Source organism: Mycobacterium sp. 360MFTsu5.1 (assembly GCF_000383495.1).
GTDB classification, from domain to species: Bacteria; Actinomycetota; Actinomycetes; order Mycobacteriales; family Mycobacteriaceae; genus Mycobacterium; species Mycobacterium mucogenicum_B.
This window is the reverse complement of sequence record NZ_KB911480.1, coordinates 1-56,082: the sequence shown is the minus strand read 5'-3', so window position 1 is coordinate 56,082 and position 56,082 is coordinate 1. Positions and strand designations below refer to the sequence as shown.

At 65.4% G+C, this 56,082-nt stretch carries 57 protein-coding genes (1 of these 57 only partly in view); 32 read left to right on the top strand and 25 right to left on the bottom strand.

The window, feature by feature from the left end; genetic code table 11:
• A protein-coding gene (locus H289_RS31590) for an FAD binding domain-containing protein (RefSeq protein ID WP_020104330.1) crosses the window boundary here: on the bottom strand, positions 1-735 show its 5' portion. It extends 441 nt beyond the left edge of the window; 735 of the gene's 1,176 nt are visible here — the first part of the coding sequence; it begins with the start codon at positions 733-735; its stop codon lies beyond the left edge, outside the window.
• Positions 732-1,739, bottom strand: coding sequence for an amidohydrolase family protein (locus H289_RS0128780; protein WP_020104329.1), 1,008 nt, complete (start codon positions 1,737-1,739; stop codon positions 732-734). The genes H289_RS31590 and H289_RS0128780 overlap by 4 nt, the downstream gene beginning before the upstream one ends.
• 215 nt (positions 1,740-1,954) lie before the next feature.
• On the opposite strand from H289_RS0128780, the gene poxB reads away from it, so the two are divergent.
• From poxB to H289_RS0128765, 3 genes are read left to right on the top strand one after another with little or no spacing between them, the layout of a single operon-like run.
• On the top strand, positions 1,955-3,688 hold the full coding sequence (poxB, locus tag H289_RS0128775) for a ubiquinone-dependent pyruvate dehydrogenase (protein ID WP_020104328.1): 1,734 nt from the start codon (positions 1,955-1,957) through the stop codon (positions 3,686-3,688).
• Positions 3,689-3,737: 49 nt separating this feature from the next.
• On the top strand, positions 3,738-4,646 hold the full coding sequence (locus H289_RS0128770) for a glyoxalase (protein WP_196810103.1): 909 nt from the start codon (positions 3,738-3,740) through the stop codon (positions 4,644-4,646).
• Between the two features lie 18 nt (positions 4,647-4,664).
• Positions 4,665-6,248: an MFS transporter gene (locus tag H289_RS0128765; protein ID WP_020104326.1), complete on the top strand. Its 1,584-nt coding sequence runs from the start codon at positions 4,665-4,667 to the stop codon at positions 6,246-6,248.
• Positions 6,249-6,277: 29 nt separating this feature from the next.
• Here H289_RS0128765 and H289_RS0128760 read toward each other — a convergent pair whose 3' ends face one another.
• Entirely contained in the window at positions 6,278-7,135 is an 858-nt protein-coding gene (locus H289_RS0128760) for an NmrA/HSCARG family protein (protein WP_020104325.1), read from the bottom strand.
• Positions 7,136-7,285: 150 nt separating this feature from the next.
• Here H289_RS0128760 and H289_RS0128755 point away from each other — a divergent pair, with 150 nt between their 5' ends.
• Both H289_RS0128755 and H289_RS31585 read left to right on the top strand, forming a co-directional pair.
• Positions 7,286-8,233 (top strand): alpha/beta hydrolase, encoded by a 948-nt coding sequence (locus H289_RS0128755; RefSeq protein WP_196810102.1) that lies wholly within the window; start codon positions 7,286-7,288, stop codon positions 8,231-8,233.
• Between the two features lie 49 nt (positions 8,234-8,282).
• Positions 8,283-11,063 carry a helix-turn-helix transcriptional regulator gene (locus H289_RS31585; protein ID WP_231388151.1) on the top strand — a complete coding sequence of 927 codons (2,781 nt, stop codon included), beginning with the start codon at positions 8,283-8,285 and terminating at the stop codon, positions 11,061-11,063.
• Here the strand turns inward: H289_RS31585 and H289_RS0128745 are convergent.
• Both H289_RS0128745 and H289_RS0128740 read right to left on the bottom strand, forming a co-directional pair.
• The gene (locus tag H289_RS0128745) at positions 11,060-13,003 is read right to left on the bottom strand and encodes a thiamine pyrophosphate-dependent enzyme (RefSeq protein ID WP_020104322.1); all 1,944 of its coding nucleotides are present in this window, start codon (positions 13,001-13,003) and stop codon (positions 11,060-11,062) included. The genes H289_RS31585 and H289_RS0128745 overlap by 4 nt on opposite strands.
• Positions 13,000-14,622: a glutamate synthase-related protein gene (locus H289_RS0128740; protein WP_020104321.1), complete on the bottom strand. Its 1,623-nt coding sequence runs from the start codon at positions 14,620-14,622 to the stop codon at positions 13,000-13,002. Before H289_RS0128740 ends, H289_RS0128745 begins: the two co-directional genes overlap by 4 nt.
• A gap of 236 nt (positions 14,623-14,858) precedes the next feature.
• Here H289_RS0128740 and H289_RS0128735 point away from each other — a divergent pair, with 236 nt between their 5' ends.
• Positions 14,859-15,890 carry an XdhC family protein gene (locus tag H289_RS0128735; RefSeq protein ID WP_020104320.1) on the top strand — a complete coding sequence of 344 codons (1,032 nt, stop codon included), beginning with the start codon at positions 14,859-14,861 and terminating at the stop codon, positions 15,888-15,890.
• Between the two features lie 33 nt (positions 15,891-15,923).
• Here the strand turns inward: H289_RS0128735 and H289_RS0128730 are convergent, their stop codons facing one another.
• On the bottom strand, positions 15,924-16,799 hold the full coding sequence (locus H289_RS0128730; protein ID WP_020104319.1) for a polysaccharide deacetylase family protein: 876 nt from the start codon (positions 16,797-16,799) through the stop codon (positions 15,924-15,926).
• 59 nt (positions 16,800-16,858) lie between these two features.
• Here H289_RS0128730 and H289_RS0128725 point away from each other — a divergent pair, with 59 nt between their 5' ends.
• Positions 16,859-17,230, top strand: coding sequence for a MerR family transcriptional regulator (locus H289_RS0128725; RefSeq protein WP_020104318.1), 372 nt, complete (start codon positions 16,859-16,861; stop codon positions 17,228-17,230).
• Here H289_RS0128725 and H289_RS31580 read toward each other — a convergent pair.
• Both H289_RS31580 and H289_RS0128715 read right to left on the bottom strand, forming a co-directional pair.
• Complete coding sequence (locus tag H289_RS31580) at positions 17,193-18,044, bottom strand: ABC transporter permease (RefSeq protein WP_020104317.1); 852 nt, start codon at positions 18,042-18,044, stop codon at positions 17,193-17,195. The genes H289_RS0128725 and H289_RS31580 overlap by 38 nt on opposite strands.
• An 89-nt stretch (positions 18,045-18,133) precedes the next feature.
• A complete protein-coding gene (locus H289_RS0128715; protein WP_029105887.1) occupies positions 18,134-18,805 on the bottom strand; it encodes a TetR/AcrR family transcriptional regulator in 672 nt (223 codons plus the stop codon).
• 132 nt (positions 18,806-18,937) lie between these two features.
• On the opposite strand from H289_RS0128715, the gene H289_RS0128710 reads away from it, so the two are divergent.
• The 6 genes from H289_RS0128710 to H289_RS0128685 all read left to right on the top strand — a co-directional run bounded on the left by H289_RS0128710 (position 18,938) and on the right by H289_RS0128685 (position 25,086).
• Positions 18,938-19,309, top strand: a complete 372-nt coding sequence (locus H289_RS0128710; protein WP_020104315.1) for a DUF732 domain-containing protein — start codon at positions 18,938-18,940, stop codon at positions 19,307-19,309.
• Positions 19,306-19,773: a DUF5078 domain-containing protein gene (locus H289_RS0128705; RefSeq protein ID WP_036421759.1), complete on the top strand. Its 468-nt coding sequence runs from the start codon at positions 19,306-19,308 to the stop codon at positions 19,771-19,773. The genes H289_RS0128710 and H289_RS0128705 overlap by 4 nt, the downstream gene beginning before the upstream one ends.
• Before the next feature lie 241 nt (positions 19,774-20,014).
• Positions 20,015-20,440, top strand: a complete 426-nt coding sequence (locus H289_RS0128700; RefSeq protein WP_029105884.1) for an MmpS family transport accessory protein — start codon at positions 20,015-20,017, stop codon at positions 20,438-20,440.
• The gene (locus H289_RS0128695; RefSeq protein ID WP_020104312.1) at positions 20,437-23,340 is read left to right on the top strand and encodes an MMPL/RND family transporter; all 2,904 of its coding nucleotides are present in this window, start codon (positions 20,437-20,439) and stop codon (positions 23,338-23,340) included. Before H289_RS0128700 ends, H289_RS0128695 begins: the two co-directional genes overlap by 4 nt.
• 217 nt (positions 23,341-23,557) lie before the next feature.
• Positions 23,558-24,289, top strand: a complete 732-nt coding sequence (locus tag H289_RS0128690; protein WP_020104311.1) for a cutinase family protein — start codon at positions 23,558-23,560, stop codon at positions 24,287-24,289.
• Between the two features lie 125 nt (positions 24,290-24,414).
• On the top strand, positions 24,415-25,086 hold the full coding sequence (locus H289_RS0128685; protein WP_020104310.1) for an HAD family hydrolase: 672 nt from the start codon (positions 24,415-24,417) through the stop codon (positions 25,084-25,086).
• A 33-nt stretch (positions 25,087-25,119) separates the two neighbouring features.
• On the opposite strand, the gene H289_RS0128680 is transcribed toward H289_RS0128685, so the two are convergent.
• Positions 25,120-26,277, bottom strand: a complete 1,158-nt coding sequence (locus H289_RS0128680) for a T6SS phospholipase effector Tle1-like catalytic domain-containing protein (protein WP_020104309.1) — start codon at positions 26,275-26,277, stop codon at positions 25,120-25,122.
• Positions 26,278-26,330: 53 nt separating this feature from the next.
• Between H289_RS0128680 and H289_RS33830 the strand changes: the two genes are divergently transcribed.
• Together H289_RS33830 and H289_RS0128675 are read left to right on the top strand one after the other, a co-directional pair.
• Positions 26,331-26,627 carry a hypothetical protein gene (locus H289_RS33830; RefSeq protein WP_231388149.1) on the top strand — a complete coding sequence of 99 codons (297 nt, stop codon included), beginning with the start codon at positions 26,331-26,333 and terminating at the stop codon, positions 26,625-26,627.
• Between the two features lie 241 nt (positions 26,628-26,868).
• Positions 26,869-27,732, top strand: coding sequence for a hypothetical protein (locus H289_RS0128675; RefSeq protein WP_138158495.1), 864 nt, complete (start codon positions 26,869-26,871; stop codon positions 27,730-27,732).
• An 89-nt stretch (positions 27,733-27,821) separates the two neighbouring features.
• On the opposite strand, the gene H289_RS0128670 is transcribed toward H289_RS0128675, so the two are convergent.
• On the bottom strand, positions 27,822-28,310 hold the full coding sequence (locus tag H289_RS0128670) for a MarR family winged helix-turn-helix transcriptional regulator (protein WP_020104307.1): 489 nt from the start codon (positions 28,308-28,310) through the stop codon (positions 27,822-27,824).
• A 220-nt stretch (positions 28,311-28,530) separates the two neighbouring features.
• On the opposite strand from H289_RS0128670, the gene H289_RS0128665 reads away from it, so the two are divergent.
• Complete coding sequence (locus H289_RS0128665; protein ID WP_020104306.1) at positions 28,531-28,947, top strand: DUF5313 domain-containing protein; 417 nt, start codon at positions 28,531-28,533, stop codon at positions 28,945-28,947.
• 20 nt (positions 28,948-28,967) lie between these two features.
• On the opposite strand, the gene H289_RS0128660 is transcribed toward H289_RS0128665, so the two are convergent.
• Positions 28,968-29,528 carry a TetR/AcrR family transcriptional regulator gene (locus tag H289_RS0128660; RefSeq protein WP_020104305.1) on the bottom strand — a complete coding sequence of 187 codons (561 nt, stop codon included), beginning with the start codon at positions 29,526-29,528 and terminating at the stop codon, positions 28,968-28,970.
• Between the two features lie 92 nt (positions 29,529-29,620).
• Between H289_RS0128660 and H289_RS0128655 the strand changes: the two genes are divergently transcribed.
• Positions 29,621-30,082, top strand: a complete 462-nt coding sequence (locus H289_RS0128655; protein WP_020104304.1) for a nuclear transport factor 2 family protein — start codon at positions 29,621-29,623, stop codon at positions 30,080-30,082.
• 120 nt (positions 30,083-30,202) lie between these two features.
• On the opposite strand, the gene H289_RS0128650 is transcribed toward H289_RS0128655, so the two are convergent.
• From H289_RS0128650 to H289_RS0128625, 6 genes are read right to left on the bottom strand one after another with little or no spacing between them, the layout of a single operon-like run.
• Complete coding sequence (locus tag H289_RS0128650) at positions 30,203-31,291, bottom strand: NADH:flavin oxidoreductase/NADH oxidase (RefSeq protein WP_020104303.1); 1,089 nt, start codon at positions 31,289-31,291, stop codon at positions 30,203-30,205.
• Positions 31,291-32,259: an amidohydrolase family protein gene (locus tag H289_RS0128645; protein WP_020104302.1), complete on the bottom strand. Its 969-nt coding sequence runs from the start codon at positions 32,257-32,259 to the stop codon at positions 31,291-31,293. Before H289_RS0128645 ends, H289_RS0128650 begins: the two co-directional genes overlap by 1 nt.
• Positions 32,256-32,693 (bottom strand): cupin domain-containing protein, encoded by a 438-nt coding sequence (locus H289_RS0128640; protein WP_020104301.1) that lies wholly within the window; start codon positions 32,691-32,693, stop codon positions 32,256-32,258. The genes H289_RS0128645 and H289_RS0128640 overlap by 4 nt, the downstream gene beginning before the upstream one ends.
• Before the next feature lie 28 nt (positions 32,694-32,721).
• A complete protein-coding gene (locus tag H289_RS0128635) occupies positions 32,722-33,912 on the bottom strand; it encodes an FAD binding domain-containing protein (RefSeq protein ID WP_020104300.1) in 1,191 nt (396 codons plus the stop codon).
• The gene (locus H289_RS0128630; protein ID WP_020104299.1) at positions 33,909-35,264 is read right to left on the bottom strand and encodes an MFS transporter; all 1,356 of its coding nucleotides are present in this window, start codon (positions 35,262-35,264) and stop codon (positions 33,909-33,911) included. Before H289_RS0128630 ends, H289_RS0128635 begins: the two co-directional genes overlap by 4 nt.
• A gap of 28 nt (positions 35,265-35,292) precedes the next feature.
• A complete protein-coding gene (locus tag H289_RS0128625; protein WP_020104298.1) occupies positions 35,293-36,786 on the bottom strand; it encodes an aldehyde dehydrogenase in 1,494 nt (497 codons plus the stop codon).
• A gap of 106 nt (positions 36,787-36,892) precedes the next feature.
• Between H289_RS0128625 and H289_RS0128620 the strand changes: the two genes are divergently transcribed.
• The 3 genes from H289_RS0128620 to H289_RS0128610 all read left to right on the top strand — a co-directional run bounded on the left by H289_RS0128620 (position 36,893) and on the right by H289_RS0128610 (position 39,942).
• The gene (locus H289_RS0128620) at positions 36,893-38,692 is read left to right on the top strand and encodes a helix-turn-helix domain-containing protein (RefSeq protein WP_020104297.1); all 1,800 of its coding nucleotides are present in this window, start codon (positions 36,893-36,895) and stop codon (positions 38,690-38,692) included.
• A 145-nt stretch (positions 38,693-38,837) separates the two neighbouring features.
• The gene (locus H289_RS0128615; protein WP_020104296.1) at positions 38,838-39,164 is read left to right on the top strand and encodes a DUF732 domain-containing protein; all 327 of its coding nucleotides are present in this window, start codon (positions 38,838-38,840) and stop codon (positions 39,162-39,164) included.
• A 94-nt stretch (positions 39,165-39,258) separates the two neighbouring features.
• On the top strand, positions 39,259-39,942 hold the full coding sequence (locus tag H289_RS0128610) for a hypothetical protein (RefSeq protein WP_138158493.1): 684 nt from the start codon (positions 39,259-39,261) through the stop codon (positions 39,940-39,942).
• A gap of 115 nt (positions 39,943-40,057) precedes the next feature.
• On the opposite strand, the gene mbp1 (H289_RS0128605) is transcribed toward H289_RS0128610, so the two are convergent.
• The 3 genes from mbp1 (H289_RS0128605) to H289_RS33235 form a co-directional block, all read right to left on the bottom strand.
• Entirely contained in the window at positions 40,058-40,306 is a 249-nt protein-coding gene (gene mbp1 / locus H289_RS0128605) for a microaggregate-binding protein 1 (RefSeq protein ID WP_020104294.1), read from the bottom strand.
• 148 nt (positions 40,307-40,454) lie between these two features.
• Positions 40,455-41,681 carry an AI-2E family transporter gene (locus H289_RS0128600; protein WP_020104293.1) on the bottom strand — a complete coding sequence of 409 codons (1,227 nt, stop codon included), beginning with the start codon at positions 41,679-41,681 and terminating at the stop codon, positions 40,455-40,457.
• A 38-nt stretch (positions 41,682-41,719) separates the two neighbouring features.
• The gene (locus H289_RS33235) at positions 41,720-41,875 is read right to left on the bottom strand and encodes a hypothetical protein (protein WP_020104292.1); all 156 of its coding nucleotides are present in this window, start codon (positions 41,873-41,875) and stop codon (positions 41,720-41,722) included.
• 170 nt (positions 41,876-42,045) lie between these two features.
• Here H289_RS33235 and glgX point away from each other — a divergent pair, with 170 nt between their 5' ends.
• From glgX to H289_RS0128580, 3 genes are all read left to right on the top strand, one after another.
• Positions 42,046-44,199, top strand: a complete 2,154-nt coding sequence (glgX, locus tag H289_RS0128590) for a glycogen debranching protein GlgX (protein WP_020104291.1) — start codon at positions 42,046-42,048, stop codon at positions 44,197-44,199.
• Positions 44,200-44,294: 95 nt separating this feature from the next.
• Positions 44,295-45,047 (top strand): TetR/AcrR family transcriptional regulator, encoded by a 753-nt coding sequence (locus H289_RS0128585; protein WP_029105882.1) that lies wholly within the window; start codon positions 44,295-44,297, stop codon positions 45,045-45,047.
• Between the two features lie 197 nt (positions 45,048-45,244).
• On the top strand, positions 45,245-45,691 hold the full coding sequence (locus H289_RS0128580) for a response regulator (protein ID WP_020104289.1): 447 nt from the start codon (positions 45,245-45,247) through the stop codon (positions 45,689-45,691).
• A 25-nt stretch (positions 45,692-45,716) separates the two neighbouring features.
• On the opposite strand, the gene H289_RS0128575 is transcribed toward H289_RS0128580, so the two are convergent.
• Positions 45,717-46,388, bottom strand: coding sequence for a hypothetical protein (locus H289_RS0128575; protein ID WP_020104288.1), 672 nt, complete (start codon positions 46,386-46,388; stop codon positions 45,717-45,719).
• A 237-nt stretch (positions 46,389-46,625) separates the two neighbouring features.
• Positions 46,626-46,871 carry a microaggregate-binding protein 1 gene (gene mbp1, locus H289_RS0128570; protein WP_020104287.1) on the bottom strand — a complete coding sequence of 82 codons (246 nt, stop codon included), beginning with the start codon at positions 46,869-46,871 and terminating at the stop codon, positions 46,626-46,628.
• Positions 46,872-47,139: 268 nt separating this feature from the next.
• Here mbp1 (H289_RS0128570) and H289_RS33530 point away from each other — a divergent pair, with 268 nt between their 5' ends.
• From H289_RS33530 to H289_RS0128540, 6 genes are all read left to right on the top strand, one after another.
• The gene (locus H289_RS33530; RefSeq protein ID WP_020104286.1) at positions 47,140-47,295 is read left to right on the top strand and encodes a hypothetical protein; all 156 of its coding nucleotides are present in this window, start codon (positions 47,140-47,142) and stop codon (positions 47,293-47,295) included.
• A 276-nt stretch (positions 47,296-47,571) separates the two neighbouring features.
• Positions 47,572-47,991: an ATP-binding protein gene (locus H289_RS0128560; RefSeq protein WP_020104285.1), complete on the top strand. Its 420-nt coding sequence runs from the start codon at positions 47,572-47,574 to the stop codon at positions 47,989-47,991.
• Entirely contained in the window at positions 47,988-48,737 is a 750-nt protein-coding gene (locus tag H289_RS0128555) for a SigB/SigF/SigG family RNA polymerase sigma factor (protein ID WP_020104284.1), read from the top strand. The genes H289_RS0128560 and H289_RS0128555 overlap by 4 nt, the downstream gene beginning before the upstream one ends.
• Positions 48,738-48,904: 167 nt before the next feature.
• Positions 48,905-50,098: a PP2C family protein-serine/threonine phosphatase gene (locus H289_RS0128550; protein ID WP_036421771.1), complete on the top strand. Its 1,194-nt coding sequence runs from the start codon at positions 48,905-48,907 to the stop codon at positions 50,096-50,098.
• On the top strand, positions 50,095-51,672 hold the full coding sequence (locus tag H289_RS0128545) for a sensor histidine kinase (protein ID WP_020104282.1): 1,578 nt from the start codon (positions 50,095-50,097) through the stop codon (positions 51,670-51,672). Before H289_RS0128550 ends, H289_RS0128545 begins: the two co-directional genes overlap by 4 nt.
• On the top strand, positions 51,669-52,115 hold the full coding sequence (locus H289_RS0128540) for a response regulator (RefSeq protein ID WP_020104281.1): 447 nt from the start codon (positions 51,669-51,671) through the stop codon (positions 52,113-52,115). Before H289_RS0128545 ends, H289_RS0128540 begins: the two co-directional genes overlap by 4 nt.
• Positions 52,116-52,117: 2 nt before the next feature.
• On the opposite strand, the gene H289_RS0128535 is transcribed toward H289_RS0128540, so the two are convergent.
• Positions 52,118-52,576, bottom strand: a complete 459-nt coding sequence (locus H289_RS0128535) for an ATP-binding protein (RefSeq protein WP_020104280.1) — start codon at positions 52,574-52,576, stop codon at positions 52,118-52,120.
• A gap of 41 nt (positions 52,577-52,617) precedes the next feature.
• Positions 52,618-53,001 (bottom strand): STAS domain-containing protein, encoded by a 384-nt coding sequence (locus tag H289_RS0128530; protein WP_020104279.1) that lies wholly within the window; start codon positions 52,999-53,001, stop codon positions 52,618-52,620.
• Between the two features lie 470 nt (positions 53,002-53,471).
• On the opposite strand from H289_RS0128530, the gene H289_RS31575 reads away from it, so the two are divergent.
• Both H289_RS31575 and H289_RS0128520 read left to right on the top strand, forming a co-directional pair.
• Positions 53,472-53,984, top strand: coding sequence for a DUF1707 domain-containing protein (locus H289_RS31575; protein ID WP_081633577.1), 513 nt, complete (start codon positions 53,472-53,474; stop codon positions 53,982-53,984).
• A gap of 276 nt (positions 53,985-54,260) precedes the next feature.
• Positions 54,261-55,259 (top strand): alpha/beta hydrolase, encoded by a 999-nt coding sequence (locus H289_RS0128520; protein ID WP_155944295.1) that lies wholly within the window; start codon positions 54,261-54,263, stop codon positions 55,257-55,259.
• Between the two features lie 27 nt (positions 55,260-55,286).
• On the opposite strand, the gene H289_RS0128515 is transcribed toward H289_RS0128520, so the two are convergent.
• Positions 55,287-55,715, bottom strand: coding sequence for a hypothetical protein (locus H289_RS0128515; protein WP_020104276.1), 429 nt, complete (start codon positions 55,713-55,715; stop codon positions 55,287-55,289).
• Positions 55,716-55,895: 180 nt separating this feature from the next.
• On the opposite strand from H289_RS0128515, the gene H289_RS31570 reads away from it, so the two are divergent.
• Positions 55,896-56,082 (top strand): helix-turn-helix domain-containing protein (locus H289_RS31570; protein WP_036421765.1); only part of this gene is annotated, 187 nt, incomplete at its 3' end.

Sequence of the window (56,082 nt, the reverse complement as noted above, 5' to 3'; positions counted from 1 at the left end):
GCCGGACTGGCCCGTCATGATGTCGCCGAAAGTCTCGTCGGATGCGTTGACGTACCACACCCAATTCACGCGTCGGCGCCCCGGTTCGGTCTCACCGTTGGGGCCGGGCACCAAATAGCACAGGAATTGAATGCCGCCGGCGCTGAACATGGTGAAGCGGTTGATCAGCTCACCGGTCAGGTCGGCGGGCAGGTCGCTTTCCCGTTCCAGTCCGCGCCAGGCGACGTACCCGCTGTACCTGGGATGTTCGGGCTGCACGAATTGCCGCACAGTGGAACCGATTCCGTCGGCACCGATCACTACATCCCAGTCGGAGGTGGCGCCGTCGTGGAAGGTGAGCGTGGCGCCATGTTCTCCTGCTGCCACCGCTGACACTGTGGTGCCCTGGACATAGTCGACGCTGCGTAGCGCGCCCCTAAACGTGCGGTAGAGGGTGTCCCAGGAGGTCATGGTCTGCGGCTGAGTGAAGACGCGTGGCGGACTGTGCCGGTGGAGCAGTTGGCGTTCCACCAATGGCACGCTGACAGACTCGGGCGATACGTGCGAGATCGAGAGCAGCAGTTCAATTTCCGGCTGCATCACGATGCCGGCCCCGCGGCCCTCGAGGCGTCCGGCGGTCTGGTCGAACACGGTGATGTCTGCGGTGCTGACGCGGCGCAATTCTAGGGCTGCGGCGAGTCCGGCCAGCGAGCCGCCGACGATCGCGACGCTCCAGCGTTCGGGATTCCCCGTCATAGCTTGAGGATTCGTTCGGCGTTGCCCGAGGCCACGGCGGTCAACTCGGACACGGAAATCGGTAGCCGGCGCAGAAATTCCGCACCAGCCTGCGGGGATCGGTAGGGGTAGTCCACCGAATACATCAAGCGGTCGGTGCCGACGACGTCACGTGCGCACATGAACGGGGGAGTGGTGAAGTAGCCGCTCGTGGTGACGGTGAAGTGGTCGAGAAAGTAGTCACTGACGGAGCGCTGCAGCCCGGTTACCGACATCGGCAACCCGTCCTGGGCGCGCAACAGGGAGTAGGGCAGGTGCTCACCGAGATGCCCAATGATGAATCGCAGCTTTGGGAACCGGTCGAGGACACCGGCGAGAATGATTCGTAGACAATGTAATCCGAGTTCAGCGTGCCAGGTGTAGGCCGCCGTGGCCAGGAAGTAGGCGCTGCTCTCGGGAAGCCCCGCGGTATAGGTCTCCTGTACGACGCGTGGCGGCGGAGTTGGGTGAAGATACAGCGGCACATCGAGTTCGCAGGCGACCTCGAAGATCGGGGTGTAGCGCGGATCGTCGAGAAAGGAGCCGCCCCCGGTGCCGTCGAGAAAGCCGCCGACGGCGCCCAGTTCGCGCACGCCGCGGCGCAACTCATCGGCGGCGTGGTCGGGCTGCCCGAGGGCCAGGCTGACGAACATGCGGAGCCGGTCGGGGTGCCGGCGTGTGGCGGCATGCGCGGCGTCGTTGGCATCTCGGACCAGGGCCGTGGCGTCGTTCGGCGCCAGCCGGTGTTGCGCGCCGGCGGCCAGCGAGAGCACCTGGACGTCGACTCCGCCTGCGTCCATCGCGGCGATCCGGGCATCATCGAGGTCGACCAGGGCGGCCTGCAGCGCCGCCGACCGCGCGATGGGTGGCAGGAATTGTTCGGTCGCAGCCAGGTATTCCGGGGTGGCGAAGTGCTCCTCGAGCGTGACGACGCGGACTGGGATCCCTTCCGGGCCCGCGGGAGATGGATACACCGTGATCGTCACATAACCTCCTGCGCGGCCCGGGAAGTGTCTTTGGCGACGGTGGCCGGCACCTACGGTTCCAGCGCGCCGTCGGGGTGTCATCAGTCAGATGACTGTCGCAAATGCGACGAACCGGCGTATTGACCGAATCTTCCAGTCATTGAACTGATGTGTCCGGGCACGTGCGTCGGCTATACGTGGTTGTTCAAAGCCACCGCAACTGAGGAAGAGGTCTGATGTCTACCGTTGCCGACCACATCATCGCGACATTGCAGGCCAGCGGCGTCGACCGCGTGTTCGGGCTCCCTGGTGACAGCCTGAACGGATTCACCGATGCGATCCGCCGGGCCGGCGGCATTTCCTGGGAACATGTTCGTCACGAGGAAGCTGCCGCGTTCGCCGCAGCGGGTTTCGCGGCGGTGACGGGTCAACTGGCCGTGTGCGCGGGAAGCTGCGGCCCGGGAAATCTCCACTTGATCAACGGCTTGTTCGACGCGCAGCGCAGCCGGGTACCGGTGCTGGCGATCGCCGCGCACATTCCCGCGGGGGAGATCGGGTCACAGTATTTCCAGGAGACCCACCCACAGGAACTCTTCCGCGAGTGCAGCGTCTTCTGCGAGATGGCCACTACCCCGGAGTCGGCCCTTCGCGTACTGCAGATGGCCATGCGCGCCGCGGTGGAAGAGCAGGGTGTCGCAGTGGTGGTCATTCCTGGAGAGGTGTTCCTGCACCGGCTGCCCGATCCTGGCCGCATCCGTCCGGTGCTGCCGGCCCGCCCGATCGTGCGCCCAGACGACGCATCGCTTGCGACCGCAGCCGCGATCCTCAATGAGGCTGCCAAGGTGACGATTCTGGCCGGTGCCGGGACGGCGGGCGCCCATCAGCAGTTGGTCGAGTTGGCGGGGACCTTGCAGGCGCCCGTCGTGCATGCGTTGCGCGGCAAGGAGTTCGTCGAGTACGACAATCCCTACGACGTCGGGATGACGGGGCTGCTGGGCTTCGCATCGGGCTACAAGGCCATCAAGGAAGCCGATGTGTTGTTGATGCTGGGCACGGATTTTCCCTACCGGCAGTTCTATCCGGAGAACGCCACGGTCATTCAGGTCGATATCCGCGGACGGCACCTGGGCCGGCGCACGCCGATCGACCTGGGTTTGGTGGGCACCGTGCGAGACACGTTGACGGCGTTGCGCCCCTTCCTGGCCCAGAAAACGGATCGGAGCCATCTCGACCGCGCGGTCGATCATTATCGCCGCACGCGCCGCCGCCTCGACGCGCTGGCGGTCAATGACCATGACCGCACGCCGATTCGCCCGGAATATGTTGCTGCACTGGTCGATCGGCTGGCCGCGACCGATGCTGTCTTCACCGTCGATGTGGGTTCGCCGGTGGTGTGGGCCGCTCGGTACCTGACGATGAACGGCCGACGGCGGCTCCTCGGATCGTTCAATCACGGCACGATGGCATGCGCGTTGCCCTTGGCTGTCGGGGCGCAAACCGTCGATCGTCACCGCCAAGTCGTCGCGCTCGCCGGTGACGGTGGCCTGACGATGCTTCTCGGTGAGTTGATCACGTTGGTGCAGAACCGGTTACCCGTCAAACTGATCGTGTTCAACAACTCGTCGTTGAACTTCGTGGAACTCGAAATGAAGGCCGCAGGCATCGTGACCTTCGGCACCGATCTGGACAATCCGGACTTCGCGGCGGTCGCGCGATCCTGTGGGCTGTTCAGCCGCCGGGTCGAGCATCCATCGGAGCTGAAGTCGGCTGTCAGCGAGGCACTTGCCCACGACGGGCCGGCGCTGGTCGATGTGGTCACAGCACGCAATGAACTGACGATCCCGCCGACCATCACGGCCGAACAAGCGAAAGGATTCTCCCTCTACGCGATCCGCACGGTGCTGGCCGGGCACTCGGATGAACTGCTGGATCTGATCACCACCAGTGTGGCCCGCCGGATCTTGGACTGAGAGGGCTCCCGTGATCAGGATGTCAGCGGTACCGGTACGGCCTCATGCCGTGCTGCGAAGCCGATTGCGCTGGACGGCAGCGATATTGGCAGCGGCTCTGCTGGCCGGTTGTGCCGGCGAGCCGGCGCCGACGGGTCCTGCGACCACGCAAGCCGCGAGCCAGGCTGTCGGCCCGCAGTATGACTCGGTGCATGTCTACGTCGAGCCGGGTCAGCTCGACGCCTTCGTCAGCAGCTGGCTCGCCACGTTCGGTGGATCGGCGAAGCCCGCCACCGTCGTCACCGTCACGCCCACACCCAGTCAGACGAAATCGCAGCTGATCTTGTCCCCGGTCGGAACCATTTCGGCGTTCGAGTTCACCACGGCGGTGCCGTACCCGTTCGGCTCCGAAAGAACCGGCTGGCTGATGGGTGATTTCGATGCCGGCGTACAGCAAGCCCGCGACGCCGGCGCTGCCGTCGTCGTCGAGCCGTTTCCCGATCCGATCGGCCGCGACGCCATCATTGCGTTCCCGGGCGGCGTGAACGCCCAATTGTACTGGCATACAGCAGCGCCCAACTATCAGCCGCTGGTGTCGGTGCCGGACAACCGGGTCTATCTACCGGTGGCGAGCGTAGACCCGTTCCTCAAGAGCTACCTACAGTTCACGCACGGCCGTGCCGACGCCGATGCGGCCGACGCCGATGGGGTGCTGATCGGCAAGCCGGGCACGACCTTTCGGCGCATTCACATCACGTCGCCGTTCGGCAACACCATGGTCGCCGTGACCGACGGCCACCTGCCGTATCCGTACGGCCACGAACTCGCCGGATATGTGGTGGACGACGTCGTGGCCGTCACGAACAAGGCTGTTGCCGCCGGCGCGAAAGTGTTGGTGCCGGTGGTGCGTTCGGGCCACACGAGCTCGGCTGTCCTGCAATGGCCGGGCGGCTACGTCGCCGAGCTCCACACCGACTGATCGGCTACGGTTTCCCGCGTGGCGGTTCGTTCACAGTCACCGGCCTGGGCGCCGCTGCGTAACCGGGTCTACCGCAGCCTGTTCATCGCGCAACTGGCGTCCAACATCGGAAGCTGGATGCAGACAGTGGGCGCGCAATGGTTCCTTGTCGCCGCGCACAGCAGCCCGACCATGGTGGCCATGGTCCAGACGGCGAGTCTGGCACCGACGTTGATGCTGGCGCTGCCGGCTGGTGCGCTGGCCGACGCCTTCGACCGACGACGCCTGCTGATCGCGACCACGGCGTACACCATGGTCGCCGCGGCGGCGCTGACGGTCCTGACGATGGCCGGTGTTCTGACGCCGGTCTGGTTGCTGGTGCTCACGTTCGCGGTCGGCTGCGGTGGCGCGCTGTCGGCCCCGCCGTGGCAGGCGATCCAGCCCGAATTGGTCCCGCGAGAACAGATTCCGGCGGCGTCTGCGCTCGGCGGCGTGACCGTCAATGTCGCCCGGGCCATCGGTCCTGGCGTCGCGGGGCTCGTCGTCGCCGCAGCCGGGCCGGCGGCCGTGTTCGCGCTCAACACGGTGTCCTTCGCCGGGGTGATCGTCGTCCTGACACGGTGGAAGCGTGCGGCCGGCGCGTCAACAGGTCCCCGGGAACCCTTTTGGCACTCATTCGTCTCCGGCGGCCGGTATGTCCGGTCGGCGCCCATCGTGCGCCGAATCCTGCTACGCGCCGGGCTTTTCGCCTTTCCGGCGTCGGCACTGTGGGCGCTGCTGCCGCTGGCCTCCGCGCAGCGCTGGCATCAGAACGCGGCGGGGTACGGGTTGGTCCTGGCCTGTCTGGGTGTGGGGGCGGTGGCCGGTGTCGTGGTGGTCCCTGCTCTGCGAAAGCGGCTGCCGGACAACGCCTTGTTGGCCATGTCTGCGTGCATCTATGCGGCCGGACTGGTCGCGAGCGCCACTTTGCCTTTTGCCTTCGCGGTGATTCCGCTGGTCTTGTCCGGCATCGCCTGGCTGATGACGCTGACGACGCTGAACACCGCGGCCCAGCTTTCGCTGGCGCACTGGGCCCGGTCGCGAGGGATAGCGGTGTACCTGCTCGTGTTCATGGGAGCACAGGCGGTCGGCTCAGTGGTCTGGGGCGCGGTCGCGTCGCACGCCGGTTTGACCACATCCCTTGTCGCAGCGTCCATTTGCCTGGTGGTGGTCGCGGCATCGGTGATCAAGCTGCCGCTGCATCCCTGCACGGGCAAGCTCGATCGGGAGGTGTCCACGGCGTGGCCGGCACCGCAGGTCATGTTCATTCCCGAGCCCGATGACGGCCCGGTGCTCATCACGGCTACCTACCGGGTGGCCGAAGATTCGTTCGCGGCCTTCACCGAGGCGATGCGTGATGTCGGCCGGGCGCGCCGCCGCACGGGTGGACATTCCTGGCGGCTGTATCGCAGCGGCCGGCACGCGGACCTCGTCGTCGAACAGTTCGTCGTGCCGTCATGGTCGGAGTTCCGTCACCAGCACACCGTCCGATGGCTGGCGTCCGACCATGACGCCATGGCGCGAGCACTGGAACTCACCGTTGACGGGCAGTTCGACCAGCAGTCGTTCTTTCAGATTCGATAGCGCGCGCCGACCCGCGAGCCGACGTGCGACTACCGCGGGCTCGCGTGGACGGTGAGATGTTCGGCCACCCACTCGCTGAAGGTCTGCCAACCGATATCCGGGTAGCGCTGATGCAGGCCGGCGATATCGGCGCTGTACCCCTGCGTGGACAAGAAACTGAACATCGCCCGCATATCGACGGAGGCGATTTGGGACGGGTCGTAGGTGATCAGCTGAATCGGATAGCCGAGCGTGCGCTCGAGTACAGCGGTCATCTGTTCCGGTGTCGGTGCATCCGATGCGATGTCTATGCGCGTCCCCGCAAAGCGTTGCGAATCAAGAAGAATCGTGGCGACGAACCGGCCCAAGTCGCGCCGGGACAGCTGCTGCAGCGGTTTTGCAGCCGGCAGCGGCAGGGTGAACCGGCCGGACTGGATCTCGTCGATGCCGCCGAGGAGGTTGTCGTAGAAGTAGGTCGGGCCGACGATCGTGTACGGCACACCGGAGGCGACCAACGCGTCTTCGACCCTGGCTTTGCTCTCGAAATGCGGAATCCCGGTGTGCTGGTCGGCGTTGGAGACAGAGCAAAGGACCAGATGAGGGACGTGCGCCTGGACAGCGGCACCGATGATGTGTAGGCCTTGCTCTACTTCGATATCGGGGCCTTCTTCGAACGGCGTGGTGACGGCGAACACTCCCGCGACGTCGGTGAAGGCATGGGTCAGGGCTTGTTCGTCACCCAGGTCAGCCGCGACGACCTCGATACCCGCGTCCGAAAGTCTCTGTGCGCGCGACGATTGTGGGTTGCGCGCGACGGCACGCACGCGCAGGCTACGCTCGACCAGGGCGCTCGCGACAGCACCGCCGGTCGCCCCGGTGGCACCGATGACCGCGTACGTATCAGCCATGTTGTCCTCCCTTGCTACCTGCCAAGTGTGCAGTACGCACCTGGCGTCGGCATCAGTCGGATGACTGGGCCGCCTCGGTGATCGACGCCGGGCCGCAGCGATGGGCGTAGAGTCCTCGGCACCGGAGGCCTCGTCGATTGGGAGGACATCGTGGGTCGAGACGTGGTGCTGGATCCGACGATTGCGCGCCTGGTCGCGTCAATGTCGACACCGCCGACGCTGGGGCAGTTGGGGCCGCAGGACGGCCGGTTGGCCCTGCGTGAAGCACAGCGAACGGCCATCGAGCAGCCGGGTACCGAGGCCCGGTTCCATACCGCGCCCGTGGGTCCGTCGGGGTTGGTGGGATTTTGGCTGGTTCGTCCGCACGATGCGACCGGCCCGCTGCCGGCAATCCTGTATGTGCATGGTGGTCGGTTCATGTTCGGCGATGCGGACACGCACGGGCGCGTCGTCGGGGCGATCGCCGCGCGGTGCCGGGCTGCCGTACTGGTTCCTGAGTACAGCCGGGCGCCGGAAGCGCGGTACCCGGTTGCGCTGGAGGAGTGCTTTGCCGTTCTGTTGTGGGCCCGCGACAACGCGGACTCATTGGGCCTTGATCCGAAAGCGATTGCCCTGGCCGGTGATTGCGCCGGCGCGACGATCGCAGCGGCGGTCAGCATGGTGTGCAAGTCCCGCGGTGGCCCGCGGTTGCGCGCGCAGCTGCTGTACTATCCGCCAACTGATGCACGGTGTGAATACCCGTCCCACGACACGTACGCGGAGGGTTATCTGCTGACCAGCGATGAGCAGGCCTGGTATTGGGATCAGTACTACGACGGTGATCCCGACTGCCCCACCGTATCTCCGGTTCGCGCAGCGGTGGAGGACCTCACGGGATTGCCACCGACGCTGATCGTCACCGCGGAAGCTGATGTGGTGCGGGATGAAGGCGAAGCGTTCGCAGATCGGCTGCGTTCGGCAGGTGTACCGGTGACCTGTACCCGCTACCTCGGAACGGTGCACGACTTCGTGGTGCTGACCCAGCTCAGTGACACGCCGTCGGCGCGGGCGGCGCTCGATCAGGGTGTGTCGTTCCTCAATCGAGCGATCCACCGATGACGCGACGGTGCCTGATCATGCTGTGCAGGAAGCGATTTTCCCGGTGACGATGACACGTCCGCAATCGCCCATGGTGGGGCGCGGTGAGCTGACGAGGCTCGTCAACGAGGTCGCCTCCGGTGCTCCTGATGCGCCGCAGGCAGTGATCCTGGCCGGCGAGCCGGGCATCGGCAAGTCGGCGCTGCTCCGGCATGCTGTTGCCGCACCGGCTCTGCGAGATGCGACCATCCTCTTTGCCGGAGGCTCGGAGCCGGACCATGTGCGACCGTTCACGGCATTGACCGAGCTGCTCTGGCCCATCTCCGATCGCATCGCAGACCTGCCGGCGCCGATGCGGGATGCCTTGCAGGACATCGTCAATGGCAATGCCGGTGCTGCCGGGCACGGCCCGGCGCTGGTACAGCAGGCAGTACTGGCCCTAGTGGCGATTGCGGCCGGTGATCGACTGCTGGTGATCGTGCTCGACGACTTCGACCGATTCGAGCCGGATTCCCGCCAGGTGCTCACATATGTGATCGGCCGGGTACCGCACCTCGCGGTCAGAGTGCTGATCAGCGCACGGCGAGTGGACTTGCTGAACGGGCTTGATCGTTCGGTCAAGGTGGTGGATGTCGGTCCACTCACCGATTCCGCAGCCGCGGAGCTGATCGAGTCCCAGTCGCTGGTGCCCGACGCAAGTGTGCGCGGCGAGATCATCCGCTGGTCCGGCGGTAATCCGTTGGCCCTCATCGAATCTGCGCGGTTCTACGGCAAGTCGGGTTCGCTGCGTTTCCGGGTCAACCACATGGTCGGGCCCGGATTCGCACACGCGCTGTTCGTCCAGCAGTTGTCCGAGCTGCCCGCGGATGCGCGCCGGTTGACGTTGTTCGCCGCGGCGGGTGCCGGTTACGAGACCGTCGACACCATCACCGCCGCCGCCGGTTTCGGCGCAGACCTACAGCGGTGGGAACCGGCCTTGGAACGATCTCTGGTGACGGTGACCGAGGACAGGCGGGTGCGGTTCAGCCACACCCTGCTGCGCAGTGTGGCCTACAGCGAAGGAGATCTGGCTGATCGCCGTGCCGCCCACATTGCCCTGGCGGCCTCGCCGCAATTGGACGTAGCCTGCCGCGCTTGGCATTTGGCGGCCGCGGCGGACGGTCCGGACGAGACCGTCGCGTCGCTGTTGGAGCAGGGGGCGGAACGGTCGCGGCAGCGGGGTGGCTACCTGGAAGTGGCCAGGGCCCTGCAGCGTGCCGCGGAATTGAGTCCTGATTCCGGAGATGCGGCCCGGCGGTTCACGCTCGCTTCGGTGGCAGCCAATTTCGGCGGTGACCCGTCGTGGGCGCTCGCGTTGAATGCCAGTGCGGTGCAGCGCTCAGGGGACCCCGAGATCGTCGGCCATGCCGCGTTGACGCGGGCCTCGGTGCTGCTGCAGTCGGCGCGTCCCGCGGAGGCGGCCGAGCTGGTTCGCAGCGCGCTCGACGGTGAACCGCCGGCGAATTCGGTTCTGCGGCTGGCGTTGATGTACACCGCCGCGTCGGCGGCGTACTACTCCGGTGAATTGTCCCACCGTCGCCGCCTGGGCCGCTGGCTCGCGGACTCTGCCCGAGACATACTGGGGGAGAGCAGCGTTCCAACGCCTTTCCCGGCCGAGGCTGGGCCCGTACAACGGGCGTACATCGCGATGTACGCGGACAGTGCCGGTAGCGCCCACGATCGCCCGGCGCCATGGGACCGGCGGTGGCTGCATCCCATGCCCGCTCCGGTCGAACCGTTCCGCCGCCTCGTCGTGGGGGCGATGGCATACGCCACCGAGGACAGCGAGCTGGCGGTCACCGAGCTGCGGGCAGCGGTCGAGCAGCTCAAGGCTGCCGGTGGTCTGCGCGGATTCACCTTCGCCATCGCGCCTCTGGCGTGGGGGCTACACGACACCGGTCGCTGGTCCGAACTGGTGAACCTGCTCGATGAGACCGAAACTCTCTGTGCTGTCTATGATCTGGCGCTACTGCACGCCGAGAGCAACGTCGTACGTGCGCATCTGCTGGCATGTCGTGGTGAGGCAGGTGCTGCGGACGCCGCCGTCGACGCGGCGGCGCGCGTCATCGCCGACGAGGGCGGAAGCGCGACCCGGACCGCACTGGCGTGGGCCACCGGTCGGAACGCCTTGGCCCGCAGCGACTTCGAATCGGCATACCAGGCTTTGCGGCAGATGTTCGACGCCGATGGGGAGCCGACCCATTTCGTCATCTCCCATCGCGCCATCGCCGACCTGGCCTGGGCCGGTGCGCGCAGTGGTCACATCGATGAGGTGAGGCCGCTGGTTGCTGCAATCGGACGACAGCTGGGGTCCAACCCGCCTGTGCGACTACGCCTTTTACGTCACCAGGCGCTCGCCTTGACCGCGACGACGCACCTGGCTGAACGGCATTTCCGCTTGGCCGTGTTCGATCCGGCAGGGGACCAGTGGCCGATGGAGCGCGCACGAGCGCGTCTGCACTACGGCGAATGGCTTCGCCGGGTACGTCGGCCCGCCGAGGCCCGTACCCAGCTCACCGCTGCACTCGAGGTGTTCGATCGACTCGGCGCGGCGCCGTACGCCCAGATCGCCCGCGCCGAACTACGCGCCGCCGGGGTGACGTCGTCGAATTCCGGGGCGGTATCGGGCTTGGATTCACTGACGGCACAAGAACGTCAGATCGTGTCGATGGCCGCGTCGGGGCTCACCAACCCCGAGATCGGACAACGACTCAATCTGTCACCGCGAACGATCGCGTCCCACCTGTACAACGTCTATCCCAAACTGGGGGTCAGCCGGCGGCACCAACTGCGTGATCTGTTGGGGGACTAGTGCGTACTGGGGTCGGTGATGATCTCCACCATCGCCGGGCCCGGGTGCTCGAGTGCCTCTGCGATGGCTGGGGCGACCTCCGTCGGGTCGGCGACGCGACGACCGTAGCCACCGCAGCTCCTGGCGTACGCGGCGAAGTCCGGGTTGAGCAGTGATGTCTGCCAAACCGCGTACTCGGCGCCGCGCTGCTCTTCGCTGATCTTTGCGAGCTCACCGTTGTTGAGCAGGATGTGGGTGATGTTCATGTGGTATTTCACCGCCGTGGTGAAGTCGGCGAGATATTGACCGAAGCCGCCGTCACCGGTGATCGCGATGATGGGCCGGTCCGGAGCGGCGGCCCAGGCGCCCATCGCCGCGGGGAATCCGAACCCGATCGAGCCGAGGTAGCCGGACATGAGTACCGACTGCTCGGCGGTCTCGAAGTAGCGCCCGAACGAGTAGGCGTGATTGCCGACATCGACGGCCAGGACGGCGTTCGCCGGGGCCAGGCGGCTGAGTTCTTCGAAAACCGTTGCGGCAGCTACTCGTCCGTCTGGATGCTTGACGGCGCGCCGGGCTTTCTCGGCCCGCCAGACCGCCCAGCGTTCGGCGACCTCGGGACGCTGGTCCACCAGCGCGGCGTTGGGGCCAAGGCCGGCCAGCATGGCGGTGGCGGTGACGCCCACGTCGCCCAGCACCGGAGCCGCGACGGGCCGGAACCGGCCGAGCATCATGGGATCGGTGTCCACCTGGATGATCGGCTTGTATGGCGAGATTCCGGTGTGGTTCGAGAACGAGGCGCCGAACACCAGCAGCAGATCGGCCTTGTTCATCATCCACGACGCGACGGGGGTCCCCGACCGTCCCAGCACGCCGCATGCAAGGGGGTGGGCGTCCGAGATCTGCCCCTTGGCCTTGAAGGTCGTGAGTACCGGCGCGTTCAAGCGTTCGGCGAGGTCGATGACTGCCGGCATGTCGAACTTCGCGCCGGCGCCGACGACGATCAGCGGTCTGGTCGATGTCTCGATCAGGTCGAGGGCCTGCTGTAGCGCGGCAGCCGGAGGTGGCACCCGGAGGTCGGGCATACGGCCTTGGGGCCCAGAGGATTTCTGCCCCGGGGCTTCGAGGATCTGCACCTCGTCAGGAAGCACGAGGTGCCCGACGCCGCGCTCGAGGATGGCGTGCTTGAGGGCCATGGTCATCAGTTCGGCGTGGTCGGAGCCCGAACGCACCATGGCCGAGTAGACGGACACATCGGCGAATGCCGCGAGCAGGTCGATGTCTTGGAAAGCGCCTTTGCCCGCCACCGAGGAGTCCACGTTGCCTGACAGGGCCAGCACTGGGGCTCGGTCGGATTTCGCGTCGTAGAGACCGGTGAGCAGGTTCGTGGAGCCGGGACCGGCGATGCCGAAACAGGCAGCGGGCCGGCCGGTGAGCTTGCCGTAAGCGGCTGCCGCGAACGCTGCGGCCCCTTCGTGCCGGATGCCGAAATACCGTAGTTTGCCGTCAGTTTCGGCACGGTGCAAGGCTTCGGCGACCCCGAGATTCGAGTGGCCGACCATACCGAAGACAGTGTCGACACCCCAGTTGGTCATCGTTTCCACCAGTACATCGCTGACGGTGCGAGGGTGCTCGGCCGGCGGTGGAGTACCGACGTAGATGCCGTCGTCACGGACCTCGACCGGATACGTGCGGACATTGAAGTCGGGACCGCCGGCGGCCTCGCCGGTGAAGGGGTCAAAGTCGAAACCGTGCCAGGGGCAACGGATCTTGTCGTTCTCGAGCGTGCCTTGACCCAGCGGACCGCCCTGGTGGGGACACCGGTTGTCGATGGCTCCGTATCGGCCGTCGAGTTTCGTCAGGGCCACCGTCTTGATCCCGACCGGGCACATCGCCACTTCGCCGTCGTCGAGCTGGCCGGCGTCGGCGGCCTTGTGCCAGTTCAGATCTTGCTCGGTCACAGTGGGATGGCTCCTGCGTAGGGGACTCCGCTCAGGTAGGCGAAGTCGCGATCGAAGGTGACGAGATCGTCGATGTCGAAGTCGGCGAGATTCCGGTGGCCACATGCGCGCGCCAGGACCACCATCAGATCGACTGCCGCCCGCAGAAACCGGTTCAGGCGTTGCGCACCAGCCGGTATGGGCAGTCGGGCACGTAGTCCGGGATCTTGCGTGGCGATGCCGGACGGGCAGGTGTTGGTGTTGCACGCGCGCATGCCGACGCAACCGATCGCTTGCAGGGCCGCATTGGACAGACCGATGGCGTCGGCGCCCAACGCGAGTGCTTTGACCATGTCGGCCGGGGTTCGGATACCTCCGGTGACTGCCAGCGTGACATGGTCGGCTTGTGACCGGTCGAGGTGCCGGCGGGCACGGGCCAGCGCCGGGATGGTCGGCACGGAGATGTTGTCGCGGAATATCGTTGGTGCAGCACCGGTTCCGCCGCCACGGCCGTCGAGGATGAGGTAGTCGACCCCGATCTGCAGGGCGGCGTCGATGTCGCGTTCGATGTGTTGTGCGCTCATCTTGTATCCCACCGGGATACCGCCCGAGGTTTCACGGACTTGCGCGGCGAACTCTTCGAACGGCTGCAATGACGTCCAGTCCGGGAAGCGTGCCGGCGAGATGGCCGCGGTCCCCGGCGCGAGCCCGCGCACCTCGGCGATCTTGCCGACCACCTTGTTGCCGGGCAGGTGTCCGCCGGTGCCGGTCTTGGCACCTTGACCGCCTTTGAAGTGGAAGGCCTGCACCTGGCGGAGCCGGTCGAAACTCCACCCGAATCTGCCCGACGCGAGCTCGTAGAAGTACTTCGAATTATGTTGCTGCTCTTCGGGAAGCATGCCGCCCTCACCCGAGCAGATGCCGGTTCCGGCCAGTTCGGCGCCGGCGGCGAGAGCCGTCTTGGCTTCCTCGGACAGCGCACCGAAGCTCATGTCGCTGACGAACAAAGGGATGTCGAGTACCAGCGGTCGCTTGGCTGCCGGGCCGATCACCGTCTTTGTGCTCACCGGTTCGTCGTCGAGCAGCGGCAGCCGCGCCAGTTGCGCGGTGACGATCTGGATCGAGTCCCAGGAGGGCAGCAGATCGCGCGGCACACCCATGGCCGCCGTCGGACCATGTGCGCTGTTCAGTCCGTGCGCCGCCCAGTCGTGGATCTGTGTGACGAAGGGTTCTTCGGCAGTGTTGGACGGCTTGATCCACTTGCCTTGGTAACCGTCGTCGTCGTAGGTCTGCGGGTTGGCCGAGGCGTACGCCTCAACCGCGGCTTGGTCGACGTAGACCGAGCCGTCAGAGACCCAGGCCGGGAAAGTCGCCAGCGCGACAGCGGGGTTGACGGGTGCGACTCCGGTCCCGATCTCGTAGCGCCAGCCGTGCACGCCGCAGACGAGTAGGTCGCCCTCGACGCGGCCGTCGGACATCAGAGCCCCGCGGTGCGCGCAACGCCCGTACAGCGCCTGGACGTCGTCTCCCCGGCGGACCAGGACGAGGTCCACACCGGAAACCCTGGCGGCCGTCGGCGTGCCTTCGGCCAATTCGGTGAGCGCGGCGACGGGCACCGCCGTGGTGAGCTCAGAGGTCATTGGCGTGTGCCGGGGTCATGTCACTCCTGGGCCGATGGGCTCCCGCTTGGGCGCGGGGTGGCCAGTGTAGGCAGAACTGTCTGATGAACTCTGGCGGATTGACGCCCAGTGCACATCAGTCACCTGACTGATGTGCACCGCGGTCGAACGGCAGAGGCTGTGGGGGTGCGGGGGAGTAGGCAGTCCCGATCTTGTCTGCGTGGAATGCACCCATCTGGCCGACGGAGACGACATCGATGAGAAATGAAGTTGTACTCCAATGGGTTTACGACAGATACCAGCGCGGCGAAGACGTTCTTGTCGCCACCGTCATAGAGACCTTTGCCCGGTCTCCCTATCCGGTCGGGTCGATGATGGCCTTCGACCGGCACGCCCGCTTCGAGGGCAGCGTGTCCTCGGGCTGCGTCGAGGCCGATCTCTACGAGCGTGCGCAAGCCGTGTTCGAAGATCATCGGGGAACATTGGCTGGGATTGGTTGCCAGGTACTGGAGTTCGACTCGGGTCGGCCCGAGGGTGATCTGTTGGAGTCGTCGGGGCCTTGCCATGGAACTCTCCGGATCGCCTTCCATCCGGTGACGCCACTCCATTTTCCAGAGTTCGGCACGCTTGTCGCAGCGGTGCGCGGGGGCCGCCCCGCCTGGACCTTCCTCAACCTGCAGACCGGCCACACATCCCTTACCCGGCTTGATGATTCGCCGTCGTTCCGTGCTCATTACGAACCGCCGCCGCGCATGCTGATCTTCGGTAGTAGCGACATTGCGACCGGTCTGGCGGCACTGGCGCTGCGGGTGAACTATGCCGTGACGGTCTGCGATCCCCGATCGGCGTTCCTGTCCGCGGAGCGTTTCAGACCCGGGGTGGCGCTGGTTCGAGACTGGCCGGACCGCTACCTCCGTCAGGAGCGGACCGATGGACGTGTCGACGCCGAGACGGCCATCGTGGATTTGTCGCACGACGATCGGTTCTCGATACCGGTGCTGGCAGAGGCGCTGGATTCGCGGCGGTGGAGCGCCGGCGCACAACCGCGGTTTGTGGGTGCGCTCGGGTCGAAGAGTCGGTCGGTGCGTAAGCGTCAGGCCTTGTGCCAACAAGGATTACGGCCCGATGATGTGAACCGCCTTCAGTCGCCGATCGGGCTGGACCTGGGTGGTCGCGACGCGGCAGACATCGCCCTGTCGATTCTGGCTCAGGTGGTGGCCACGGCCAAAGGCGGTAGCGGCCTGCCGTTGGCTGGGTGCGCAATCGCCAGGGAACCAAGGCGGTCGTGAGGTGGTACAGCGCGACGAGCAAGTATGCGCGGCCTACTGGTGGTTCTCCTGCGTCAGGAAGTGGTCGGCGATCTCGTCGCTGGTGGTGAGCCATGCGTCTGGTTGGGCGGACAGGTAGCGCAGCACCTCTTCGAGGTACTTGTGGCGAAACGGCTGGCCGATCACGAAGGGGTGCAGCGCGAGAGCCAACACGCGGCCGCCTGAGGTCGAATCGGCGCGCAGCTGTTCATATTGGTCGACCACGATCTGGACGAACTCGGCACCGGTGTAGCCCTTCGAGAAGAGCAGGAGGTCGTTCAGTTCGACCGAATAGGGCACACTGAGCATGCCTGGCACGGTCAACCGGTAGGGCTGGTCATCGTTTGTCCAGTCGAGCACGTAGCGGTAACCCAGTTCGGCCAGCAACTCCGGCGTGTGGTGGGTTTCGGTGAGCCCCGGTCCCATCCATCCGTTCGGTCGCTGACGCGTCGCTGCGGCGATCGTCTCCGTGATGTGACGCAGTTCGCGGCGCTCGTCCTCGACCGTCATGGCGGTGTGCAGCTTCGAGTTCGTGCGTCCGTGTGCCAGCCACACCCAATTGCGGTCCAGCCCCGCGGCAACGATTTGCGGATGGGCATCAATCACGTTGGAGTTCACCAGAACACTGGGCCGGACCTGGTGCGTGTCAAGCGCTTCGATGGTCCGCCAGATGCCGACGCGCGCGCCGTAATCCCGCCACCCGTAGTTGAGGGGGTCGGGGCGCAACTCCGCGGTGCCTGGCCAGATGCTCGTCGATGGTTCGTCGGGGAGGAACTGCTCGATGTTCAATCCGAGGTACACCGCGACCTTGGCGCCGCCCGGCCAGCGCAGTGGCGGGCGTTCGGTGATCGGCGTGTAGACGAACGGCGGTTCGTGGTCCCGAGCGGTCATGCTCGGACGGTAAGACCTGACACCGATGTCAGGGGCAAGCCGGCGGGTATAACGGGTTCATGCGCATTGGCGAGCTGGCGCGGCGAACGGGTGTGAGTGAGCGGTCGTTGCGCTACTACGAGCAACGCGGGCTACTGGCCTCTGATCGCTCTCCCACCGGGCAACGCGAGTATGTGGACGCCGCCGTCGACCGGGTCATCCATATCCAGGAACTGTTCGCGGCGGGCCTGGGCAGTGAGAGCATCGCCAAACTGCTGCCATGCATGCGTGATGCGGACGGCGGCCCCGCCGAGACGGCCACGCCGCGTCTGGTCGAGGATCTCGTTGCCGAGCGCTCGCGGCTGGAGAAGCAGATCCGCGAGCTGACGAGTCGCCGAGCGGTTCTCGACGACGTCATCGCCGCTGCCTCGGAAGGACTCGGGCGCCGCTGAACCCGGTGCTTGCCCCAATTGTCTTGATGCGGTGGCAGTTCCGTCGTTGACGCGGGCCTGCGGAAGGAAGGGTTTGCCGCGTGATCTTGCCTCGGACCACGAGTTCCCCGACGACTGCGACGCCGCAGACCTGCGCGAGTAAGAGTGAGACCAGTACCAGGACCTGAACCGCCGCCGCCTGTGCGGCCGAGCCGGTCGCCAGCAGCACGCCGACGAATGCCCCGGGAAGGGTGACGAGTCCGGCGGTGCGAGTTTGATCAAGGTTGGGCAGCAGGGCGTCCGACAGCGGCCGCTCGATGACCAACATCCGCGAGAAACGTTCCGACAGACCAAGACTGAGAGCCGCTTCAACCTCACCGGCACGCTGGGTCAGCGCATCGAGGGCACGCCGCGCCGCCACCGCTGATGCGGTCATCGTTCCGCCCAGCACGATGCCGAACACGGGCACCACCGCGACGCCAGTGAACGGCACCACATCGCTGAGCGTCAGCAGGGGAATCACCATGACCATGCCGGCGGCGAGGGCGACGGTCAGCCACCAGGCGCCGTGATGCGCCTGACTGCGACGAGCGGCAGTAATCGAGGCGACGATGAACATCACCACCAGAACCAGCATCGACGACCACACCCGCTGCAATGCGACTGCGAGCACGGTCGACACCGCGGCCAGCTGCAGTGCTGCACGCACCGCGGCGCTCGGCGCCTCCCACACTGATCCGTTGAGCGCCAAGCGGTTCACCGCGGCCGCCGCGAGGGCCATCACCACACAAACGATGATGAGCATGGGTGTCAGCAGTGGTTCGGCGCCGCGCATGTTTCGAGTTTCCCTGGCGACAGGGCCGGCCACCAGCCGCCGCATCGGACGAACAAGCACCGCAACGCGTTCCTGTGGCCCGCGGGCCGCTACTCCTTGCTGAAGCAGGACCCCGGCGGTGAGGTGGTCATGGCGATCGCGGCCTGGTCCTCGTCAAGGGCATCGACTGGCAGCGGGTCCTGCCCATCGCGAGCGCGCAGACCGTCGAGGAAGATGGCCACGTACCGCCGCCACAGGTCGGCGTCGACGTGCCCCGCGAATTCACTGACGGTGCCCGCCAGGAGACCCAGGATCGGCATGTCGCTGTCGGAGATGCCAGGCCGCAGATGGCCGTCTTTCTGGGCCCGCGCAACAAGTTTCGCGATCTTCGGGACCAGACGGGTACGTGCCGCGTCCACCCGATTGCCGCAACCGTTCTGGCTGTAGAGGATTTCTCGCAGGCCCCGATCGGTGGCCGTCTGCTGGCACATCTGCTCCACGAACCAGGAGAAGCCCTGCCAGGAGTCGTCGAACTCCAATGCCGTATCGGCCACCGCGGCGATCTCGTCGATCGCGTCCTCGAAGATGGCCTCGATCAGCTCGTCCTTGGTGGAGAACCGGCGATACACCGTGCCGACGCCGATCCCGCCGTGGTGCGCCACCTCGTTGAGTGTCGCGCTCAGGCCTTGTGTCGCGAACAGGTCGCGGGCCGCGTCGATCACGCGCTGACGATTGCGCACGGCATCCTTGCGCAACGGTCGATCTGTGGTCGGGCGGGTCATCACCCCCGCAGTGTAATCCGGGACACCATTCCAGTAAGTGGATTGACGCCATCCACTTAGCGGCATAGTTTCATGCCGGACGCTGCGACCGGCACACGATCGCGGTGATTCGCGATCGGGAGGGCGCGCTGCATGACACGACACCACCGGGCCGTACCTGCGTTGGCCGCCGCCGCAGTCGGAATCGTCGTGGCGGTGTCCGGTTCCGGACCTGCGCATGCCGATCCCGATACCGACTTCGCGAACCAGTTGCACACCTACGGCATCTACGGCCCGAAGGACTACAACGCCTGGCTGGGGAAGATCGCATGCCAGCGGCTGAGTAACAACGTCGACCACGACGCCTATCAGTCGGCCAAGTTCGTCGCCGCCAACCTGTCACGGCAGAACGCCACTCAGCAGAACTGGCAATTCCTCAGTGCCGCAATAGATTTCTACTGCCCCGACAAACGGTCAGTGCTGGAAGACGCCGCGCAGCAGTCGCAGACGGGAGCTCGCGCATGACGCTTCGATCGCTCCGTATCGGATTGGCCGCCATGGCGGTCGGCCTGGCGGCGACCTCGGTGCCGCTTGCCGCGCCGGCTGCCGCTGATGCGACCGACGACTACCCGATTCCGCGCCGGATCATCACCACCACCTGCGATGCCGAGCAGTACCTGCAGGCGGTACGCGACACCAGTCCGGTGTACTACCAGCGCTACATGATCGACCGGAACAACCGGCCCGCCGACGTCCAGCAGATGGCGCAGGACCGCATCCACTGGTTCTTCTCGCTCGACCCGGCGGCCCGCCGGCAGTACTCCGAGGACACCGCCACCAACGTCTACTACGAGCAGGTGGCCACGCACTGGGGTAACTGGGCCAAGGTGTTCTTCAACAACAAGGGTGTCGTCGCCAAGGCCACCGACGTGTGCCTGAGCTACCCCGCCGGCAATATGCAGGTCTGGGACTTCGCCTCCAACAGCTGAGTGATTTAGGTCCGAATTTCGCTGCTGACCAAGGGTTTTTCAGCGGAAATCGCATTTGCCCGCGCGGGGCAGGAATGCGGCGGGCCTGCGCCAGGTTGTAACGAAGACGACATTTAAATGGATGGACTCTATCCACTTTTTCCGTTAGGTTACCTAGCTAGATGTCCGGGGGCGCATCAACGGCGGTGTGCCTGCCCATGCCCGACGACCGCGCGGTCGGCAACTTCTGAAGAAGGCAGCGATGACAAGAGTGTTTCGACGGGCATGGCTACCGTTATTGGTGATCGTCGCGGTCGCCGGCGGCGTGGTGATCGTGTCGAATGTGCGACAGGTGTTCGGGTCGAATCCCGTCGTGATCACCGAGAAGAGCTCGGACAACGCCGAGGACTTCAACCCCAAGTTCGTCAAGTACGAGATCTACGGCACGGGTAGCACGGCCACCATCAACTACATGGACCTCGAAGGCAAGCCGCAGCGCGCCGCGGGGGTGTCTTTGCCGTGGACGTTGACGCTGTCGACCACCTTGCCTTCTGTGCAGCCCAACATCCTGGCCCAGGGCGACGGCAACAGCATCAGCTGCCGGGTCAGTGTCGATGACGTGGTCAAAGAAGAGAGGACCGCCACCGGTATGAACGCCGAAACCTTCTGCTTTGTGAAGGCCGCATGAGCGCGCCGGCCGACGAGGCCCAGACCGACGCCATCCCGGTGGTGGAGAACAAGGGGCACAAGGGGATACCGCGGTTCCTCCGCCGGTTCGCGGTGCTCATCATCCTGGCGTGGATCGGGGTCATCGCCGCGCTGAACACCGTCGTCCCGCAGCTCGAGGAAGTCGGCAAGCTGCGCGCGGTATCCATGAGCCCGAATGACGCACCCTCGATGATCGCCACCAAGAGTGTCGGCAAGGTGTTCGACGAGTACACCACCAGCAGTTCGGTGATGATCGTCCTCGAAGGTGATCGCCCGCTGGGGGCCGACGCGCACGCGTTCTACGACAAGATGGTCAGCGATCTGCGCGCCGACACCACCCACGTACAGCACGTCCAGGACTTCTGGGGCGACACGCTGACCGCCAAGGGTGCGCAGAGCCGCGACGGCAAGGCCGCCTACGTTCAGGTCTACATCGCCGGTGACCAGGGTGAGACGCTGGCCAACGAGTCGGTCGCCGCGGTGCGCCACATCGCGACCGAAAGCCCTGCTCCGCCAGGGGTGAAGGCCTATGTGACCGGTCCCGCGGCGACCAGCACCGATCAGAACGTCGTCGGTGACAAGAGCATGGAACTGATCGAACTGGTGACCTTCGGCGTCATCGCGGTCATGCTGCTCTTGGTCTACCGATCCGTCATCGCGACCTTGCTGGTGCTGGTGATGGTGGTGCTCGAACTCTCCGGGGCGCGCGGTCTGGTGGCATTCCTGGGCTACCACAACGTTTTCGGGCTGACCACCTTCGCCACCAACCTGCTGGTGACGCTGGCGATCGCCGCGGCGACGGATTACGTCATCTTCCTGATCGGGCGTTATCAGGAAGCGCGACGGGCCGGCGAGGACCGAGAGTCGGCCTACTACACAATGTTTCACGGCACCGCGCACGTGGTGCTGGCCTCGGGCCTGACCATTGCCGGCGCCACGTTGTGCCTGCACTTCACCCGGTTGCCGTACTTCCAAACCATGGGCTTCCCGCTGGCCATCGGCATGGTGATGGTGGTCGCGATGGCGCTGACCCTGGGGCCCGCGGTGATCTCGGTCGCAACCCGCTTCCGCCGGGTGCTCGAGCCCCGAATGAACACGAGAACCGCCGGCTGGCATCGGGTCGGTACCGCGACGGTGCGCTGGCCGGGCGCCATTCTGGTCGGCGCCGTGGTGGCGGCACTGGTCGGCCTGATCGCGCTGCCGGGCTATCACACCATCTACGACGACCGGATCTACCTGCCGAAGGACATCCCCGCCAACGTCGGCTATGACGCTGCGTTCCGGCACTTTTCGCAGGCCAAGATGAACCCGGATCTGATGATGGTCGAGTCCGATCACGACATGCGGAACCCGGCGGACTTCCTGGTGATCGACAAGATCGCCAAGGCGCTCAAGAACGTGCACGGAATTGCCCAGGTGCAGACCATCACCCGACCTGACGGTGACCCGATCAAGCACTCGACGATCCCGTACACCGTCGGACAGAGCGGCTCCACGCAGCTCATGAACAACGATTACACGCAGACCAATCTGAACAATCTGCTCTCTCAGGCCGACGATCTGCAGAACAGTATCGACGCCATGACCGAGATGATGAGCATCCAGAAGGATCTGGCCGCGGTGTCGCAGCGGATGGCCGACAAGATGAAGACCACCTCGGATGACATGGGTGACACTCGAGATCACCTGTCGGACTTCGATGATTTCTTCCGGCCCATGCGCAACTACTTCTACTGGGAGCCGCACTGCTTCGACATCCCGGTGTGCTGGTCCATGAGGTCGGTCTTCGAGAGCATCGACGGCATCAGCCTGATGTCCGATGACTTCCAGGCCATCGTTCCCGACATGCAGCGCATGGCCGACCTCATGCCCAAGATGGTCGCGACGATGCCCAAGCAGATTGCGTCGATGAAGCACCAGAAGCAGGTGCTGCTGAACCAGTACCAGATGCAGAAGGCGCAGCAGGACCAGACCATTGCGATGCAGAAGACCGGCACCGCGATGAGCGAGGCGTTCGACGCGGCCAAGAACGACGATTCGTTCTACCTGCCGCCGGAAGCCTTCGAGACCGCAGATTTCCAGCGCGGCCTCAAGCTGTTCATGTCGCCGGACGGCCATGCGGTGCGGTTCACCATCATTCACCAGGGCAACCCGTTGACGCAGGAGGGCACCTCGCGCATCGAACCGCTCAAGGTCGCCGCGGCCGACGCGATCAAGGGCACGCCCCTCGAGGGCTCCTCGATCTACCTCGGCGGTAGCGCAGCCATGTACAACGACATGCAGATCGGTGCCGATTACGACCTGATGATCGTCGCGGCTGCGGCGCTGATCCTGATCTTCATCATCATGTTGGTCCTGACCCGTGCGGTCGTCGCGTCGGCAGTGATCGTCGGCACCGTGGTACTCAGCCTGGCGTCGGCCTTCGGCCTTTCGGTACTGCTGTGGCAGCACATCGTGGGTATCCCGTTGCACTGGATGGTGCTACCGATGTCGGTCATCGTGCTGCTGGCCGTGGGCGCGGACTACAACCTGCTGCTGGTCTCCCGCATCAAGGAGGAGATCCACGCCGGGCTGAACACCGGCATCATCCGCGCCATGGTGGGCACCGGTTCGGTCGTCACCTCGGCGGGCCTGGTGTTCGCCTTCACCATGATGTCCATGTCGGTGAGCAAGCTGATCATCATCGGCCAGGTCGGTACGACCATCGGTCTGGGTCTGCTGTTCGACACGCTGGTGGTGCGGTCCCTGATGACGCCGTCGATCGCCAGCCTGCTCGGACGCTGGTTCTGGTGGCCGCAGCGCGTGCGTCAGCGTCCGGTGCCGCAGCCCTGGCCGAAGCCGGTCCCGCGCGAATCCGATTCCGACCTGGCGTCCGTCTGAGGCCGGTGCGATGAGCGTCAGGCATGAACGTCAGCCGATCCGATCGGTGAGTTCTGCTTCGAGGCAGCCGATTTCGCTGCGGGGTGCGATCTCGGTCGCGTGGTGTGGATCACTGGGCGGCGGAGGATTCGATTGAGCTGAATGGGGTAGACATGAAAGAGGTGACCGCGGGGGCATCGCTGCTCCTGCTTTGGTGTCGAGTTGGGGGCGCGTCCAAATGAATCGAAATGATCGGTGGCTGATCACTGTCGCCGCAGCGGTATCGGTCACGGCTGGGGGCATCGCTGCCGCCGGCCCCGCCGCTGCGGAGGCCTGTCCTGACGTGCAGGTGGTGTTCGCTCGAGGCACCTTCGAGCCCGCCGGTGTCGGTGGCGTCGGGCAGGCATTCGTGGATGCGCTCCGCGCCAGAACACCGGGAAAGTCGGTGGACGTCTACGCCGTCAATTACCCTGCGTCCCTTGATTTCGCGACCGCCGCCGATGGCGTGATCGACGCGAAGAACAAGGTCATGGCCACCGCGAGTGCTTGCCCGAACACCAAAGTCGTGCTCGGCGGCTACTCCCAGGGCGCGGCGGTCGCCGCGTACATCACCGAGGACAGCGTGCCGCAGGGCTTCACGTTGCCGCCCGGCCTGAGTGGGCCGATGCCGGCGTCGGTGTCCGATCGCGTGGCCGGCGTCGTCCTGTTCGGGAAACCGTCCAGCGGATTCCTGCAGATGATCTACACGGGCGCGCCGCCCATCACCGTCGGCCCGCGCTACGTCGGCAAGACCGACGACGTCTGCATCCCCGAGGATCCGGTGTGCTCACCGACCGGTGGCGATCAGGGTGCCCACGGTGCGTACCAGGCGCGCGGGCTGACCGACCGCGCCGCCGATTACGTGGCAAGCCGGGTCGGGGGCACGGCCAAGCCGGCCCAGCCGACGGCTCAGGCTGCTGGCGTCAACTAGTCCACCGCTGTAATCGCCGCACTACCAAGGTGATTCACGGGCCGGCGGTCATCGGGCAAGGTGCTCGTCAACGCTGATCCTTCGGGTTGGCGTAGAAGGCCCTGATCGGGGGTACTCCCGGCGGTATGGCGGCACACCCAGCAGTCTTGTTCGACGTCGACGGCACGTTGGTGGATACGAATTATCTGCACGTGCATGCGTGGCTGCGCGCGTTCGCCGACGAAGACCTGTCGGTGCCGGCATGGCGCGTGCATCGGTGCATCGGGATGGACGGGACGTCGCTGATCCATGATCTGTGTCCGGATGCGTCCGATGAAACCGGGCAGAGGCTCAAGCAGCTGCACAGTCGCTACTACCGCCAGTCGGCGGGATTGATGCAGCCGTTGCCAGGCGCGCGCGACCTCTTACACGGGGTTGCCGATCTGGGCCTGCAGGTGGTGCTGGCCACGTCGGCGCCGGAGGACGAACTGGAGCTGACGCGCCAGGTCCTGGACTGTGACGACGTGGTGTCGGCGGTAACCATGTCCGGGGACGTGGACACGGCCAAGCCCGAGCCCGACATCATCAAGGTGGCACTCGACAAGGCCGGTGTCGTACCGGCGCAAGCCGTGTTCGTCGGGGATGCCGTCTGGGACGCAGTGGCATGTGCGCGGGCGGGGGTGACGTCGGTCGGTCTCCTGACCGGTGGGGTGGGTGGCGATGAATTGCGTGCCGCCGGCATGGCCGAGGTCTACGAGGATCCTGGCGCGCTACTGGCCGATCTGCGTGACAGCGCCATTGGAGCCCTGCTGGGTTGAGGGCATCGCTTTGTCGGCTGTGCGCGGACTCCGTCAAGCTCGATCGGATGCGTCGCCTCGTGACCGCCACTCTGTGGGCACGTCGATCTTGTCTGTGTGGTGCGGCCCGCCCAGGTACGCCACGAGGTTCTTCGGTTCGTAGTAGTGCGGCTTTGCTTCATGGAGTTCGACCGCGGTCGAGGCGACGGCTTCGCGGTCCCAATCAGTCGCGCCGATCGGACGGATGTATGGCGGGATGAGTCGATAGAAGAGGGTGCGCGAGTTCTCGGGAAGCTGCAGTGGGTCCGGATGTACCGAGGTCCGGCTGGCCAGGGTCGCGGTCGCGTCCGGTTCCGGGGCGTAGGCGCAGTCCCGATACGTGAACGCTTTCGGATCGAAGTAGAGGTCGTACCGCTGGGCGCGCTGGACCATCCACGGCAGCGTGATATCGCTGAGGCCGGGCGGGTCGTAGCCGCCGCCGATGTCGCAGTGCACGCCGGCGAACCACACCTGCTCGACGTGTTGGGATTTTGGTGCGTCCGGTGCCTGCTTCCAGACGGCGGGCCGAAACGGCCCGCGTTTCTCGTCGATGGCGAGCGCTTGGAACGCGGCGTGGACCCTGGTGCTCAACTCCGTGTCGTGGAACTGGAAGCGCCGGTTGAACAGGTTGACCAGGCGCAGCCCGTTCAGCGGGATGCCGAGCGCGCCGACGGTGTCCCAGACCCCGATGAAGTGGATGTCTGGCTCGTGGGAGTACGAACTTCGGAAGAGGGTCGCCTCGATGCTGCGGGGATGGCTGGTGCTGCTGCGCCCGCGATAGAAGCTGTATGCCTCGCCGATCTTGTCGGCGTATTCGCGGCGCAGAATTCCGCAATTGCGTACGAACCCGGCGGTGCTGCGTGCGGTGAACGCGCCGCGGCTGAAGCCGAAGAAGAACAGTGCGTCGCCCGGTTCGTAGTTTTCCACGAGGAAGCGATAGGTGTCGCGGACATCGCGGGCCAACCCGAGGCCGAAGGCTCCGCCGCGGACGCGTTCGTACCGGCTGGTGCCAACGCCGCGATGGTAGAACATGCGCTGCTCGCAGCCCTTCGGGTCACGGGGTGCAATCGCCAATGCGAGTTTGGTGACGTTGGTCGGGCTGGGCGCCCCACGGGAGTGTTGGTCGGGGGTGTTCCAGGTGCCATCGCAGCACACCACCAGTCGTTTGGACATCCCATCGCTCCTTCGTCGGGGATGAGGCCTAGGTTCAGAGGTTGACGGAGAGAATGGTCATCGATTTCGGTGCGTCGCGGGTGCTCGGTTTGCTCTTTCTCGCAACGACGATAGCCATCTGGAGTTCCGATTTTGGTCGATCGCGCAACACGGTTCCCAACTTGTGCGGCGTGCATCGAATCTGCCCGTCGATGCTGCGTCAGGTGCACAACAGCAATCTCAATTGTTGCTTAATCAACAATTTTCACACTGTTTTCAGCGGGTTTTCGGCACAAGCAACGAATTTGATCTTGAATCGAGCGAATATCGCTGACTGGCGGTCAGATAGCTGTTGGAACTGCGGATTATGACTCGGCGTCGGGATCGGTCGTGATCTGGCGCAAAACTCAGAATCGATCCCCGGGACCGCTCTCGACCGTCCGTGTTGTTGCGAAACGATGCCCAATAGGGCAAACAGCATATGGAGTCGTCGATATCAACTTTTTGACGTGAATCATCCACGATCTCGCGATGCCGTCAGCAAATCGACGTAGCATAGCTGTCTAGCTGTGAGTCTCGTGACTACTGCCTGTAAATGGGGTGGGTGAGCAGATGGCCGGTTCGAAGGTCGGAGAGGACCTCGCAAACGCCTATCGTTCGGCGCTACGCGAAGGTCGGGCGAGATTCGGCAATTCAAAGACGGAGTTGGCAATTCTGCGTGCGATCGTCGCCGCGTCGGCGGCGGCAACCGCCCACAGGATCCGGACTGAGATGAATGACGGGGCAGCGGTTGCCCAGCCCTTGACTGACCTAGTCCCTGACTTGCGACAGGGTGACTACGTGGGCGCAACCTTGGACGCGATCAAGGGCACCCTCATCAAGGAGGCCAAGAGTCTTGTCTTGACGGGCGCGCTGACCAAGGGCGCTCTCGCGGTCTGCCTGGCGGTCGTTGCCTTCGTCGTCGGCCGCATCATGCCCGGATTGTTCGCCGCTGGCCAGACCACTGGCGCTGGACTCGTTGCTGGGTTCATCTCACTGCTGAGTCTCGGCGGGGCGGGCATATACATGATCAGTCGCGCCGGCTACGCGATAGGCGAATCCGCGCGCAACGCGTACAACCAAGCGCAGCGCCAAAGTACAAATCGTCCGCCGCCGCGCGGAAAGATCGGGGCAGGTGCCAAAGACGTATTCGATCAGACTGTTCGGCCGACGTTGGTGCGTTCGGTCGACGCGGCTGACGTCGACAGGTTGGTCAACAACCTGCTCTTGCAGGTGCGCGGCGGCGTTGGAGCCATAGCGTGGGGGTCTATCGCGCTGCTCTTCGCGGGCTTGGCGTATTTCGGCTATGGCTTGCTGGAAGGCGGATACAACTACTGGATGTCGACTCAATCTCCCATCCCGACGCACAAATTCACTCCGGCTCGGCAGCCAAGCCCGTACTGCGAGCGACATCCCCTCAACTCACTTTGCCGTTAGCTACCGGTGCGAAAGGCTTGAACGCAGCCGCTTTCGGCGCATCGTGTTGACAACCTTCGAGGCGGGTGCCCCGCGGGCGTTGCCGACCGCTACTCGGAATTCGCCGCCAGCGTGCCCGCGGCAACGGCGGCGGCGTTGATTCGGGTCAGTACTTCGTGCAGGCGTTCCAGCTCGTCGAGGTCGACGCCCAGTTGTTCGACCACCGCCGGCGGAATCTTCAGCGCGCGGCGACGCAGCGCGGCGCCTTTCGGTGTCAGCGTGATGTGCGTGGTGCGTTCATCGGTGGCGCTGCGTGTACGGCGAATGAGCTCGAGACTCTCGAGGCGTTTGAGCATCGGTGACACGGTGGCCGAATCCATCTGCAGCAGCGCAGCGATCTGTTTGACGGTCAACGGGTCTTGCTTGGCTTTCGCGTTGTCCCACAACGCCAGCAGGACCAGGTATTGCGGATGCGTCAGCCCCAGCGGTTCGAGCAGCGGCCGGTAGATCGCCAGCACCGCGCGGTTGGTGATGGCCAGTGCGAAGCAGACCTGCCGTTCCAGGGCCAGGGGGTCGACTTCTTCCGAGACAGCGGGCATGTTGCTCAGTCTATTACCAATTAGGGCCCTAACGATTTGTGCCCGTCGTGCCTGGTGATTGCCTTGCGCGGCAGGTGGATCCAACCAGCGTGACGGGACTCACCCCTGTGCTGGTCCGCTGATTGGGGCCTCTTGGAATAGGAAACTAAATGATAGTGTCCTAACTATTAGGGTACGAAGAGCATGGTGCTCGTCGATCTGATCAGTCAAAGGAGTCGTCATGGTCGCCGACAGTCCGACGTTCTGGCAGCGCATCACCTACGCCTACGGGCGTCGCTTACCGGATCACTTGCGGGATTGGGTTCGTCAAGACCTGACCGACGACGGGGCCGTGCGCCGGCACATGATCCGGTACGCCATCCCGCCGATCTTCGTACTGGCGCCGCTGTGGCTGCTGCCGGCGTCGGTGTACGTGCACTCCGAAATGACGCTGCCGATCTACTTCTGGGCCCTCGTGATGGCGTTCGTGCTCAACAAGGTGTGGCGCCGCTACCGTCTGAGCCAGCACGGCCTCGACCCGAACCTGATCGACGAAGTCCTGCGGCAGAAGCAGTCCCAGATGCACGACCGCTACGTCGAGCGCTTCGGTCCGCGACCGGAATCCGCCAAATGGCAGGCGAACAGCCGGCCGTTCTGACCGTCGGTCGGTGGGCGTCGTCATCCCAGAAGGGATTTGCTCGCTTCCCGGGCGCGCTGCGCTGCCTTGGCATCCCCAGTGATGGCGGCGGTCACGATCGCGCCTTCGGCCAATAGGCATAGGGGTTCCGGCGCCGCATCGGTGGCGGCGGTGACCCAGCCGGCAATCTGGTCATGGAACGCCTGTTTGTGGGCGCGTACCTCGGCCAGGACTGCCGGCGAGGTGGCACCCAGCTCGCCGTAGGCGTTGATCCAGGCGCAGCCGCGGAAATCGGGTTCGGCGAACCATTGCCCCAGCCAGTCGAAGACCGCCAGAACCCGTTCTCGTGGATCTGCGTGCTGTTCGACGTAGTCGGCCAGGCTGCCGCGCCAGCGGCGGTCGCGGCGTTGCAGCACGGCGACGACGAGGTCTTCCTTGGTTGCGAAGAGTCCGTAGATGCGCTTCAGCGCGATTCCCGCCGCCGCGCGGATGTCGTCCATGCCCACGGCTTGGATGCCGCGCTCGTAGAAGAGGGCCTCTGCGGCGTCCAGCAGTGCCTCGCGGTCGCGGGACTTCTGTTCGTCGCTGATCGGCGCGGGCATGTGGTTTCTCCTTGACGTCGAGAACGTTCGTTCCCTACGCTAGTCGAGTCGCGTAGAGAACGCACGTTCTCAATAAAGGAGAAGAGCAAAACATGACCGAGCAACGTCCGCCCGTCCCTCCGTTCACGAAAGAAACCGCACTCCAGAAGGTGCAGGCCGCCGAGGACGCCTGGAACACCCGCGACCCGCAGCGCGTCGCCCTCGCATACACGCCCGACTCGGTCTGGCGTAACCGGGACACCTTCGTCACCGGGCGCGAGGACATCGTGCAGTTCCTGACCGCCAAGTGGCAGCGCGAGCACGACTACGCCCTGCGCAAGACGCTGTGGGCGTTCCACGAGAATCGGATCGCCGTCAAATTCCAGTACGAGTGGCATGACGCCGCGGGGCAGTGGTGGCGCAGCTACGGCAATGAGCTCTGGCAGTTCGACGCGGACGGCCTGATGGAACGTCGTGAGGCGAGCATCAACGACGTCCGCATCGACGAGGGTGACCGGCGAATCTTCGGCCCGCGGCCGGAGCGTGATCGCGGAGTGGAACTTCCGCTCCAATAGGTGCGGTGCCATCACCGTCCGTCCGCTCGCTGCACGCGGAGGCAAGAGAAACGCCCCATGCCAGCACCTGGGCGAGATTGGCAGGCAGGGCGGGCAGGTGACGCTGCCCGCCACGGGGACTCATGCGAATGCCCGTGAGTACTGAGGTGGGTGCGGCAGTGTCACCCCGAGATGTTGCGCGGCGTCGCGGACCCAATTCGGATTGCGCAGCAAGGCACGGGCGACGAAGACTGCGTCGGCCTCGCCGCCGGAGGCGATCGCTTCGGCTTGCTCGGCCTCGGTGATCAATCCGACCGCCGCGGTGGGGATAGCAGCCTCGGCGCGAACCCTTTTCGCGAAGGGCACCTGATAACCGGGCACTACCGGGATTCGGGCATCAGGAACCGCGCCGCCGGTGGATACGTCGACCAGGTCGACCCCGGCCTTCTTCAAACCCGCGGCGAGGGCGACGGTGTCCTCGACGGTCCAGCCCGGGCGCGGGTCGTCGGTGTCCCCGGCAAGCCAGTCAGTGGCGGAAACCCGGAAGAACAAGGGCAGATGCTGCGGCCATGCGGCGCGAACCGCTTCGGCGACCTGCAGCGCGAATCGCATTCGGTTGTCGAGCGATCCGCCATAGTCGTCGGTGCGCGTGTTCGACTGTGGCGACAGGAACTGGTGAATCAGATAGCCGTGCGCACCGTGGATTTCGAGGACCCGGAAGCCGGCCGAGGCGGCTCGTCGGGCGGAGTCGGCGAAGCGAGCCACGATTCGTTCGATGTCACCAACGTCGAGTGCGGCGGGAACGGGATGATGTCCGAACGCGATGGCGCTGGGGCCCAGTGTGGTCCAGGATTCGGCGTTCCGACTGGGGTCAGGCCAGGGTCGCCCGGTGGATGCCTTGCGGCCGGCATGCACGATCTGGATGCCCGGTACCGAACCCTGAGCGGTGATGAAGTGGGTCAAGCGCTGAAATGCCGGGATTTGCCGGTCATTCCACAATCCAAGGTCGTAGACGCTGCTGCGGCCGACGGGGTCAACGGCCGTGGCCTCGACCATCGCCAGGGCGACGCCGCCGACAGCTCGCGAACCGAAGTGCTGTAGATGCCAGTCGGTCGGGGTACCCGCCTCCGGCCCGTCGACGACGCCGGAGAACTGCATCATCGGTGACATCCAGGCTCGGTGAGCGAAGGTGACATCGCGAAGGGTGAGCGGTGTGAACAGAGTCGACATCAATTCACTCCCAAGAAGGTTCGAGCCGCACGGATCAGTGCGTCCTCATCGGGTCCGTATTTGACCGCGAACCGAACCGGGTCCGATTCGGCCATGTCGAAGGGGTAGTCGCTGCCGCAGACGACTTTGTCCCTCCCTGCGACCTTGCCGAGCAGTTCGAGCTGCGGGGAGTCATGGGTGACGGTGTCGAAATACAGATCGGCAACGACGTCGGACGGCAATCGGCTGCCTCCGCCGCGGACATCGGCGCGTGCGCGCCAGCCGTGGTCCCACCTGCCGAGCAGGCCCGGTGCGCAGCCACCTCCGTGCAGGAAGCAGATCCGTAACGCGGGCAGTTCGTCTTTGAGACCGCTCAGCACGAGATTGGCGACCGCCGTGGCGGTTTCGACGGGGTTGCCGATGAGGTTGGCCAGGTAGAAGTCGGTCCACTCCGGCCGGGCGATCTGCATCGGGTGGACCAGCACGGCGAGATCGAGCCGCGAGGCCTCGGAGATGATGTGCCGCAACGCTCCCCGGTTCAGTGAGTCGCCGTCTACCACCGGCGGTATCGCGACGCCTACGATGCCCGCCGTGTCACGCAGCGCGGTCAATTGCACGGTGATGTCCGCCGGCTCGCCCAGGGCCACGATGCCCAGGCCGAGTAACCGTCCTTCCGACCTCTTGACGACGTCGGCCAGCGCGGTGTTGAAGGCGCCGGCGTACTCGGCGCCCGCCCCGGTGAGCGGAAAGGCGAACGGTGGTGCGGAGAGTACGCGCACTGCGATGCCGGCGCGGTCCATGTCGTCGGTGATCGCGGCCGCGTCGCTCATGGCATCGGTCGCGATCGACAGCGGGAGGTCGCCGAGATACAGCTGGCCGTCGCGGTCGTTCATCGCACCGTAAGGGGCGCCGGGTGGCAGCGCGAACAGTGCGCGGGGCAGCCAGTGGGCGTGGACGTCGATGACGCCGTCGGGAATTCGCGGGCTCATCGGGTGATGTCCAATGCATCGTTGTCACCGTCGAGGTGCTCGACGGTGGTGAAGACCAGCTCGGTTTCGCCGATGTTCTCGATGTCGTGCAGCAGGAATTCGCCTGGCCCGAAATGGAAGTGGCGGGTCTCACCGGCCTGATACGAGACTTCGCGGACGGTGCCGTCGTGGGTGTGTTGGCGACTGCTGCCCGCGTTGATCGCCGTCCAGAAGTAGTCCAGCACATGCCGGTGCGCGTGCCAGCGCTCACCCGGCGCCAGCCTGATCTCCCACACCCGAACGCGGGAGTCCTCGCTCAGCAAGCGGGATCCGACGTTTCCGTCGAAGGCGTGCTCGGCGAACTCGGTCTTGAGCCATCCCGGCCAGCTCTCGAAGTCGGTGGCCACCAACTCGCCGGCGAGCGGTAGGTCGGTCAGATAGTTGTTGTCGGTCATCATCGAATTCCTTTCGTAGTGAATGGCTTTAGCGTCCGGGGCCGTAGAGGCCGAATCGCAGATCTGGGTCGCCCGGTGTCCAGCTGTTCCGGAACTGCGAGCGTTCACCCATGTCCACCACACGGCGCAGCAAGCTGTCGCTCAGCTGCAGCTGCGCCGGTTCCCATTTCGCCAGGGCCGACACGATGTCTCCGGCCGAGGTGGCCAGCGCCTCGGACAGTGCCCAGGCGTCCGCGGCGGCTTTGGCGGTTCCGGCGGCCGCGTGCGGGCGGGAGGCGCACGCAGCGTCGCCGATCAACGCTGCCCGGCCGACAGCCATCCGCTTGGACCGCACGTCGGACAACACCTGTAGGTAGGGCTGGGGGGTCTTGACGACCACTTCGGCCACAGCCGGCGCCAGCTGTGCCGCTGCCGCCGTGCGCAGTTCGTCGACGAAGCGATCCTGCACCTGGCCGGGATGCACCGACACCGATCCGGCGAATCCTCTTTTGTCGATGAGCAATTCGCTGAGTTCGGGGCCCGCAGGCACATTGCGGTACCAGACGTAGTTCATCAACCGGTCGGCCTCGTCGAGGCTGTGTTCACCCGGAATCGGATACATGGTGATGTGCGAGTTCGGGATCACGGTGTAGGTGATGGCATCGCCGAGCACATCACGGGTGGAGGCGGTGAGTTCGGACAGCGGGACGGTTCCGCGCCAGCCCACGTAGCCGGAGTAGACGAGTGCCGCATCGGGATCGAAACGCTCGCGTGCCGGTGAGGTGATGCCGTCTGCGAATACGATCAGGTCGGCACTGGCCATCTTGCCGCTGACGAACCGAACGGTGGCGGTGTGCTCGTCTTGGCTGAAACCACAGGCGAATTCGCCGTAGTGGTAGTGCTCGGTACCGAAGTCGGCGAGCAGTGCCCGGTAGAAAGTGCCCCACGAGGTGTAGGTCCAGCGGGCGGGCTCCCGGTGCACGGTGGAGCCGCTGGGGTCCAGGTACTGCACGTAGGAGGTGGCGGTGTGCAGGTCGGCCATGTGCTGCCCGCTGCGTTCGGTAAACCAGCGCACGGTGTCCGGTTGCAGGACGATGCCGCTACCGCGCCCGTCGAGGGGAGTGGGCGTACGTTCGTAGACGTCGACGTGAAAGCCCAAGTCGCGCAGCAATAGTGCGGCGGTCAGACCGCCGATGGATCCGCCGACGACGATCGCCGTGGCAGTGGAGTATTCGGTCATGATGCGCTCTTTTCGCTCAGCCGGACGGTGTGGGTGGCGGGGTGGTCGACGGGCATGGGTACGCCGCGGGTCTCGCGGGCGAAGGCCAGACCGATCACGGCGATGAGGCCGACTGCTGACACGGAGGCGGTGGCGATGCCGAGGTTCCCGTCGAACCACGACGAGGCGATCACCCCGGCGGTGAGGGGCCCGAGGGCCGTGACGTAACGCCCGACGCTGTTGCACACGGCCAGCGCAGTGGCGCGCACGCTGGGCGGGAACAGCTCCGGACCGTAGATGAAGGTGCCCGACAGTGCGCCGAACAACCCGAACCCCAGCAGTGGCATCGCGATGAGCAGCTCGGTGTGACTGTGGTCGAACGGAAACGTCCACGCGATGGTGGCGGCCGAGACCGTGAAGCTGATCGCGAAGGCGTTCTTGCGTCCGATCGCGTCGGCGACGAAACCCCATGCGGCGTAGCCGACTATGCCGCCGGCGTTGAACAGCATCGCTGCCACGGCGACCCGGTGGTCGGCCACGTCAGGACTGAGGCCCTCAGCCTTGGTCGCCTGCCGGATGATCTGCGGGTACCAGGTCGACACGCTCCAGAAGGCGATCAGCGCTCCGGTGGCCAGTGCGGTGCAGACCAGCATGGGGTGCAGCAGTGGCGGGCTGAACAGGCGTCGCAGTACGAATTGATCGTGGGCATGATTGTGGCCCAGTGCTTTCCGCTCTTTGCGTGCCTGCAAATGTGCGCCGATCTCGGGTGGCTCGGGTACGTAGCGGCGGATGAACCACACCACCAGGGCCGGAATACCGGCGAGCAGCATCATGGCGCGCCATCCGCGGTCGCCCATCAGTGCATAGGCGGCTGCCGCCATGAAGAACCCACCAGCGTATCCCGCCATCATCACTCCACCGGCGCGGGCGCGGAATCGGTTGCGCCAGGTCTCCGCGATCAGGGCGGCGCCCACCGGTGCTTCGACGCCCGATCCGAGGCCCGCGATGAACCGCAGAATGCCGAGCTGCCACCAGGTGTCGGCGAAGAAGGCGAGGGCGCTGAACGCCGCGTAGGTGAGGATGCCAGCAGACAACACCCGGGTGCGGCCGAAATAGTCAGCGAGTATGCCGAAAAGGATCCCGCCGGTTGCCCATCCGATGAGGAAGAGTGCGACTGTCATGCCACCGTAGAAACCGATGGTCGCGGAGGTGGTGTCGATGCCGCTGTTCGGGAGCAGCTCGTTCATGGCGGGTCCGAGTACCAGGACGTAGAGGCTGCCGGCGAAGCCATCGAGGCCCCAGCCCAGCGTGGTGCCCGCCAGGACCAACCATTGTGTTCGGGTGATGTCGTGATGCCAGCGTGCTGCGGACATGGTGTGCCTTTCGAGCTGTCGGAAATGGTCAGTTGAGGCGGCTCTGTGGTTGTCCGCCGTACCAGTCGACGTGGTCGGCGGCGGTACGCACCACGATCGTCTTGACCCAGGAGAAGTCGTCGAAAGACTCTGTGCCGGCATCTTTTCCGGAACCGGATTCTTTGATGCCGCCCCAGGGCAGCGAGGGTTCGAGGCGGTGGTGGTCGTTGACCCAGACCATGCCCGCGTTGATGTTGGCCGCTACGCGGTGGGCGCGGCTCACATCGGTGGTCCAGACCCCGGCGCCCAGCCCGTACGGGTTGTCGTTGGCCATCTGCACGCCGTCGTGCTCGCTGTCGAACGGTATGACCACGGCGACCGGCCCGAAGATTTCTTCACGGGCTACCGTCATGTTCATGGTGGCGTCGGACAACACGGTGGGTTCGAGGTAGAAGCCGCCGTCGAAAGGGCTTGGCAGCGAAGGTATCTGGCCACCGGCCTTGAGGGTCGCGCCTTCGTCCAGACCGGTCTGGACAAGTGCCGTTACCTTGTCGCGCTGCCGGGCGCTGATGAGCGGCCCCATCTGGGTGTCCGGCAGTGCCGGGTCTCCGACGCGAATGGCCCGGGCACGATCGGTGAGCGCAGTGACGAATGCGTCGTAGATGCCACGTTGCACCAGGAATCGCGATCCTGCGACACAGGACTGGCCCGCCGCGACGAACGCGCTGAAGGCCGCGCCGTCGGCGGCGATCTGAGGGTCGACATCGTCGAAGAGCAGCACCGGCGTCTTGCCGCCCAGCTCGGCGGTGATGCGCGCGAACCGGGACGCTGTCGCGACGGCCGCCGACCTGCCGGCCTCGGTGCCTCCGGTGAGAGTGATCTTGGCGATGTCGGGATGGCCGGTGAGGCGCTCGCCGGCCTCGCGTGCGCCCGTGACCACATTGAGGACGCCGTCGGGTAGTTCGGCGGTGGTGACGATCTCGGCGAGGGCGAGCGTCGTCAGCGGTGTCAGCTCAGATGGCTTGACCACCACGGTATTTCCATTGGCGAGCGCAGCCGACAGGCTCCGCGCCAGGATGAGCATCGGATGGTTGAACGGCGTGATGATGCCGCACACGCCCAGCGGAAGCCGCTGCTGGTAGGTGAGGTACGGTCCGTCGCCCGGCAGCACGGCCTGGCGTTGGGCGGCCAGCAGCCCGGCGTTGTACCGGAACCATTCCGGCACGCGAGACAGCTGAGCGCGGGTTTCGGTGATCGGCCGTCCGTTGTTCTGCGCCTCGAGTGTGTAGAGCATTTCACTGGCGGACTCGATCGCGTCGGCGATGCGCAGCAGCAGTTTGGCCCGCTCGCTCCGGACCATGGCCGGCCACGGCCCATCCTCGAACGCCGCACGGGCCTTGGCGACCGCGGCATCGACCTCGCGCGCGCCCTGCTCCGGGACGGTAGCGATCACCGCCCCAGTGGCGGGGCCGAGGATCTGGCGGGTAGGAGTGCGGGCAAAGTCCGTGACCACGGACGTGGGAGCCGGTGAGATCTGGGTCATGCCAATGAGTCTCGTCACAACGCCATGGGCGTTCAATGTCAAGAAAGACATAGTTCTCGGCTGAATATGTGTACGAAGACACACGCTTTTGGGGCACACTGGGCGGATGTCTACGTCGACGGGCCGCGAACGGCCGGGGGCGGAACTGGTCACGTGGCTGGCGGCGCTGCGCACCCTCAGTGCCCTTGCCTGTGCCGAGACGGATCTGGCCGAGGTGCTCTGCCTGGTCGCCGACACCGCACGCACGCTGCTGGGCTTCGACTTCTGCGGCGTACTCATCCCCGGCGACACCCGGGACCAGCTGCTCGTACGGGGCTGGAGCGGATTGTCCGACGAGTACGTCGGGCGGGTGAACTCCGACCGTCCCATCCGGCTGGACAGCACGTCGCCGTCGAGTCGCGCTTTCCATACCGGTGAACCGGTGGCGATCCGCGATGTGCGAATCGAACCCCAATTCGCCCTATGGGCGGGCGTGGCACAGGAGCAGGGCTACCGGGCGATCATTGCCGTACCGCTCATCGCCGGTGCCGAGGTGCTGGGGACGCTCAACGGCTACTACGCCTCGGTGCACACCTTCACCCGCTACGAGGTCGAGCGGCTGACCTTGCTCGCCAACCATGCCGCGATCGCGGTGACTTCGGCGCGCCGGCTCGATGAATTGCGCACCCTGACCAATTCGCTGCGCGAGCAACGCGATGCGCTCGCGCGTTCGGAACAGATTCACGAGCGCCTGCTCGCAGTGACCTTGCGCTCAGGAGGCATCGCTGGGATCGCCGCGGCATTGAGCGACCTGATCGGCCGGCCCGTGCTCATCGACGACGCCCGGCAGGCCGAGTTGGCGCGCTCCGGCGCCGGCATCGACTACCCGGCCGCCGCAGTCCGGACCGCGACGGCCGACTCCGAGTCCGCGGCCTCGGCAACGGTCGGCGAGGCTGTCGACAGTCAGGGCGCATCGACCGGCTGGCTCGTCGCGCGGGTGCGTCTGGGTAGCGAGGTCGCGGCACGCATCTGGTTCCCCGGGAGTCCCGATTCGCTTGACCCCCTGCAGATTCGGGCGGTCGAGCACGCATCCATCGTCATCTCGGTGGAATTGCTGCGGGTGCAGACTGCGGCCGAGGTCGAACGACGGGTGCGCGGCGAGCTGCTGACCGATGTGCTGACCGAGAGTGGCCCGCCGTCGGGCCAGATTCGGGAGCGTGCCCAACGCTTGGGTCATGATCTGACCGTCGCTCACGTCGCCGTCGTCGCCACCCTGGCCGGGTCCAGCGAGTCGGCCACCCGCCGGGCCTGGCAACGCGCGCTTTCGGTGGTCACCGAGTTGGCGTCGGGGCATCAGCCGCGGCCCCTGGTGGCGATGCATGGTGGGACGCTGGTCGCGCTATGGCCCGAAACCGGTGCCGGCGATGGGTCTCCAGGTGTCAGCGTCCAGCGAGAGTTGTCCAGGCTCGCGCCGAACATCTCCGCCACGGTCGCGGTGTCGCCTGTCCACGGATCCGATTACGGCGACGCCTACCAGATCGCCAAGAGCGCGCTGGAGATCGCTGTGCGCTCGGGCCGCACCGATTCCGTCGTGACCCTGGAGCAGCTCGGCATCGTCGGATTGCTTCTGCAGCTTGATGATCCAGCCAAATTGACAGCCTTCGCCGACCGGACATTGGCGCCGGTGGTCGACTACGACGCCGGACACCGCACCGACCTTATTGCCACGCTACGAACCCACTTCGCCTGCAAACAGGACCGCACCGCGACAGCAGAAAAGCTGTTGATCCATCCCAATACGGTTGCCCAGCGCCTACGGCGCATCGAGTCGCTGTGTGGCGTGGATCTGGCCGACCCAACTATCGGCCTGCAGTTCTCATCCGCGCTCATCGTGTATGACATTGCGGAACAAGGCCACGGCAGATAGACACTGACCGTGCGCGCAGACTGGGGTGCGAGGGCGGGTCTCGGGTGAAGCCGAGGACATCGGTCCCGAGAACCGGGCTCGGGCTACTAGGCTCAGTCGTGTTGAGATTCCGCGACCCCGCGGAATCAGACGCATTGGGGGAGAGATGTCCGTAAAGATTCGCCTGACCGCCGGCGTGGTCGCCGTAGTCTCCGCGTTGTCCGTCGCCGCCGCTGGACCCGCGTCGGCGTGGCCGATGCCGTTCACGCCCGAACAGCAGCGGTTCATCAACCAGGCCCGCAATGCGGGCTTCCCGGGCGATGACGACGCGATCATGCAGGCCGGGCTGCAGGCGTGTCAGATGGCGTTCAGTGGCCAGTCGCGGCCTGACGTCGTCGGCGCGCTGGCCGGGCAGTACGGCGCCGATGCGGGTCCCACCGGTGCGCTCGCGAAAGCTGCGCACGGCATCTTGTGCACGTCGGCTCCGAACTGACCCGCCGATGACTCAACCACCACCGCAACAAGGCCCATGGGATCCGCCGCCGCACGGACCGTCGGGAGGCCCACCGGGGCAACCGATCCCGCCCGTGCCAGGGCAGCCGGCGTGGCAGCCGCAGCCGGGTTGGCCTACGCCGAATCAACAACCGTGGGCCGGTCAGCCGCAGCCCAACTACGGCGCCCCGAACCCGTTTCCCGGATATCCGCCGCCGCCGCGCAAGTCAGGCGTCAAGCCGTGGATGTGGATCGTGGGCGTAGTGGTGGTGCTGGTCGTCCTCGGCGGCATCGGCAACGCGGTCCGCAAGGGGCTGGGTACCACCACAGTCTTCGGCGCTCACCTGAAGTCGGGGCAGTGCGTCACGACCTCGGACTACGAGAAGTTCAAATTCACCTCGACCAGCTGCGAATCATCAGACGCTGTCTACGAATTGGCGGGCGAGACCTCGAAGGGTCTGTGCCCCGACGGCAAGGCGCCATCGGAGGGTCCGTACTTCTACGCCACCAGCAATCAGGACGATCCCAAGGCCCCGAGCCTGTGTTTTGCGCTGAACCTGCACGAGGGTGACTGCTACGCGCTGGATCTCACCGGCAAGAGCGTCCGGAACATCGAGTGCGCGCAGGCTCCGGCGATCGCGAACTCGCACACGGGCGTGTTCAAGGTGTCCCAGCGCGTCGACGACAGCACCGATGAATCGGCCTGTGCCACTGCGGCGAAGGCGATGGTCTTCACGACCCCGAAGCGGGTGTACTGCCTGAGCAAGCTTGTCGAGTGACGTCGCGGTGCCGTAGGTCGACCATAGCGGGAACCGCGGGGCGGTAGCGGAACATGAACGTGCGCACAGCAATTGGCCCAGCCGGGCGGAACTCCCGGCTGGGCCAATCTGTGAGTCAGCGACGCTGCTGCTCAGCTTCCTGTCGGCGCTCGGCGCCTTCGGCGCCCGCGCGTGCGGCTTCCGCCTCGGCTTCCTTCTTCGCGGCGTCGCGCTGTGCATCGGCCTTGTCCTGCTGGGCCTGACCCTCACGGACCACGTCGTCGCGGCCCGTCACGGTGCCGATGACTTCCTTCGCTTTGCCCTTCACACCTTCCACCACGCCACGCACGGCTTCTTCAGGTCCGGTGTTCTGCTTCTCGCTCATGTCTGCCCTTTCGGTAGTCATGGATGGATTGCGTCAGGAGCGGTATCGCTGTGCCGCGCCCTGCTGAAAGAATTTCCGTTCCGCCCGGCGGTGAAACACCGTGGTGTTGTGACCTGCAGGACATCAGGTTGCCCGTGTGAGAGGTGAATCAGGTGCCATCGAGACGCGGGAACAACACCTCGCGGGCGATCAGCTGCACGGCCGCTGCGACCGGGATGGCCACCAACGCCCCGACGATGCCGAGCAGCGCGCCGCCGATCAGAACCGCCACCACGGTGACCAATGCGGGCACTTTGACGGCATGCCCGATGATACGGGGAACCAGCAGATAGTCCTCGAGCGCTCTGAATACGATGAAAAAGACTGCGGTAGAGAGACATACGGGCAGTGACACTGTTAGCGCCACCGCCGCCACCACCACTCCGGCGATGGTGGAGCCCACGACCGGCACCAGATCGAAAAGTCCGACGAAGATGCCGAGCAGCAGCGGGTAGGGCACATCGAAGGCGGTGAGCCACACCGCGGTGGCCACGGCGGCGATCGCCGATATCGCCACGTTGCCCAGTACGTAGGCGCCGACCTTGGCGAAGACGTCGTCGCCGATGAGGATCGCCCGGGGTCGACGGGTTTGGGGGACAAGCCGATACAACGTTGCGCGGATGCGCGGAAAATCGATCAGGAAGTACACGGTCAGCACGATGACGATGAGCATGTCCGCCAGTGCGGCGAACACCGCGGAACTGGCGGTGACGATCTCGTTGAGTATCGAGCCGCCCGAACCGTTCATCGTGTCGGTGATCCGCTGCTGAATGTGGAAGCGGTCGTTGAGCTTTCCGATCGTGGACGAGTGGCTCTGCGCTTGCTGAATGTAGTGCGGCGCCTGATGGATCAGCTGCGTGGCTTGCTGCGACAGCGGAGGAATGGCCGCTGCCACGAACGCCGCCATCAGCGCGAGAAAGATGACGAAAACCGTTGTGGTGGCCAGCCAGCGCGGCAGATGGTGGTTGACGAACCATGAGACGGCGGGTTCCAACCCCAATGCCAGGAAGAAGGCCACCCCGATCAGCACCAGCACCGACTGCGCGGCGACCAGCAGGTGCATGGCGCCGTACGTCACGGCAACGCCGGCTGCCGCCGTCATCCCGACGAAGAACGGCGAGTGCCGATCGAACCGGCGGCCCAGTTCCCCATGGGGACGGGCGTCGGTTTTCATCTCCGCGGCAACAGCTTCGGCCGCGGCGATCGGTTCCTCATCGGTGCCGTGCGGCTGCCCCACCATTTCGTGGTGCGCCGGCTGGCCGGCTTCACCTGTCTTCTCTACGTGTTTCGCCTCGTCGGGTGGTTCGCGGTTACCGCACGGCCGGGCGCTCGTCACGACAGTGCCCGCGGTGCGCAGGAATGCTTACGGCCCGGCTAGAACCACACTTTGCGTCCTGCGACCGGCCGCCCCACGGCGCCCAGGATCCACAGGACCGCCCCGATCACGACCAGAATTGCACCGATGGTCTCCAAAATCGGCACGGCCAAGGCGTATCCCAGGACCAGCAGAATAATGCCCAAGATGATCATGTGTTGCGCTCCTCGCTCGGGGCGTTGACGTCTTCGTCAAGGCCGGCGGCTTTCAGGTACCCACGTCGGCGCCCGGTCAAACCAACCGTGCAATCCCACCGCCGCGATGATTGGATGGCGCTGATCCGGGCTATCCCTCCCACCCAAGCCCTCTCGTTCGAGGAGAGCACATGACAGAGTCCGCCGACTCGGAGGACAACCGTCGCACCGAAGTATGGCCGGGCAAGGCGTATCCACTCGGAGCGACGTATGACGGCGTCGGAACGAACTTCGCCGTCTTCAGTGAGGCCGCGGAGCGGGTTGAGCTCTGCCTGTTCGCCGACGATGGCACCGAAACGCGAGTGGTGCTGCCGGAAGTCGACGGATTCATCTGGCACGGATTCCTGCCCGACGTCGTACCCGGACAGCACTACGGCTATCGGGTCCATGGGCCGTACGACCCGGCGGCGGGGCAGCGCTGCAACCCGAACAAGCTGCTGATCGATCCCTACGCCAAGGCGATCGACGGCGAATTCCGTTGGGACCAAAGCCTCTTCGGATACAACTTCGGTGACGAAGACAGCCGCAACGACGACGATTCTGCCGCCCGCATGCCGAAGTCGGTGGTGATCAACCCGTACTTCGACTGGGGGACGGACCGGCCGCCGCAGCGCGCGTACGCCGATTCGGTGATCTACGAGGCCCATGTAAAGGGGCTGACGCAGCGTCACCCCGACGTTCCCGACCGCGACCGCGGTACCTACGCAGGTGTCGCGCATCCCGCGATAATCGACCATTTGAAGAGCTTCGGCGTCACCGCCATCGAGTTGATGCCGGTGCACCACTTCGCCAACGACTCCGTGCTGATCGACAAAGGGCTGTCGAATTACTGGGGGTACAACACCATCGGGTTCTTCGCGCCGGACCCCAAGTACACGTCAGGGGTGACGCCCGGAGGTCAGGTTCAAGAGTTCAAGGCCATGGTGCGCGACCTGCACCAGGCGGACATCGAGGTGATCCTCGATGTGGTCTACAACCACACCGCGGAAGGCAACCACCTGGGCCCGACGCTGTCCTTCCGGGGGATCGACAACGCCGCCTACTACCGGCTGGTCGATGGGGAGCAGAAGTTCTACATGGACTACACGGGCACGGGAAACAGCCTCAATGCCGGTCACCCGCATGCCCTGCAGCTCATCATGGATTCGTTGCGGTACTGGGTGACCGAGATGCATGTCGACGGTTTCCGTTTCGATCTGGCGTCCACGCTGGCGCGGGAGTTCTACGACGTGGACCGGCTCTCGACGTTCTTCGAGATGGTGCAGCAGGATCCGGTCATCAGCCAGGTCAAGTTGATCGCCGAGCCGTGGGATGTCGGGCCCGGTGGTTATCAGGTCGGGAACTTCCCGCCGCAGTGGACGGAATGGAACGGCAAGTACCGCGACGCCGTGCGTGACTTCTGGCGCGGTGAGGAGTCCACGCTCGGTGAATTCGCGTCACGGCTCACGGGATCGGCGGACCTGTATGAGCACACCTCGCGACGGCCGGTCGCCTCGATCAATTTCGTGACCGCCCATGACGGTTTCACGCTGCGGGACCTGGTGTCCTACAACGAGAAACACAACGAGGCCAACGGTGACGACAACGCCGATGGCGAATCGAACAACCGGTCATGGAACTGCGGTGTGGAAGGTCCGACCGACGATCCCGACATCGAGACGCTGCGGCGGCGCCAGCAGCGCAATTTTCTGGCCACCACCTTGCTGAGCCAGGGCGTGCCCATGATTTCGCACGGCGACGAACTGGGCCGCACGCAGGGGGGAAACAACAACGGCTACTGCCAGGACAACGAAATCACCTGGATCGATTGGGAATCCGCAGACACCGAGTTGACCGCGTTCATCGGTGGCGTCGCCGCAATCCGTACCGCGCACCCGGTTTTTCGGCGTCGCCGCTTCTTCAACGGTCGGCCGGTGCGCGCCCGGGGCGCACAGGACGTCCCGGACGTCGCCTTCTTCACCCCGAGCGGCTCGGAGATGACCGACGACGATTGGAACACCGCCTTCGGCAAGTCCGTTGCGGTCTACCTCAACGGGCAGGGCATCCCGGACCTGGACGAGCGCGGGCAGCGGGTCGTCGACGACTCGTTTGTGCTGTGTTTCAACGCTCACGATGACGCCATCGAATTCGCGCTGCCGCCCGAACAATTCGGCTCCAGATGGCAATTGATACTCGACACCGCCAGTGGTCTGGCCACCGTGGACGCTGAGAACACGCCGCTCGAGGCGGAAGCTACCGTGACAGTGGAAGGCCGTGCCCTCACGGTGTTCCGTACCGTTTCCTGAAAACAAGCACGCTGCCCGTGGTGACGCTCCACCATTTCGTCGCGAACTGCGGCTAGCGTTGTCCCGGAATCAGCGAGTACTGGGAGGTCGGCGCGTTGTCGGGAGCCAATGACTCCGGAGTCCCCGCAACGGCGGCGGGCGGCTCTGATGCCGTGTCCGGTGATGGCCTGCGCGATGGCCACCCGGCATTGTCGCGCGAGTTCATCCTGGACACCGCGATCGCCTTCATCGACGAGCATGGGCTGGACAAGCTGACCATGCGCCGGCTGGGCGCGGCATGCGGTGTGGAGGCGATGGCCCTGTACCGGTATGTCCATAGCAGGGGAGACCTGCTGACCGGCGTGGTCGACCATGTCGTCGACCGCTTGTACGCCGAGCAGTTGGCGGCCCGCCGGCAGGAAGACGGCTGGCAGGACTATCTGATCCGGCTTGCACACGGAGTGCGCCAGATCGCCCTGCAGCATCCCGAACTCTTCCCGCTGGTGGCCACGCAGGCACCGGAGGCGCCTTGGGTTCGCCCGCCGCTACGCAGCATGCGCTGGATGGAGAGCTTCCTCGACACCTTGCTCTCATACGGGTTCGACGACGTCGCCGCAGTGGCGGCATACCGGGCGTACACCACGTTCTTGGTGGGACAGCTCTTGCTGGAGGTATCAGCCCGCGGCGCCCAGTTGAGTCCTGCCGAGGCGATCCTCCAGGAGGCTGACCGGCCGCGAGCGAGCCTGTCGGATTACCCGCAGCTGCAGCGGCTGCAACCGTTGCTCTCGGAGGACTACGGCGATACCGAGTTCGAGGAAGCGCTCGAAGCGCTATTGGATCGGCTCGAATCGAATTTGCCGCGGCGCTGAGCGGGTGTCTGATCGGAGCCCGCTGCCGGCACGCCTGTTTACAATGTAAACTGATTCTGGTTGGGGATGTGTGCCATGGCAGGAAACTGTCGGTGGGCGCCGCAGATGGAACGCCGAACCCGCCGTGTACTCACATTCCCGGCGCGGCCGGACGATGGATCGAACGTCATCTAGGTATAGGTGGGGAAGGTGTGCATGTGACCGTGCCGCGCGACAGCAGGGCGATCGACATTCTGTTGATCGAGGACGATCCCGGCGACCAGTTGATCACCCGGGAAGCCTTCGCGGACAACAAGATCAAGAACGTCCTGCACATCGCCCACGACGGTGAGGAAGGCCTGGACTTCCTCTATCGGCGCGGTGCCCATGCGGGTGCGCCGCGACCGGACCTGATTCTGCTCGATTTGAATCTGCCCAAATACGACGGGCGGCAGTTGCTCGAGAAGGTCAAGTCGGACGTCGAACTGTGCGACATCCCCATCGTCGTGCTCACCACGTCGTCGGCGCAGGAAGACATCCTGCGCAGCTACAAACTGCATGCCAACGCCTACGTGACCAAGCCCGTCGATCTCGAGCAGTTCCTGAGCGCGGTGCGCCAGATCGACGAGTTCTTCGTTCAAGTGGTCCGGTTGCCGCGGCCCTGACAGCGGCTTGCCGTCGCGTCGCCGGCTAGATCTGCATCGCCAGACACGGCTCGGAGCCGCCGACCACGGCGGTCGTCGAGAAACCGAAGCGGTCCATCCAATGCACGCCACCCGAATCGCTGGGCGACGGCTCGCGGTCCTGCTCGGTGGACGCCAGCTGCCGCTGCAGGTCCGCCGCGCTCACCCGGCCGACGTCATCGGAGCGTTGCGCCGGTCCGAACGGTGAGGCGGTGGAATCGGCAAGGTGGTGCGCGCGGTAACGAACGACCGCGCTCCGCAACGTCGGATGCGCGGGGCGCGCCAAGGTCAGCAGGTAAAACGCCCCCGCCGCCACGGAACTGATGGCAACAACCTCTTCACCCATGCCCTCGAGCAGATCGATGAAGTCGGCCGCCTCATGGCCGCCGATCGCGTCGCCGGCAATGCCGGTGGTCACCGCGATGCCCAGGGCAGCCCGGCCGTCGCGATCGGCGGGAATGAAGCGGAACGCTCGTCCGCCCACCGACGGCAGGCTGTCGCCGGCTGGGCACTGGACCGCGCCGGCCGGCTGTTCGGTGTCGAACAGCCAGCGCAGACCCACCAGCAGTACCGGCAGGTGGACGGTTACGCCGGGTGCCGCGGCGTCGTCGGATGCTGGCTCGACCCCTGTCGCCGTCTCGTCCGCACTTCGTGGCGCCGCCATCAATTCGAGTGTCATCCCTGATTCCTTCGAGTCGGGCAACGCGCGAGTGCGTCAGCTGACTTCACAGTTACCCACTCCATCGGCGCGCAAAACACTCGGCCGGCCGCGGCGCGGACCTGTGCGTGGCCGCCGTCCTCAGGGGTCCGAAAGCTCTTTCAGCGCAACGCCTTTTCGGATCGGCGCCCAGACACGAGAGCGGCCCAGTCCAGCACGAGGCTGGACTGGGCCTTGGACTGTGCTGCAATGCCAGCCCTAGTTCTGCTGCTCGGCTCGCTCTCGCGCCTCAGCGGCCTTGGCGCCCGCGCGTGCGGCCTCGGCCTCGGCTTCCTTCCGCGCGGCTGCACGGTGCGCGTCTGCCTTGTCCTGCTGTGCCTGGCCCTCGCGGACCAGGTCGTCACGTCCGGCCACGGTGCCGATGACTTCCTTGGCCTTGCCCTTGACGCCTTCGACGACGCCCCGGATGGCTTCCTCGGGACCGGTCTTCTTGTCCTCGCTCATGGCTACCCTTCCGCTCACGGATCGGATGATCGCACGGAGAACCGTTCCCCACGCCTGCCGAGAATTCCCAGCTCTGGCGCCCGCCAAACGGCGACTAATGCGATCTACGCCACACGGATGTGCGTGCGCCACAGGGCATTCCGTCGATCCGGTCGGGAATGTTTGAGCAGCTGATTCCCGTGGGTACGGAAGGACTGCCGCTGACCAGCAGGGTCAGGCGGGGCCGGCGCCGCGACAGCGCGCGCTGCCCACAACGGAAAGAGGCACCATGATTCTGGTCGGAGCTGTGTTGCTCGCTCTTGGGCTGATCTTCAATATCTACCCCTTGTGGGTGGCCGGCGTTGTCGTGCTGGTGGTGGGTGCGGTTTTTTGGCTGCTTGGGGCGACCGGACGGCCGATCGCCGACCGCCGCTACTGGTACTAGTCGGGTACGCGTCGATGAGGTCGTTCTCTCGGCGGATTGTGGCGGATGATCGAAATAGCCTGCGGCACAGGATGAATCGGACGGCTGCGCAGACTGCGAAGCGTGCTGATACCGTCGCCCGACTTCGGGTACTGCCCCCACCGACAGCGGGGGGTGGCGGGCGGTGCACGTTTGTTTGAGCAGCCATGGACAATGGGTACACAGAGTGCGACGTGGAGTGGGCCTGCACAGGGACGCTGGAGGAAATACGTGGTTGAGGCAGTGGGGCACGGCAGCATGACGTCCAGCGACCGGTCTGTTGAGTTGATCGTTGCGGCGTCCCCGGAAAGCCTGGCCGTCCTGCGGACGCTCGTGGCAGCGGTCGCCGCCTTTGAAGATTTCGATCTGGACGCCATCGCCGATATCCGGCTGGCGGTCGATGAAGCCTGTACCGGTCTGGTCCGGGCCGCGGTGCCCGGATCGAGCCTGCGGGTCGTCGTCGATCCGTCGAATGACGCTGTGGTGATTCGTGCTTCGGCGACGTGTGTGGCCGACGACAGTCGCGGCAGCGCGGTGGTGAAGCCGGACAGTTTCGGTTGGCACGTGCTCAACTCCCTGGCCGACGAGGTGTCGACCTTCGCCGACGAGCCGGCCATCGACGGCACCCAGGTGTTGGGTGTTTCGTTGACCTCGAGACGAGTGAGTCTGCAGCGGTGACGGCGGAGTATGCGGACGTTCTCGAGATGTTCCGTCAGCTCCAGGGGACAACCGAGGACTCAGCTGACTACATCGAGCAGCGGGACGCGATCATCGAGCGCTGCCTGCCGCTGGCCGACCACATCGCGCGGCGCTTCGAGGGCAAGGGTGAGGCGCGCGATGACCTGCTGCAGGTCGCACGCATCGGCCTCATCAACGCGGTGAAGCGATTCGACGTCGAGATGGGTTCGGACTTCGCCTCTTTCGCGGTTCCGACGATCATGGGCGAGCTGCGGCGCCACTTCCGCGACAACAGCTGGTCGGTGAAAGTGCCGCGGCGGATGAAAGAGCTGCACCTGCAGATCGGCACGGCCAGCGCCGAGATGTCGCAACGCCTCGGGCGCGCGCCCACCGCTTCTGAGCTGGCCGCCGAGCTGGGCATCGATCGCGACGAGGTCCTCGATGGTCTGATGGCCGGGAGCTCGTACAAGACCACCTCGATCGATGGGGCCGCGGGAAGCGAGGAGCGCCCGTCTCTCGCCGAGACGCTGGGCGACGTCGACCCCGGCTTGGAAAAGGTCGAGTATCGCGAGGCGCTGCGGCCGCTGCTGGCCGAACTGCCGGAACGCGAGCGGACCGTGCTGGTGCTGCGATTCTTCGAATCGATGACGCAGTCACAGATCGCGGCCAAGGTGGGCATCTCGCAGATGCACGTCTCGCGGTTGCTGGCGAAAACCCTGGCCCAGCTTCGGGAGAAGTTGGAGTAGCTTGCGGCAGCGTCCGGCGACGTGTGGTGCGCGTCGATGGCCCGGTGCGGTGCGGACCAACTGGTAACGTCCGCGACGGTAAGCACAGCGAAACAAGATGGTCAGCACGAGGTAGGTGGCCCCTTGGCGAAGGATGTGACCACTTGTCCATGCCGGCGGAGCCGCAGATGAACCGCTCCACTTCCTCCAAGTCGGGGCCTGCGGGAGACCGGCCGCTGTCGCTGCTGCTGGTCGAGGATGACCGCGGCGATGCCCTGCTGGTCGAGGAGCTGATCGCCGACGCCGCGATCGACATCGACTTCCACTGGTCGTCCACATTGACCCAGGCGGCGGCCGCGCTACAGACGATCCGCCCGGATTGTGTGCTGCTCGACCTGCACCTGCCCGATGCCGGTGGTGTCGACGCTCTCGATCGCCTGGGCGCCCTCGATCCGAGCCTGCCGATCGTCGTTCTCACGGGTCTGAACGACGAGCATTTCGGTGTTGCCGCTATGGCGTCCGGCGCGCAGGACTACCTGGTGAAGGGCCGCGTGGACCCGGAGACACTGCGCCGGGCGGTGCTCTATGCGATCGAGCGCAAGCGTGCCGAGGTCACCGCGGTAGATCTGCACGCCAGTCGACTGCGCGCCCAGGAGAATGCCCGCCTGGAGCGGGGTCTGCTGCCTTCTCCGCTACTTCTGGACAATCCGGGCGTCGAGGTCGTCACACAGTCCTTGCCGAGCCGGCGCGACGCGCTGATCGGGGGCGACTTCTACGACGTCGTGCAGACCCCGGACCGCACGGTGCACGTCATGATCGGCGACGTGGCCGGCCACGGACCAGATGAGGCCGCATTGGGGGTGGCGCTGCGAATCGGCTGGCGCGCACTGACTTTCGCAGGTCTGCGGGGCAACCAGCGAATGTGTCAGCTCGACCGCATCCTGACCACCGAGCGGCCCAGCCGCGGCACTTTCGCCACGCTGCTGAGTGTGGCATTGACACCCGACACCGGGCAGTTCGACGTGGTGCGTGCAGGCCATCCCGGCTTGCTCATGCACGGCGCGGGCACCGTCGACTGGCTCGAACCGACGCCCGGCCCGGCCCTGGGCCTCGGAGCCACGGAATGGCCGGTCAATCGGTTGCAGTTGCAGCCGGGCGACGGATTGATGCTGCTGACGGACGGGCTGTTCGAGGGACCTGCGGGGGAGGGCGGCGAACGCCTCGGGGAGGACGGACTGCTGGCGGCCGCGCGCTCATTGGCGCGACTGCCCGGTGCCGAGTTCGTCAAGGCGTTGATCAGTGAGACGGAGGTGCGGGCCGAGCCCTTCGGTGGTCTCACCGACGACATCGCCGTCATTCGAGTGGAGCGCTCAGTTCGATGAAGTTGACGGTGCAGGGTTGGCAGAACCTGGTTCTGGCGGCGATGGGCGCGGTGGTGCTCTCCGGCGCCGTCGGCGGTGCGCTCCTGATGAACCGGACCGACATGGTGTCGAGCGAACTGATCGAGCACCTGCAACCGGCTCGCGTGGCCGCCTACCGGTTGCAGGCCGGACTGCGTGATCAGGAAACCGCGGTCCGCGGTTATGCCAGCGCCGCAGACAGCCAGTTCCTGGCGCCGTACGACGACGGACAGCGCGCGGAAACCGCTGCGGCGCAAAAGCTCAGAAGCCTGCTCACGGGGCGCGACGCGCTCATTGCCGACCTCGACGCGATCGAGCGCGCCGCCGGTACCTGGCGCAGCACCTATGCCAAGCCGTTGATCGCCAGTGTCGTCGTGGGACGTCCGGCCGTCGTCGACAGCCGGACCAACGAGGACGGCAAGAATGCGTTCGACAACCTCCGTACGCTCTTCGATGCGCAGAACCGGCACCTGGAACAGGCACGAGACGCCGACACCGCCCGGCTGGCGTCGATTCGCCAATGGCGCGACCGAGTCCTTGCCACCATGGTCGGTGCGTTCGTCGTCATGGCGGTGGTACTGGCCATGCTGGTGCGGAGTTCGGTCACCCGCCCCTTGGGCGCACTTGCCGCGGCGTGCCGCCGCATCACGCAGGGCAAGTTCGATGAGCGCATAGTTCCCCAGGGACCCACGGACATTCGCGCGATCGCCGTCGATGTCGAGGAGATGCGGCAGCGCATCGTAGAGGAACTCGAAGCGTCCCAGTTCGCCCGTCTGGCCGTCGACGAGCAAGCCGAGGAGTTGCGTCGATCCAACGCCGAACTCGAACAGTTCGCCTACGTCGCGTCGCATGATCTGCAAGAGCCGCTGCGCAAGGTCGCGTCCTTCTGCCAGCTGCTCGAGAAGCGGTACGGCGACCAGCTCGACGAGCGCGGGATCGAGTACATCAACTTCGCGGTCGACGGCGCCAAGCGTATGCAGGTGCTGATCAACGACCTGCTCACCTTCTCGCGCGTCGGCCGGATCAACGCCACGCACACCGAGGTCGACCTGGGCGAGGTTGTCGCGTCGGCCATGCAGAACCTCGCGACCTCGATCACCGAGTCGGGCGCAGAGGTGGTGATGCCGCCGGCCGGCCTGCCGCAGGTCGACGGCGACCCCACGTTGCTCACGATGTTGTGGCAGAACCTGATCGGTAATGCGGTGAAGTTCCGGCGCGAGGGACTCGCGCCCCGGATCGTGATCGACTGCACACTCGGAACGGGTGAAGATGCCGACAATTGGGTATTCACGGTCACGGACAACGGTATTGGGATTGCCGAAGAGTTTGTGGACAAGGTGTTCGTGATCTTTCAGCGGTTGCACGGCCGAGATGCCTACAGCGGTACCGGCATCGGCTTGGCGCTGTGCAAGAAGATCGTCGAACATCACGGCGGCACCATCGGGATCGACACGTCGTACACCGATGGCACGCGGTTCGTGTTCACACTTCCGGCTACCCCGACCACCGAACCGAACGTCATCGCATCCGAGCAGCCGGAAGGAAGTCACCCATGAATGCGTCGTCAGCCGGCCGAGTGGTGGACATCCTGTTGGTCGAGGACGACCCGGGGGACGAGTTGATCACCCGTGAAGCGTTCGCCGACAACAAGATCAAGAACACTCTGCACGTTGCCCGCGACGGTCAAGAAGGTCTGGATTTTCTCTACCGGCGCGGCGTTCACGCGGACGCCCCGACTCCGGACCTCATCCTGCTCGACTTGAATCTGCCGAAGTACGACGGCAGGGAACTGCTGGAGGCGATCAAGTCCGACGAGGACTTATGTCATATCCCGGTCGTCGTCCTCACCACCTCGTCGGCCGAAGAGGACATCCTGCGCAGCTACAAACTGCATGCGAACGCCTACGTGACCAAGCCCGTCGACCTCGATCAGTTCATGAAGGCGGTGCGGGAGATCGACGAGTTCTTCGTCCAGGTGGTGCGGCTGCCGCAGCCCTGATGTCACCCGCCTGCGGCATCGGCGGCGGCGGTTTCCACGGCGTCCCATTGCAGGCGCACCTGCGTGCCGGCATCGGTCGGTTCGATCGAGGCACGGTCCGTCAGCGCCTGCATCAACGGAATTCCGCGTCCCCGGGCAGAGTTCGCGAGCTGTGCCGTAGCGGGGCGCCACCTGCCCTCGTCGGTCACGGTCACCGTCAGCAGACCTGATTGCCGGTCGAAGTCGGCGCGAACGTGCATGACACCGGGCGCGGGGGCATCGGCATACGCGGCCTCGACGGCATTGGCCAATGCTTCGTTGACGGCGAGCACGATGTCGCTCGCTTTGACCCGGTCCAGGGCGAAGTGCCCCGTCAACCAGGTCGAGAACTCCTGACGGATGGATGCCGCATGTTCGGGGATGGCCACCACGTCCGTCTTACTGAAACGTGCCCCGCTGCTCGACTGGTCCGGCTCCGTCATAGCGACCTGCTCGACCTACCTTCCGATTGACAATGACCGCTCTAGGCGGTGACAGCCGCGAGCGCCTCGTCTCGCGTGGCGAACAGCTCGATCAAGTCGGCGATGCCGACCAGCTTGAGCGGCCGACTGGTCGTGGGGCCATCGGCGACGATGACGAGCCGAACCGCCGGCGCCAACTCCGCATGCGCCGCCACCAGCACGCCCATCCCGGCAGAGGCCAGGAAATCCACGGCACTCAAATCGACGACGACAGCCTGGGCCGTGCCGACTGCTGCCGGGCTCAGTGCGGATTCGAGCTGCGGAGCGGTGAGCATGTCCACCGTTCCGGACACCGTGACCACGCTGACCGCGCCGATCTGACTCTGTTCGACTGCGCAGCTGGCCGCGGCAGGGTTGCCGCTTCCCTGGACTGGCTGGCCTGTCATTGTCACCTCCGAGGGGCTCACACACGTAAGCCGACAGTCCAAATACTATCGGCGCTTCTGCTGCCCGCTGCACCAAACCTAGTAGGACACAGCCTGTCTGCCGGTGTGGCAAATAACATGTTTCGCCCGCCTCATTGGCGGGTATTCATGGTCGCCGATTGTGTGCGGGGGCGCCGGCACGGACCGACCGTTTCGGTCCGGCCGGCGTTCAATCCGATTGTGCCGCAAACCGATTGCTGCGGGGAAGTGCCCATCGGCGTGCGATCGTCCCGTCGGCTCGTTGCCCTGCTCTTCGTCGCTGATCGTTTCGCCACGCGCGCACACCCGGCGCGCTGAACTAGCCCTTGCCATCCATCCATAACAGTGTTAGGAATGTCCATAACACTGTTATGGATGGATGGAGTTGCACCGTGCACCACCATGAGGACCTCCCGTTTCCCGAGCCGACGCGCCACAGTGCCGGCGGTGCCGTGACCGACACGCTCGGCACTCACATCAGGGCCGGCGATGCCGACCGCGAAGTCGTTTCTCGCCGGCTCAGCCGTGCCGTCGCTGATGGCCGGCTGACCCTGACGGAGTACGACAGTCGCCTCCAGTTGCTCTACCGGGCCGTCACCCGTGGCGAGCTCGCCGAGATCGTCTCTGACCTACCGGCCTCCGATGCGCGCGGTGAGCCCAAACGGCAATGGAGACAATCGATTCCGGCATGGGTCGTCATCATGTGGATGCCGTGGGGCGCGGTGAACCTGCTGTGCCTTGCGATCTGGCTCGCTACCGGCGCCGGCTACTTCTGGCCGTTCTGGGTAGCTGTCCCCTGGGGCTGCGCGCTGCTGATTCCCAGCGTCATTGGCGTGTTCACCAGTGGCGGCGCTCATGGGGGCCGAAATTCGACGGCGTCCGGTGCCGCTGACCTGCGGCGATCTTGCAGCGCCGCGTCCCGCCCCAGCCGCTCCGCGCAGCAATGGTCGTCAGCAGCCACCTGATGGGCGTGCTGCTCGGCGTCGCCGTAAGTGGGGCACTGCCGTCGACCACGAGTGATCTCGCCGCGCTGTGGCGAGATCACCTGGGGCGCAAACACAGTGGTGGCGACCCGCGCCTACCTCGGCGTTTGTGACTGATCACAAACGCCGAGGCGGATACTTCGGCGCTCGGTGCACAGACGGCAGCCACTCGGGCATCGATACTGGTTCGGACAACGAGGCAGCATCGGCGCTGCCGCGGCCACCGAACGGGGCTCGTTGAAACAGGAGGGCTACAACGTGGTTGCCGCACCAGAGAATCTGATCCCGCTGGACCGGGGTAATTCCCGTCGCGTCGAGTTCGAAGGCGGCAGCATCCAGTCGCGCATCCTCGCGCTGGCATTGAAGGCCACGGTCAAACCGGCATTGACGGTGTGGGCACTTGTGCCCGGTCTGCCCTGGCCATACCGGGCGGTCGATCACGTCGGGCGCGTGCTGCGGTCGGTCGCGGGCACCACCCGACAGCCAGTCAGCCTTGCGCGCTGTTCCGCCGAGACGACCCGCCCCGCGGCGGTGCGCGGGGACCGCTACATCGTGTACATGCACGGCGGCGCCTTTCTGGTCGGTGGCCGTCACCTGCACCGTCAGATGATCTCGCGGATTGCCGCGTCGCTGCAGAGCGAAGTCGTCGCGGTGGACTACCGCAAGCTGCCCGAACACACCATCGCCGACGGTATCGAAGATTGCATCGATGCTTATCGGTTCGCACTCGGGCGAGGTATCGCGCCGGAGAACATCGCCTTCATCGGGGACTCGGCCGGCGCCTACCTGGTGTTCATCACCGCGGTGTTCGCGGCCCGCCGCGGATTGCCGATGCCCGGCGCGATCGTCTCGATGGCTCCGCTGACCGACTTCGACCTGCAGGCCAAGATCGATGCACCCTCGGGATCAACCGATGTGCTGTTCTCGAAGGCCTTCGCCCGCGCGTTCCATCAGTTCGTCATGCGGCACAGCCCGCCGGCAGACGAGCACCGGCTGCTCGACGCGGATCTGGGTGGGCTGCCACCGTCTTTGATCCAGGTGAGCTCCACCGAACTGCTCCACCCCGACGCCGAGGAGCTGGCCATTGCACTGGCGAAAGCCGCTGTGCCGCATCAATTACAGGTGTGGCGGGACCAGGTCCACGTGTTCCAGGCCGCGGCCTCGATCGTTCCCGAAGCGGCGCGTGCGCTCGGCGAGGTGACGCGGTTCATCGAGTCGGCATTCGCCCGAAGCGCAACGCAGGAGCAGTCCGCGTAAGTCCTCAGCGGCAATCAGAGCCGCGGGTCACGGCGTGTTGAGTTTGAGGGAGTGTCCAACAGCGTCCATGACCACCCCTTTGATGTGTTCTGCAGAGGCGCGCCGGCCGAGGACTCCGTGGGTGAGGATCATGCCCGTGACCAGATCAAAGATCGCCTGAGCATCGGTGTCTGGGCAGGGTGATGACATCTCGCCTGTTCGGCATCCGACGCGAATCGCCGCGCGCAGCGGCTCGATCAACTCGTCGACGAGTGCATCGTTCTGGTCGACGTGCGGTCCAGCTCGGTTGAGCCAGATCGACGCCAACACCGAGGCTTTGGCACAGCGCTCCGCCGGGTAGATGTGGTCGATCATCGCCGCGATGTACGAATGAATGCGTTCGGTCGGACTCGTGCTCTGCGTGGCCGCGTGTCGCAACTGCCGTGCCGCGTTGCGGAGTGACTCGTGATAGTTCACAGCTGAATTCACATCTCGTTCCGTAGGCGTGCGAAAGACTCGAGTTCGATGACCGATGTCCGACCGGGCTAGTTGTACTGACCACGGACGTTAGGTACGGCGTGGCGTGGTGACATGAAGAAGACCTCCGAGTGAAGTGCGAGCTGTCGAGGAACGCACCAACTCATCTCGGAGGTCTTCATGTCCCACCGTAATGCTCCTTTGTCCGATACCGGGCGTCTGCGCCTGGCTCGCTGCGTCGTGGAGGACGGTTGGCCGCTGCGGCGAGCTGCCGAGCGATTCCAGGTCGCGGTGAGCACGGCGGCTCGCTGGGCCGGCCGCTACCGCGAACTCGGCGCTGCCGGCATGAGCGATCGCAGCTCACGAC

Excerpts from the sequence above, each read along its gene's own strand:
- poxB (WP_020104328.1), top strand. The coding sequence starts at position 1,955 with ATGTCTACCGTTGCCGACCACATCATCGCGACATTGCAGGCCAGCGGC.
- H289_RS0128760 (WP_020104325.1), bottom strand. The coding sequence starts at position 7,135 with ATGGCTGATACGTACGCGGTCATCGGTGCCACCGGGGCGACCGGCGGT.
- H289_RS31585 (WP_231388151.1), top strand. The coding sequence starts at position 8,283 with ATGACACGTCCGCAATCGCCCATGGTGGGGCGCGGTGAGCTGACGAGG.
- H289_RS0128740 (WP_020104321.1), bottom strand. The coding sequence starts at position 14,622 with ATGACCTCTGAGCTCACCACGGCGGTGCCCGTCGCCGCGCTCACCGAA.
- H289_RS0128735 (WP_020104320.1), top strand. The coding sequence starts at position 14,859 with ATGAGAAATGAAGTTGTACTCCAATGGGTTTACGACAGATACCAGCGC.
- H289_RS0128730 (WP_020104319.1), bottom strand. The coding sequence starts at position 16,799 with ATGACCGCTCGGGACCACGAACCGCCGTTCGTCTACACGCCGATCACC.
- H289_RS0128725 (WP_020104318.1), top strand. The coding sequence starts at position 16,859 with ATGCGCATTGGCGAGCTGGCGCGGCGAACGGGTGTGAGTGAGCGGTCG.
- H289_RS31580 (WP_020104317.1), bottom strand. The coding sequence starts at position 18,044 with ATGCGCGGCGCCGAACCACTGCTGACACCCATGCTCATCATCGTTTGT.
- H289_RS0128715 (WP_029105887.1), bottom strand. The coding sequence starts at position 18,805 with ATGACCCGCCCGACCACAGATCGACCGTTGCGCAAGGATGCCGTGCGC.
- H289_RS0128710 (WP_020104315.1), top strand. The coding sequence starts at position 18,938 with ATGACACGACACCACCGGGCCGTACCTGCGTTGGCCGCCGCCGCAGTC.
- H289_RS0128705 (WP_036421759.1), top strand. The coding sequence starts at position 19,306 with ATGACGCTTCGATCGCTCCGTATCGGATTGGCCGCCATGGCGGTCGGC.
- H289_RS0128700 (WP_029105884.1), top strand. The coding sequence starts at position 20,015 with ATGACAAGAGTGTTTCGACGGGCATGGCTACCGTTATTGGTGATCGTC.
- H289_RS0128695 (WP_020104312.1), top strand. The coding sequence starts at position 20,437 with ATGAGCGCGCCGGCCGACGAGGCCCAGACCGACGCCATCCCGGTGGTG.
- H289_RS0128690 (WP_020104311.1), top strand. The coding sequence starts at position 23,558 with ATGAATCGAAATGATCGGTGGCTGATCACTGTCGCCGCAGCGGTATCG.
- H289_RS0128685 (WP_020104310.1), top strand. The coding sequence starts at position 24,415 with ATGGCGGCACACCCAGCAGTCTTGTTCGACGTCGACGGCACGTTGGTG.
- H289_RS0128680 (WP_020104309.1), bottom strand. The coding sequence starts at position 26,277 with ATGTCCAAACGACTGGTGGTGTGCTGCGATGGCACCTGGAACACCCCC.
- H289_RS33830 (WP_231388149.1), top strand. The coding sequence starts at position 26,331 with ATGGTCATCGATTTCGGTGCGTCGCGGGTGCTCGGTTTGCTCTTTCTC.
- H289_RS0128675 (WP_138158495.1), top strand. The coding sequence starts at position 26,869 with ATGGCCGGTTCGAAGGTCGGAGAGGACCTCGCAAACGCCTATCGTTCG.
- H289_RS0128670 (WP_020104307.1), bottom strand. The coding sequence starts at position 28,310 with ATGCCCGCTGTCTCGGAAGAAGTCGACCCCCTGGCCCTGGAACGGCAG.
- H289_RS0128665 (WP_020104306.1), top strand. The coding sequence starts at position 28,531 with ATGGTCGCCGACAGTCCGACGTTCTGGCAGCGCATCACCTACGCCTAC.
- H289_RS0128660 (WP_020104305.1), bottom strand. The coding sequence starts at position 29,528 with ATGCCCGCGCCGATCAGCGACGAACAGAAGTCCCGCGACCGCGAGGCA.
- H289_RS0128655 (WP_020104304.1), top strand. The coding sequence starts at position 29,621 with ATGACCGAGCAACGTCCGCCCGTCCCTCCGTTCACGAAAGAAACCGCA.
- H289_RS0128650 (WP_020104303.1), bottom strand. The coding sequence starts at position 31,291 with ATGTCGACTCTGTTCACACCGCTCACCCTTCGCGATGTCACCTTCGCT.
- H289_RS0128645 (WP_020104302.1), bottom strand. The coding sequence starts at position 32,259 with ATGAGCCCGCGAATTCCCGACGGCGTCATCGACGTCCACGCCCACTGG.
- H289_RS0128640 (WP_020104301.1), bottom strand. The coding sequence starts at position 32,693 with ATGACCGACAACAACTATCTGACCGACCTACCGCTCGCCGGCGAGTTG.
- H289_RS0128635 (WP_020104300.1), bottom strand. The coding sequence starts at position 33,912 with ATGACCGAATACTCCACTGCCACGGCGATCGTCGTCGGCGGATCCATC.
- H289_RS0128630 (WP_020104299.1), bottom strand. The coding sequence starts at position 35,264 with ATGTCCGCAGCACGCTGGCATCACGACATCACCCGAACACAATGGTTG.
- H289_RS0128625 (WP_020104298.1), bottom strand. The coding sequence starts at position 36,786 with ATGACCCAGATCTCACCGGCTCCCACGTCCGTGGTCACGGACTTTGCC.
- H289_RS0128620 (WP_020104297.1), top strand. The coding sequence starts at position 36,893 with ATGTCTACGTCGACGGGCCGCGAACGGCCGGGGGCGGAACTGGTCACG.
- H289_RS0128615 (WP_020104296.1), top strand. The coding sequence starts at position 38,838 with ATGTCCGTAAAGATTCGCCTGACCGCCGGCGTGGTCGCCGTAGTCTCC.
- mbp1 (WP_020104294.1), bottom strand. The coding sequence starts at position 40,306 with ATGAGCGAGAAGCAGAACACCGGACCTGAAGAAGCCGTGCGTGGCGTG.
- H289_RS33235 (WP_020104292.1), bottom strand. The coding sequence starts at position 41,875 with ATGATCATCTTGGGCATTATTCTGCTGGTCCTGGGATACGCCTTGGCC.
- glgX (WP_020104291.1), top strand. The coding sequence starts at position 42,046 with ATGACAGAGTCCGCCGACTCGGAGGACAACCGTCGCACCGAAGTATGG.
- H289_RS0128575 (WP_020104288.1), bottom strand. The coding sequence starts at position 46,388 with ATGACACTCGAATTGATGGCGGCGCCACGAAGTGCGGACGAGACGGCG.
- mbp1 (WP_020104287.1), bottom strand. The coding sequence starts at position 46,871 with ATGAGCGAGGACAAGAAGACCGGTCCCGAGGAAGCCATCCGGGGCGTC.
- H289_RS33530 (WP_020104286.1), top strand. The coding sequence starts at position 47,140 with ATGATTCTGGTCGGAGCTGTGTTGCTCGCTCTTGGGCTGATCTTCAAT.
- H289_RS0128560 (WP_020104285.1), top strand. The coding sequence starts at position 47,572 with ATGACGTCCAGCGACCGGTCTGTTGAGTTGATCGTTGCGGCGTCCCCG.
- H289_RS0128550 (WP_036421771.1), top strand. The coding sequence starts at position 48,905 with ATGAACCGCTCCACTTCCTCCAAGTCGGGGCCTGCGGGAGACCGGCCG.
- H289_RS0128545 (WP_020104282.1), top strand. The coding sequence starts at position 50,095 with ATGAAGTTGACGGTGCAGGGTTGGCAGAACCTGGTTCTGGCGGCGATG.
- H289_RS0128540 (WP_020104281.1), top strand. The coding sequence starts at position 51,669 with ATGAATGCGTCGTCAGCCGGCCGAGTGGTGGACATCCTGTTGGTCGAG.
- H289_RS0128535 (WP_020104280.1), bottom strand. The coding sequence starts at position 52,576 with ATGACGGAGCCGGACCAGTCGAGCAGCGGGGCACGTTTCAGTAAGACG.
- H289_RS0128530 (WP_020104279.1), bottom strand. The coding sequence starts at position 53,001 with ATGACAGGCCAGCCAGTCCAGGGAAGCGGCAACCCTGCCGCGGCCAGC.